The organism is Acinetobacter sp. YH01011 (assembly GCF_013420785.1).
Lineage (GTDB): Bacteria > Pseudomonadota > Gammaproteobacteria > Pseudomonadales > Moraxellaceae > Acinetobacter > Acinetobacter towneri.
Map to the genome: position 1 here is coordinate 115,343 of NZ_VOYG01000005.1, position 57,671 is coordinate 173,013.

At 42.7% G+C, this 57,671-nt stretch carries 54 protein-coding genes and 4 tRNA genes (2 of these 58 running past the window's edge); 31 read left to right on the forward strand and 27 right to left on the reverse strand.

Annotated elements, in window-relative coordinates:
• The 14 genes from FTT78_RS04485 to FTT78_RS04550 form a co-directional block, all read left to right on the forward strand.
• Positions 1-140: the 3' portion of a hypothetical protein gene (locus tag FTT78_RS04485; RefSeq protein WP_004975910.1), read on the forward strand. It extends 565 nt beyond the left edge of the window; 140 of the gene's 705 nt are visible here — the last part of the coding sequence; its start codon lies beyond the left edge, outside the window; the stop codon is at positions 138-140.
• Between the two features lie 168 nt (positions 141-308).
• Positions 309-1,253, forward strand: a complete 945-nt coding sequence (gene ubiE, locus FTT78_RS04490) for a bifunctional demethylmenaquinone methyltransferase/2-methoxy-6-polyprenyl-1,4-benzoquinol methylase UbiE (RefSeq protein ID WP_004975907.1) — start codon at positions 309-311, stop codon at positions 1,251-1,253.
• Between the two features lie 11 nt (positions 1,254-1,264).
• Positions 1,265-1,978 (forward strand): SCP2 domain-containing protein, encoded by a 714-nt coding sequence (locus tag FTT78_RS04495; RefSeq protein WP_178318348.1) that lies wholly within the window; start codon positions 1,265-1,267, stop codon positions 1,976-1,978.
• Positions 1,979-1,991: 13 nt separating this feature from the next.
• Complete coding sequence (locus FTT78_RS04500) at positions 1,992-3,611, forward strand: AarF/ABC1/UbiB kinase family protein (RefSeq protein ID WP_096901336.1); 1,620 nt, start codon at positions 1,992-1,994, stop codon at positions 3,609-3,611.
• A 207-nt stretch (positions 3,612-3,818) separates the two neighbouring features.
• The gene (locus FTT78_RS04505) at positions 3,819-4,898 is read left to right on the forward strand and encodes a patatin-like phospholipase family protein (RefSeq protein WP_131261096.1); all 1,080 of its coding nucleotides are present in this window, start codon (positions 3,819-3,821) and stop codon (positions 4,896-4,898) included.
• Positions 4,899-5,024: 126 nt separating this feature from the next.
• Positions 5,025-5,807 (forward strand): bifunctional phosphoribosyl-AMP cyclohydrolase/phosphoribosyl-ATP diphosphatase HisIE, encoded by a 783-nt coding sequence (gene hisIE, locus FTT78_RS04510; protein ID WP_004975893.1) that lies wholly within the window; start codon positions 5,025-5,027, stop codon positions 5,805-5,807.
• 22 nt (positions 5,808-5,829) lie between these two features.
• Positions 5,830-7,332: a UvrD-helicase domain-containing protein gene (locus tag FTT78_RS04515; RefSeq protein WP_180043894.1), complete on the forward strand. Its 1,503-nt coding sequence runs from the start codon at positions 5,830-5,832 to the stop codon at positions 7,330-7,332.
• Positions 7,333-7,348: 16 nt separating this feature from the next.
• The gene (locus FTT78_RS04520) at positions 7,349-8,722 is read left to right on the forward strand and encodes an AAA family ATPase (RefSeq protein WP_168417571.1); all 1,374 of its coding nucleotides are present in this window, start codon (positions 7,349-7,351) and stop codon (positions 8,720-8,722) included.
• A gap of 663 nt (positions 8,723-9,385) precedes the next feature.
• Complete coding sequence (locus tag FTT78_RS04525) at positions 9,386-12,223, forward strand: monovalent cation/H+ antiporter subunit A (RefSeq protein ID WP_180043892.1); 2,838 nt, start codon at positions 9,386-9,388, stop codon at positions 12,221-12,223.
• A gap of 4 nt (positions 12,224-12,227) precedes the next feature.
• A complete protein-coding gene (locus FTT78_RS04530) occupies positions 12,228-12,593 on the forward strand; it encodes a Na+/H+ antiporter subunit C (protein WP_004975886.1) in 366 nt (121 codons plus the stop codon).
• The gene (locus FTT78_RS04535) at positions 12,593-14,401 is read left to right on the forward strand and encodes a monovalent cation/H+ antiporter subunit D (protein WP_180043890.1); all 1,809 of its coding nucleotides are present in this window, start codon (positions 12,593-12,595) and stop codon (positions 14,399-14,401) included. The genes FTT78_RS04530 and FTT78_RS04535 overlap by 1 nt, the downstream gene beginning before the upstream one ends.
• Positions 14,402-14,403: 2 nt before the next feature.
• Positions 14,404-14,937 carry a Na+/H+ antiporter subunit E gene (locus FTT78_RS04540; RefSeq protein WP_180043888.1) on the forward strand — a complete coding sequence of 178 codons (534 nt, stop codon included), beginning with the start codon at positions 14,404-14,406 and terminating at the stop codon, positions 14,935-14,937.
• Positions 14,934-15,209 carry a monovalent cation/H+ antiporter subunit F gene (locus tag FTT78_RS04545; protein WP_004975880.1) on the forward strand — a complete coding sequence of 92 codons (276 nt, stop codon included), beginning with the start codon at positions 14,934-14,936 and terminating at the stop codon, positions 15,207-15,209. Before FTT78_RS04540 ends, FTT78_RS04545 begins: the two co-directional genes overlap by 4 nt.
• Positions 15,210-15,220: 11 nt before the next feature.
• Positions 15,221-15,619, forward strand: a complete 399-nt coding sequence (locus tag FTT78_RS04550; RefSeq protein ID WP_004975877.1) for a Na+/H+ antiporter subunit G — start codon at positions 15,221-15,223, stop codon at positions 15,617-15,619.
• A gap of 121 nt (positions 15,620-15,740) precedes the next feature.
• Here FTT78_RS04550 and FTT78_RS04555 read toward each other — a convergent pair whose 3' ends face one another.
• The 10 genes from FTT78_RS04555 to tpiA all read right to left on the reverse strand — a co-directional run bounded on the left by FTT78_RS04555 (position 15,741) and on the right by tpiA (position 23,012).
• Entirely contained in the window at positions 15,741-16,145 is a 405-nt protein-coding gene (locus FTT78_RS04555; protein ID WP_004975876.1) for a ribosome-binding factor A, read from the reverse strand.
• On the reverse strand, positions 16,145-18,871 hold the full coding sequence (gene infB / locus FTT78_RS04560) for a translation initiation factor IF-2 (protein ID WP_178866000.1): 2,727 nt from the start codon (positions 18,869-18,871) through the stop codon (positions 16,145-16,147). The genes FTT78_RS04555 and infB overlap by 1 nt, the downstream gene beginning before the upstream one ends.
• Before the next feature lie 10 nt (positions 18,872-18,881).
• Positions 18,882-20,366, reverse strand: a complete 1,485-nt coding sequence (gene nusA, locus FTT78_RS04565) for a transcription termination factor NusA (protein WP_131261098.1) — start codon at positions 20,364-20,366, stop codon at positions 18,882-18,884.
• A gap of 35 nt (positions 20,367-20,401) precedes the next feature.
• The gene (gene rimP / locus FTT78_RS04570; protein ID WP_004975871.1) at positions 20,402-20,926 is read right to left on the reverse strand and encodes a ribosome maturation factor RimP; all 525 of its coding nucleotides are present in this window, start codon (positions 20,924-20,926) and stop codon (positions 20,402-20,404) included.
• Between the two features lie 322 nt (positions 20,927-21,248).
• Positions 21,249-21,325, reverse strand: a tRNA-Met gene (locus FTT78_RS04575).
• 134 nt (positions 21,326-21,459) lie between these two features.
• A tRNA-Met gene (locus FTT78_RS04580) sits at positions 21,460-21,536 on the reverse strand.
• 77 nt (positions 21,537-21,613) lie between these two features.
• Positions 21,614-21,690 (reverse strand) — tRNA-Met (locus FTT78_RS04585).
• A 49-nt stretch (positions 21,691-21,739) separates the two neighbouring features.
• Positions 21,740-21,824, reverse strand: a tRNA-Leu gene (locus tag FTT78_RS04590).
• A 53-nt stretch (positions 21,825-21,877) separates the two neighbouring features.
• Complete coding sequence (gene secG, locus FTT78_RS04595) at positions 21,878-22,207, reverse strand: preprotein translocase subunit SecG (RefSeq protein ID WP_004975868.1); 330 nt, start codon at positions 22,205-22,207, stop codon at positions 21,878-21,880.
• A 13-nt stretch (positions 22,208-22,220) separates the two neighbouring features.
• The gene (gene tpiA / locus FTT78_RS04600; RefSeq protein ID WP_019836081.1) at positions 22,221-23,012 is read right to left on the reverse strand and encodes a triose-phosphate isomerase; all 792 of its coding nucleotides are present in this window, start codon (positions 23,010-23,012) and stop codon (positions 22,221-22,223) included.
• Positions 23,013-23,289: 277 nt separating this feature from the next.
• On the opposite strand from tpiA, the gene pilB reads away from it, so the two are divergent.
• Genes pilB through coaE form a run of 4 tightly spaced genes read left to right on the forward strand, consistent with a single transcriptional unit; the run spans position 23,290 to position 27,728 of the window.
• The gene (gene pilB, locus FTT78_RS04605; RefSeq protein ID WP_179996326.1) at positions 23,290-25,002 is read left to right on the forward strand and encodes a type IV-A pilus assembly ATPase PilB; all 1,713 of its coding nucleotides are present in this window, start codon (positions 23,290-23,292) and stop codon (positions 25,000-25,002) included.
• A gap of 30 nt (positions 25,003-25,032) precedes the next feature.
• A complete protein-coding gene (locus FTT78_RS04610) occupies positions 25,033-26,259 on the forward strand; it encodes a type II secretion system F family protein (protein WP_179997302.1) in 1,227 nt (408 codons plus the stop codon).
• A complete protein-coding gene (locus FTT78_RS04615; protein WP_180043886.1) occupies positions 26,259-27,119 on the forward strand; it encodes an A24 family peptidase in 861 nt (286 codons plus the stop codon). The genes FTT78_RS04610 and FTT78_RS04615 overlap by 1 nt, the downstream gene beginning before the upstream one ends.
• Positions 27,120-27,128: 9 nt before the next feature.
• Positions 27,129-27,728 (forward strand): dephospho-CoA kinase, encoded by a 600-nt coding sequence (gene coaE / locus FTT78_RS04620; protein ID WP_179997300.1) that lies wholly within the window; start codon positions 27,129-27,131, stop codon positions 27,726-27,728.
• Between the two features lie 5 nt (positions 27,729-27,733).
• On the opposite strand, the gene FTT78_RS04625 is transcribed toward coaE, so the two are convergent.
• The 3 genes from FTT78_RS04625 to FTT78_RS04635 form a co-directional block, all read right to left on the reverse strand.
• Positions 27,734-28,663: a DMT family transporter gene (locus FTT78_RS04625; RefSeq protein WP_179988499.1), complete on the reverse strand. Its 930-nt coding sequence runs from the start codon at positions 28,661-28,663 to the stop codon at positions 27,734-27,736.
• 43 nt (positions 28,664-28,706) lie between these two features.
• Positions 28,707-29,456 carry a 23S rRNA (guanosine(2251)-2'-O)-methyltransferase RlmB gene (gene rlmB, locus FTT78_RS04630; protein WP_180043884.1) on the reverse strand — a complete coding sequence of 250 codons (750 nt, stop codon included), beginning with the start codon at positions 29,454-29,456 and terminating at the stop codon, positions 28,707-28,709.
• A 188-nt stretch (positions 29,457-29,644) separates the two neighbouring features.
• Complete coding sequence (locus FTT78_RS04635) at positions 29,645-29,968, reverse strand: pyrimidine/purine nucleoside phosphorylase (protein ID WP_004975854.1); 324 nt, start codon at positions 29,966-29,968, stop codon at positions 29,645-29,647.
• A gap of 492 nt (positions 29,969-30,460) precedes the next feature.
• Between FTT78_RS04635 and recN the strand changes: the two genes are divergently transcribed.
• Positions 30,461-32,122, forward strand: coding sequence for a DNA repair protein RecN (gene recN / locus FTT78_RS04640; protein WP_154321118.1), 1,662 nt, complete (start codon positions 30,461-30,463; stop codon positions 32,120-32,122).
• A 61-nt stretch (positions 32,123-32,183) separates the two neighbouring features.
• On the opposite strand, the gene FTT78_RS04645 is transcribed toward recN, so the two are convergent.
• From FTT78_RS04645 to FTT78_RS04660, 4 genes are read right to left on the reverse strand one after another with little or no spacing between them, the layout of a single operon-like run.
• Positions 32,184-33,170 (reverse strand): CsgG/HfaB family protein, encoded by a 987-nt coding sequence (locus FTT78_RS04645; protein WP_180043882.1) that lies wholly within the window; start codon positions 33,168-33,170, stop codon positions 32,184-32,186.
• 56 nt (positions 33,171-33,226) lie between these two features.
• Positions 33,227-33,829, reverse strand: coding sequence for a penicillin-binding protein activator LpoB (gene lpoB, locus FTT78_RS04650; protein WP_004975849.1), 603 nt, complete (start codon positions 33,827-33,829; stop codon positions 33,227-33,229).
• Positions 33,830-33,842: 13 nt separating this feature from the next.
• A complete protein-coding gene (locus FTT78_RS04655) occupies positions 33,843-34,244 on the reverse strand; it encodes a DUF1425 domain-containing protein (RefSeq protein ID WP_004975847.1) in 402 nt (133 codons plus the stop codon).
• Between the two features lie 16 nt (positions 34,245-34,260).
• Positions 34,261-35,625 (reverse strand): COG3014 family protein, encoded by a 1,365-nt coding sequence (locus FTT78_RS04660; RefSeq protein WP_154321119.1) that lies wholly within the window; start codon positions 35,623-35,625, stop codon positions 34,261-34,263.
• Between the two features lie 620 nt (positions 35,626-36,245).
• Here FTT78_RS04660 and FTT78_RS04665 point away from each other — a divergent pair.
• The 3 genes from FTT78_RS04665 (at position 36,246) to FTT78_RS04675 (ending at position 38,169) form a co-directional block, all read left to right on the forward strand.
• A complete protein-coding gene (locus FTT78_RS04665; RefSeq protein WP_004975844.1) occupies positions 36,246-36,800 on the forward strand; it encodes a YqgE/AlgH family protein in 555 nt (184 codons plus the stop codon).
• Positions 36,793-37,236, forward strand: coding sequence for a Holliday junction resolvase RuvX (gene ruvX, locus FTT78_RS04670; protein WP_104852952.1), 444 nt, complete (start codon positions 36,793-36,795; stop codon positions 37,234-37,236). The genes FTT78_RS04665 and ruvX overlap by 8 nt, the downstream gene beginning before the upstream one ends.
• A 150-nt stretch (positions 37,237-37,386) precedes the next feature.
• The gene (locus FTT78_RS04675; protein WP_004975841.1) at positions 37,387-38,169 is read left to right on the forward strand and encodes an IclR family transcriptional regulator; all 783 of its coding nucleotides are present in this window, start codon (positions 37,387-37,389) and stop codon (positions 38,167-38,169) included.
• 89 nt (positions 38,170-38,258) lie between these two features.
• Here the strand turns inward: FTT78_RS04675 and FTT78_RS04680 are convergent, their stop codons facing one another.
• Positions 38,259-38,876: an alpha-ketoglutarate-dependent dioxygenase AlkB gene (locus FTT78_RS04680; protein ID WP_180043881.1), complete on the reverse strand. Its 618-nt coding sequence runs from the start codon at positions 38,874-38,876 to the stop codon at positions 38,259-38,261.
• A 142-nt stretch (positions 38,877-39,018) separates the two neighbouring features.
• On the opposite strand from FTT78_RS04680, the gene FTT78_RS04685 reads away from it, so the two are divergent.
• Positions 39,019-40,821, forward strand: coding sequence for an ABC transporter ATP-binding protein (locus FTT78_RS04685; protein WP_180043879.1), 1,803 nt, complete (start codon positions 39,019-39,021; stop codon positions 40,819-40,821).
• 49 nt (positions 40,822-40,870) lie between these two features.
• Here FTT78_RS04685 and pgsA read toward each other — a convergent pair whose 3' ends face one another.
• The 3 genes from pgsA to uvrC form a co-directional block, all read right to left on the reverse strand.
• Positions 40,871-41,458 (reverse strand): CDP-diacylglycerol--glycerol-3-phosphate 3-phosphatidyltransferase, encoded by a 588-nt coding sequence (gene pgsA, locus FTT78_RS04690; protein ID WP_004975835.1) that lies wholly within the window; start codon positions 41,456-41,458, stop codon positions 40,871-40,873.
• A 105-nt stretch (positions 41,459-41,563) separates the two neighbouring features.
• The gene (locus FTT78_RS04695) at positions 41,564-42,358 is read right to left on the reverse strand and encodes a thioesterase family protein (protein WP_096901351.1); all 795 of its coding nucleotides are present in this window, start codon (positions 42,356-42,358) and stop codon (positions 41,564-41,566) included.
• Between the two features lie 224 nt (positions 42,359-42,582).
• Entirely contained in the window at positions 42,583-44,382 is a 1,800-nt protein-coding gene (gene uvrC / locus FTT78_RS04700; protein WP_004975832.1) for an excinuclease ABC subunit UvrC, read from the reverse strand.
• Positions 44,383-44,567: 185 nt separating this feature from the next.
• On the opposite strand from uvrC, the gene FTT78_RS04705 reads away from it, so the two are divergent.
• Positions 44,568-45,632, forward strand: a complete 1,065-nt coding sequence (locus tag FTT78_RS04705; RefSeq protein WP_178318335.1) for an AAA family ATPase — start codon at positions 44,568-44,570, stop codon at positions 45,630-45,632.
• Positions 45,633-45,722: 90 nt separating this feature from the next.
• Here the strand turns inward: FTT78_RS04705 and FTT78_RS04710 are convergent, their stop codons facing one another.
• A complete protein-coding gene (locus FTT78_RS04710; protein ID WP_131260939.1) occupies positions 45,723-46,139 on the reverse strand; it encodes a PH domain-containing protein in 417 nt (138 codons plus the stop codon).
• Positions 46,140-46,253: 114 nt separating this feature from the next.
• A complete protein-coding gene (lpxO, locus tag FTT78_RS04715) occupies positions 46,254-47,168 on the reverse strand; it encodes a lipid A hydroxylase LpxO (protein WP_178318334.1) in 915 nt (304 codons plus the stop codon).
• A 484-nt stretch (positions 47,169-47,652) separates the two neighbouring features.
• Between lpxO and fadB the strand changes: the two genes are divergently transcribed.
• Positions 47,653-49,806, forward strand: a complete 2,154-nt coding sequence (fadB, locus tag FTT78_RS04720; RefSeq protein ID WP_180043877.1) for a fatty acid oxidation complex subunit alpha FadB — start codon at positions 47,653-47,655, stop codon at positions 49,804-49,806.
• A gap of 12 nt (positions 49,807-49,818) precedes the next feature.
• Positions 49,819-50,991 (forward strand): acetyl-CoA C-acyltransferase FadA, encoded by a 1,173-nt coding sequence (gene fadA / locus FTT78_RS04725; protein WP_180043875.1) that lies wholly within the window; start codon positions 49,819-49,821, stop codon positions 50,989-50,991.
• Positions 50,992-51,136: 145 nt separating this feature from the next.
• Here fadA and FTT78_RS04730 read toward each other — a convergent pair whose 3' ends face one another.
• A complete protein-coding gene (locus FTT78_RS04730) occupies positions 51,137-51,409 on the reverse strand; it encodes a hypothetical protein (protein WP_004975814.1) in 273 nt (90 codons plus the stop codon).
• A 108-nt stretch (positions 51,410-51,517) separates the two neighbouring features.
• Positions 51,518-52,267: a hypothetical protein gene (locus tag FTT78_RS04735; RefSeq protein ID WP_104852942.1), complete on the reverse strand. Its 750-nt coding sequence runs from the start codon at positions 52,265-52,267 to the stop codon at positions 51,518-51,520.
• A gap of 253 nt (positions 52,268-52,520) precedes the next feature.
• On the opposite strand from FTT78_RS04735, the gene FTT78_RS04740 reads away from it, so the two are divergent.
• A complete protein-coding gene (locus tag FTT78_RS04740; protein WP_004975810.1) occupies positions 52,521-53,222 on the forward strand; it encodes a DsbA family protein in 702 nt (233 codons plus the stop codon).
• Between the two features lie 172 nt (positions 53,223-53,394).
• On the opposite strand, the gene FTT78_RS04745 is transcribed toward FTT78_RS04740, so the two are convergent.
• Entirely contained in the window at positions 53,395-53,595 is a 201-nt protein-coding gene (locus FTT78_RS04745) for a dodecin family protein (protein WP_004975809.1), read from the reverse strand.
• Positions 53,596-53,969: 374 nt separating this feature from the next.
• Here FTT78_RS04745 and FTT78_RS04750 point away from each other — a divergent pair, with 374 nt between their 5' ends.
• The 4 genes from FTT78_RS04750 (at position 53,970) to FTT78_RS04765 (ending at position 57,413) form a co-directional block, all read left to right on the forward strand.
• Positions 53,970-54,134 carry a hypothetical protein gene (locus tag FTT78_RS04750; RefSeq protein ID WP_019836107.1) on the forward strand — a complete coding sequence of 55 codons (165 nt, stop codon included), beginning with the start codon at positions 53,970-53,972 and terminating at the stop codon, positions 54,132-54,134.
• Positions 54,135-54,462: 328 nt separating this feature from the next.
• Entirely contained in the window at positions 54,463-54,642 is a 180-nt protein-coding gene (locus FTT78_RS04755) for a hypothetical protein (RefSeq protein ID WP_004975807.1), read from the forward strand.
• Positions 54,643-54,652: 10 nt separating this feature from the next.
• On the forward strand, positions 54,653-56,173 hold the full coding sequence (locus FTT78_RS04760) for a hypothetical protein (protein ID WP_180043873.1): 1,521 nt from the start codon (positions 54,653-54,655) through the stop codon (positions 56,171-56,173).
• Between the two features lie 94 nt (positions 56,174-56,267).
• Positions 56,268-57,413 carry a hypothetical protein gene (locus FTT78_RS04765; protein ID WP_179989529.1) on the forward strand — a complete coding sequence of 382 codons (1,146 nt, stop codon included), beginning with the start codon at positions 56,268-56,270 and terminating at the stop codon, positions 57,411-57,413.
• 140 nt (positions 57,414-57,553) lie between these two features.
• On the opposite strand, the gene htpG is transcribed toward FTT78_RS04765, so the two are convergent.
• Positions 57,554-57,671, reverse strand: partial view of a molecular chaperone HtpG gene (gene htpG, locus FTT78_RS04770; RefSeq protein ID WP_180043871.1) — the 3' end only. It continues 1,799 nt past the right edge of the window; only the last 118 of its 1,917 coding nucleotides appear in the window; its start codon lies off the right edge, out of view; the stop codon is at positions 57,554-57,556.

Sequence of the window (57,671 nt, forward strand, 5' to 3'; positions counted from 1 at the left end):
TTATGTATGAGTTTATGCAAGATGGCTTTTTAGCCATGAAACCATTAAAGTCTGCAGAGAAATTTGTGAAGCAATTTACTACCACAGAACGGGAAATTATTGCCAAAGTACATGCAGGTGATTTACATCCATTTTCATAATCCCAATGTGTGAAATAACCAACACTTATTCAGCACACTTACGCTATCTTTGGTTTTTTCTGTATATTATTCATAACAATTGCATGATGATTACTGTACAAGTGCTTAGAATCTGTCATCATGCATACACTGCAGCCTTAAGCCTTTTTATCCTGAGGAGTGACTCCAATGTCGAATGAAAATCAAACGCCTACCGCTACTCCCGAGTCGGCACAACCAACAGACAAAGTGAGTCCATTCTTAACCGAACCTCTACCGCAAGGCGCTCCACAAGGTCAGCAACAATCTTTAGAACAAAAATTAACGGATACACCTGTTACGGGTTCAGTGCCAAAATATAATTTGCCGCGCGGTGCCAACACAGGCAATGTCGGTGCAACCACACACTTCGGCTACCAAACCGTCAGCAGTGAAGATAAAGCCCAGAAAGTCGCAGAAGTCTTCCACTCGGTTGCAAGCAAATACGACATTATGAACGACTTAATGTCATTTGGTATTCACCGCTTATGGAAACGCTTTGCGATTAATATGTCAGGTGTACGTCGTGGTCAGCGTGTACTGGATATTGCGGGTGGCACAGGTGACTTAGCTAAAGTGTTTAGCCGTGAAGTTGGCCCTACAGGTCATGTGGTACTGTCAGATATTAACGAATCTATGCTGAATGTTGGGCGTGACCGTCTCATTGATGCAGGCTGTACCAATGTCGATTTCGTACTGGCCAATGCCGAAACTTTAGAACCATTTGAAGACAACAGCTTTGACTTACTGACTATTTCATTTGGTTTACGTAACGTGACCGATAAAGATGCAGCTTTGGCAGCGATGTACCGCGTACTCAAGCCGGGTGGTCGTTTATTGATTTTAGAATTTTCAAAACCAGTATTTGAACCGTTCTCAAAACTCTACGATTTATATTCATTCACAGCATTGCCATTGATGGGTAAAATTGTCGCAAACGACTCAGAAAGCTACAAATACTTGGCTGAATCTATTCGTATGCACCCAGATCAACGCACTTTAAAAGGCATGATGGAACAGGCAGGCTTCCAAAACTGTGATTACCACAACCTGACTGGTGGTATTGTTGCCGTTCACCGTGGTTTTAAACTCTAAGGCGTACCGCAATGTGGTCAATTCTCGCCCTTGGTGCAGTTGAGAAACTGATTCATCATGTTATTGATTTGGATGCGATTACTCGCATCCAGCTCAACCAACTACACGGCAAAATGTTGCGTGTGGTGCTCGATTCGCCACAGCTTTCTGTAGATGTCTTTTTTGATGACAACAAAGTTCGTTTAGAACCTACTGCAACAGGTCACAGCGAGCAGCCTTCTATTTTTGAGCATGAGAAGCGCTCTAGCTTCGCAAGGTTTGATCAAGCGCAAAATATCAGCCCCGCAACGGCCACTTTGCATGTTAAAAATGTGGTGCAATTGCTTAAACTGTTGCTATCCGATGAAGTGGGCAATATTCCCCTACAAGGTGACTATCATCTTTTACAAGATATTCAGCGCATTATGCAGCAGGCTGAACTAGACTTGGCCGCACATTTAAGCCCTTGGATTGGTCCTGCTTTGGCTCATGAAGTTGGCAAAATTCAGCTTGCACCCAAGCATTTAAAACGCAGTCTACACAGCCATTTGTTCTTTGCTGAAGATGCCCTAAAAGAAGACAGTGGTTTATTTGCCCCACGCTGGCAAATGGATGACTTACAACAAGATACGCGCATTTTTCAACAAAATTTAGACCGCGCCGAAGCCAAAATTCAACAGCTACAAGCGCAGCTTGATGCACAGCCAGATACCGCTTCTGACACCTTAAACTCCACTCAACCCTAGGGAATAAGTCTTTATGATTCCGCACGTTTCACGTTTACTCGAACTTTGGCGCATTGCCGCGCACTATAGACTCGACACGTTGTTTCCTGCGGAAGAACTACCAGAAAAGGCACGTCATGCGCTCAGTTTTATTCGCATGCACCCTGCGGCTTGGTCAAGTAAAGAACGTAAAAACCCGCTGAAGCTCAAAGAAGCTTTAGAAGAAATGGGACCATTGGCAATTAAACTTGGGCAATTGCTGTCTACGCGTCGTGACCTGATTCCGCCTGAAGTTTTACAGCAATTGGTGTTGCTACAAGACCGTGTCAAACCATTCGGTTCTGACGTGGCACAAATGCGAATTCAGCAATCGCTCAAGGCAGACATCAACACCCTGTTTGCCCGTTTTGATGAGCAACCTTTAGCAGCAGCCTCCATTGCGCAAGTCCATACCGCTGCCTTGCATGATGGTCGTGAAGTCGTCGTTAAAGTCACCCGTCCCGATATTCGCCAGCAAATTCTACAAGATTTTGAAATTCTGGAATGGCTCGGTGCAGCACTGGAAAAACGTCTGGAAGCGGCACGCGCTCTACATTTATCTGAAATTATTCAGGACTATCGTCAAATTATTCTCAACGAACTGGATTTGACCTTAGAAGCGGATAACACCCGCCGCATGCGTCACTACTTTACAGGCTCAAGCATGATGTACGTGCCTGAAGTCTATATGGACAGTAAAGATGTGATGGTGGCAGAGCGCATTACAGGTGTGCCAATTTCCGACACGGCAACCTTTGATCGTTTGGGGATGAATCGTGCCGATTTGGCAGAAAAAGGCCTCACAATTTTCTTTACCCAAGTGTTCCGTGACAACTTTTTCCATGCCGATATGCACCCTGGCAACGTCTTCGTGGAAACCATCAATCCGAATAATCCGCGTTTTATTGCGCTAGATTGTGCGATTATGGGCGAGCTGTCCAAGCATGACCAAATGACCGTAGCACGTATGTTGCTGGCGGTGATGAACAGCAACTTTATGCAGCTGATTCAAGTGGTACACCAAGCTGGCTGGATTCCACCGGGCACAGATCAAGATGCTCTCGCCCGTGAAATGCGCCGTACTGTCGGGCCAATGGTGTCTAAACCGATGCACGAATTGGACTTTGCAGGCATTCTGATTCAGGTCATGGATATTGCACGTCGTTTCCATTTGGAAATTCCACCGCAATTGATGCTACTCCTGAAAACATTGGTGCATGTTGAAGGCTTGGGCACAGACTTATATCCAGAACTGGATATCTGGAAACTGGCAAAACCAATTTTAACGGATTGGATTAAAGCCAATATGAATCCAGTCAAAAATGTCAAAGAAATTGGGCAGCAAATTCCCGACCTGTTACTGGGTGCGCAAGACTTACCAAGTTTAATGATTGACAGTTTAAATGGTTTAAAAAACCAATCGGCTTGGCATTCCAAACAATTGCATGAATTACAAAGCATGCGTCTACAAATGGAACATCAGCAAAAACGCAGCTGGATTTTTGGCAGCATTATGGCCATTTTCCTCTCCATTGCGATTATTGCACCGTGGTATGTCTCTATTGTTTTAATCGCGTTGGCAAGTTTCTTGGCGATTTGGCGTATAGCTAAATAAAGCCACATTGCTTGATAACAAACTGATTAGACGATAAAAAAATTAGAAAGCCTGTTTTAAAGCAGGCTTTTTTATCACGCTGATTTTCTCTAACTCATCCTAAAAACTACCGCATGACTCATCAGTCACCAAATGATGCCTCTCGCCATTGTTGCAAAAATCACCACGCCTACAATTAATGCACATTTGTAGCGTTATAGATCAAGCATGACTCAGCTTTTGCATAAACGTGCCCCTGCACTCAGTATTCGCGCAGGACATCTGGCACGCCAACTGATTGAACAAGAAGGCTTACATGCCCAACACGTCGATATTATTCCAGGTGCAGCAGGCGGCCCCAAAGGTATTGGCATTCAAGGCTTAGACCAAGCTATTTTTGGCGAGTTTTTTGCCCAAGCCCCAAAGCGTCGTACTGTGGTCGGTTCTTCAATTGGCAGTTGGCGCTTTGCCAGTATTTTGGCGTGGGGCGCAAAACAAGGCACTGAACGCCTGTCCGATTTATATACCAACTTGTATTTTCATAAAAAAATGTCGCGCCAAGAAGTCGCTGAGATTTGTCAAAATATGCTGTTTGAACTGATTCAGGGACAGCAACAACAACTGATTCAGCATCCTGACTATCACCTCACGGTCATTTCCGTCAAAGCTCAACATATTTTCCAAAGTGACCAAGCCTTGCCTTTGCTAGCATCTGTGGCTGGAATTATTGGTAGCAATGCCATTGCGCGCAAACATAACCGCTTATTTATGCAACGCGTCATCAGCCAACCTGCGCAAGGTCAGCAGTTTATGGTAGAGGATGATTTTGTCACCCATTACCAAGCCCTGAATGAGCAGAATGTCGCACCGTGGCTGCTCGCCTCAGCGTCTATTCCCGGGGTGATGTCTGCTATTCGTGACATTCCTGATGCGCCCGTGGGCAGTTATCGGGATGGTGGCTTAATTGACTACCATCTAGATTTACCTTACCAAAGTCAGGGCATTGTGCTGTACCCACACTTTACCGACAGCATTACCCCTGGCTGGTTTGATAAAATGTTGAAGCATCGTAAAGCCAATCCTGAAAATCAGGCCCGGACACTCTTGCTATCACCTTCGGCAGAATATTTAAGCAGCTTGCCTTTAGGCCGTTTGCCCGATCGTAAAGACTTCACCTTAAAAGGTTTAGATCAGGCACAGCGCATTCGCTTATGGAAACAATCGGTGGCAGAAAGTCAGCGTTTGGGCGATGAATTTCTGGAAATGGTGGAAAAACAAAACTTCCCTCAATTTATGCAAACGCTTTGACAGTACAAATCTGGCAAGATAATTTAGGTAAATTGTCTTGAATCACGTAGACTATAGGGACGATGCAAAATCGTGCGCTCAGAAAATAGCGTCCATACAATTTAAATTAATTTTGGTGAACAACTCATGAATAACTTGCAATGGCTCGATGAAGTAAAATTTAACGAACAAGGATTAGTGCCTGCCATTGCACAGCATCATCAAACAGGACGTGTGTTGATGGTGGCGTGGATGAACCGTGAAGCCTTGGCACTGACTGCCGAAAAAAATCAGGCGGTGTATTTTTCACGTTCACGCAATAAATTGTGGCACAAGGGTGAAGAATCTGGACACTTTCAAACTGTGCACGAGATTCGTCTGGACTGCGATGCCGATGTGATTATCCTGCAAATTGAACAACATGGTGGAATTGCTTGCCACACAGGGCGTGAATCTTGTTTCTATCGCAAACTCACCGCCAATGGTTGGGAAATTGTAGATGCACAGCTGAAAGACCCGAATCAAATTTATGGTGAACAAGCCGCCAATGCTCACACCTTAGCCATGAGCCAATCAAAGGCACAAGCTGAACAGGTTGAAGTTTTGGCTTATTTAGGGCAAATGATGAGCGAGCGCAAAACCGCTAATCCTGACTCATCTTATGTAGCCAAGCTATACCATAAAGGCTTGAATAAAATTTTGGAAAAAGTCGGTGAAGAAACCGTGGAAGCAATTATTGCCGCCAAAGATTTCAACACCGAAGCCAATGCCAACAACAAAAATGACCTGATTTATGAAGTGGCCGATTTATGGTTCCACAGCATTGTCATGTTGGGTTATTTCGATATTGAACCGCAAGTGGTACTGAATGAATTGGCTCGTCGTCAAGGTTTATCAGGCTTGGTTGAAAAAGCCAACCGTAGCCATTAACGCGAAAAGCCAACCCTGATCTGTGTCTGTAATCACCAAGCCTCGCCCGACCTATGAGCAAGCCACTGCTATAGATAATGCACGTCTGGGCAAATCTTTTAAAGTGATTGCCTATGCAGGTACAGGTAAAACCACGACCTTACAAATGATCAGTGATGCCATGCCAGAACGGCGTGGCATGTACTTGGCATTTAACAAAGCCATTGCCGCAGAAGCACAAAGTAAATTTCATCGTCAGGTCGATTGTCGCACTTTCCACTCGCTTGCTTACCGCAGCGTTCCACGTGGAGTCACCGACAAATTACGTCTGCCACGCTTAAGCCCTAGCTTTATTGCAAAAGAGTACCGTTTAGAGCCAATTACCCTTAGACGGATGATGGGCGGACGTTATGAAAAATATGTGCTGATGCCAAGTCGATTAGCAAGCTTGGTCGCAAATGCAGTCAGTTATTTCTGCTCGACCAGTTCACAATACCCTGCCCCACGGCATTTACAAGCACCTAGTTGGTTGCACCCAGACGACATCGACACTTTACAAAAACATCTTTACCCTGCGGTAGAGCGGCGTTGGCTGGAGTCGATTGACCCCAATCATCAGGCTGGTATTGGGCACGATATTTACCTCAAACTTTGGGCTTTGTCTGAACCGAACATTCCTGCCGATTATGTGCTGTTTGATGAAGCGCAAGATGCTGACCCGCTCATGTTGGGTATTTTACTCAAGCAACGCAATACGCAGGTAATTTATGTGGGCGATGCACACCAGCAAATTTACGCATGGCGTGGTGCAGTCAATGCCATGCAACAACTGCCCTTGCCTGAATCACGCCTGACCACATCTTTCCGTTTTGGTGAAGAAATTGCGCTGACGGCCAATGCCATTTTAGGCGGACTGAATGAAACCGTGCCTTTGCTTGGTAATCCGCAACTACACTCAAAAGTAGTGAACAAGCCACACACCAAAATGCGTGATGCAATTTTATGCCGCACCAATGCCCGTGCTATGGAATTGTTACTGGCAGGTTTGGTGCATGGCGATAAAGTCAGTTTACAGGCTGACCATGTGCGTTTAAACCGTTTTGTTGATGCTGCTGCAATGCTAAAACAAGGCAAACGTGTGACTGATGTGCCTGAACTGGCTTGGTTTAACTCATGGCATGATGTCCATGAATATTGCGAAACCAACGATGGCAGTGACATCAAACCCTTGGTAAAACTAGTGGATGATCACGGAACCGACCCACTCAAACGGGCACTGGCTAAAATTACCCCGATTGACCAAGCTGACTATATTATTTCGACAGCACATAAAGCCAAAGGTCTGGAATGGAATCGGGTACATATTGAAGATGACTACCAGTTTAAGCTGAATGACAAAGAACATAAAATTAGTGATGAAGAGTTAAGATTACTGTACGTGGCCTGCACACGTGCTAAAGTAAGTTTAAATATTCATCATATTTACGATTTGGTACAACAACTGAAAATAAAAATGCCGACATCGTTACGCAAAGCGGTGGGGTAACTGCAGCAGGTGCGCTATGAAAATTACATCGGTTCATTTCAGACACATCACCCATTTTGCTGACTTAAAACTTGAACTGAATTATCACGATCTTCCCATCACCCTTATTTTAGGAGACCAAAGTGCGGGGAAGACTTCGCTATTACGCTTTAGTTATCAGGCACTGACTTGGTTTGCTGCACGTTATAAAGATTTACGCACTGCGGGTTTGGTCATGCAAGATCAAGATATTATGCAAACGCGCTTACAAGCAAAAATTGATGTGTGTGTGGAGATTCCAGCAGAAATTGGCAGCCTAGCAGAATCAAGCAACACACAAATTGAAAATACTCAACACTGTGACTGGCAACTCTATAAAACCCTGAACAGCAATGCTGTTGGGGTGAGCAAAGTAGAAACCGCTAAACTGGAAAAAATGGTGCAGCTCTATCAGCATGCTATTCGACATGACCCAATGCAAGGTTTACCGCTGATTGCCTACTACCCTGCGGAACGCTTTGTAAATGAAGTCAATTTACTCAATAAAAATAACCCACTGATTTTACAGCCTGGGCATGCCTACGAAATTGCAGCGATTCCTTTCACCACCTTTAGCCGTTTTTTTGAGTGGTTACGGGAAATTTCTGATATTGAAAATGCCCAAAGTGCGCAATTGCTACACAAGTTGTATCAGCAACAGCAAAGTGAGTTGCCACAGGCACTAAATCAGTCACTATTACATGCTTACTCACAAATGCATGCGCCCAGTTTGCAAGCACTCAAAGATGCCTTACAAATTGTACTGCCTGAAATTGAAGATATTTATCTGCAATATTTGCCAAAGCTACAACTCATGGTGCGTTGTCAGGGCAAAGAATTATTGTATCAACAACTATCGAACAGTCAGCGCAACTGGATTGCATTAGTTGGGGATATTGTACGGCGTTTATGTCTACTCAATCCGAACAGCCTTTATCCGTGTACAGAAGGTGACGGCATTTTATTGATTGATCAGATTGACCATCAACTGGATCAATCACATGCTGCACAAATTTTGATGCGTTTGCATCAAGCTTTCCCACGCTTGCAAATTATTGCCACAGGTAACCGTAGCGAACTTTTAGAACAGGCTGAACGCTTTCAGTGCCTAAAACTGGAACACAAACAATTAAACACTATTCATTGGCAAAGCCTACAGCCACAGTTTGCACAAATTTATGCAGATTTACTGGAAACCAGCGTTTCAGAAGATAACTCGCTACAAGAAATAAAAACTGAAGCACAAATAACCAGTGAAATTTGGCAGCAGATTCAAAACCATTGCAGTCCAGAGCAAAAACAGGAACTGCTACGTCGTTTGCAAAATGAAGATAGCCAAGCAACAACTGATCAGCTACCTGACTCAATCTAAGCTAAAACTCCAGCTTGATGCAGAGCATGACCATTTATTTTGTACAAAATTTAAGGTTAAGCAGAATATTTCAATAAAATTCAGGGCAAGATGCTTCGGGTCTGTACCATCGGGTATATAATGACTTCGCTGTATGCAGAAAAAATTGATGTTGTTTTATTCATGTAATAAAATCAGATTAATTTTAAACTTTTATAGTAAAATCCGATTTTGCTGTAGTTTTTTAAGTTGCGCAATACAACTTTTTTATATTTTGAATCGTGTCTATCGACCTTTTCATACACGGTGAGTGCTGTAAACTAAAATGCAGCAGGTGTGACATCAAATAAGAAAATAGCCTGACTATTTTCTTATTGAACGGATGCATCTAACAGATTTTTAAGCACAGCATTAGCCAAAACCAAGCACAACCCAGTTTGCTGCTTCATACAGCGAAAGATGAGCATATTTTGCTGTCTAAGGTCATGCGGCAAGGCAAAATTGATTTTTGCATAGGCTGTTTCTGACCCATGCTGCAACCAATATGCTGGTCAAAACAATAGACAACGTGTCCACTGGCACGACCAATTGGCTTTCAAGATTGAGTCTTTTGGATGGCATGTTGCTGTCCTGTAATCCTTGAAAGATAAGATTCATCCTTAGGTTTCAAACCTATTCACGACAATGGATATGAGTGTGCTACCGATTATTATATTGTTACCGTTAGTACTAGGCACAACCCTTGTCTCGTGGCTGAAACAGTTTTCGCGCGGGGTAACGGCTTTAGGGGCAATTGGAGTCAGTCTCAGCAGCCTTATTCTGCTACTGACTCAAGCAAAAGCGGTCTTTAATGGCGCAACGATCATTCAAACATGGTCTTGGCTCCCTCAGTTAGGGATTGATTTAAGCTTTCGTCTAGACGCTCTAGGTCTGTTATTTTCTTTGCTAATTACGGGCATCGGTACGCTCATTTTCATCTATGCGTATTATTATTTAAGCCCTCAAAATTCACTCAGTAAGCTGTATGTGCTGCTCATGCTGTTTATGGCTGCCATGCTGGGCATCTCCCTGTCCAATAACCTAATTTTACTGCTGACGTTTTGGGAACTGACCAGTATTTCCTCATTCTTGCTGGTGGGTTACTGGAGCAATTATGAAGCTGCACAACGCGGCTCACGCATGGCACTCACCATTACTGGCATGGGTGGGCTGGCCATGCTCGGTGGTTTCGTGCTGTTAGCACAAATCACAGGCACTTACCAAATTGATCAAATTTTAATGATGACTGAGCAAATTCAGCAGCATCATTTATTTGTACCGACATTATTACTGATTTTATTGGGTGCATTTACCAAAAGTGCGCAATTCCCATTCCATTTCTGGCTTCCGAATGCCATGGCTGCACCGACACCCGTATCGGCCTATCTGCATTCAGCCACAATGGTCAAAGCAGGGATTTTCTTAATTGCACGCCTATTGCCAATTTTTGCTGGGGCAGCGCTGTATCATAATTTGGTCACTTTTATTGGCTTGTTTACCCTATGTATGGCCGCCTTCTTTGCCATTTTCAAAGAAGACTTAAAAGGTTTATTGGCATACTCCACCATCAGCCATTTAGGGCTAATCATGTGTTTGCTCGGCATTGGTTCACCACTGGCAGTGGCAGCAGCAATCTTCCACATCATTAACCATGCCACCTTTAAAGCTGCGCTGTTTATGATTGCGGGAATTATTGACCACGAATCAGGTACCCGCGATTTACGCAAACTCAGTGGTTTGTGGCAATTGCTACCGTTTACCGCCACCTTAACCATGATCACCGCAGCTTCAATGGCAGGTGTACCACTGACCAATGGCTTCTTGTCCAAAGAAATGTTCTTTACCGAACTACTGGCCAATTTGTCAGGCCCTGTCATGCTCATCTCTGCGTTGGTTGCCACACTAGCGGGTATTTTTGCGGTCGCCTATTCTATTCGCCTAGTACATGGCGTGTTCTTTGATGGCCCAATTGGTAAAGATGTACCGAATAAAGATGCACATGAGCCGCCTTTTGGGATGCGTGCACCAGCAACACTCTTGGCGATCTTATGTATTTTAGTCGGTATCTTGCCTGCATTATTGGTCGAACACATAGTCAATAGCACCACACGTGCCAGCACCCAACTGCTCAACTTTGAAGGTGCACATTTAGCCATTTGGCATGGTTTTAATGTACCCCTATTAATGAGTGCGATTGCTCTGCTAGGCGGGATCATCTTCTATTTCTCGCTCGCCAAAGGTGGAAAAATCCGTGAAATTGACCTCGACCCACACTTGGGGCAATTCCAAGGCAAACTGCTGTTTGAATTATTCTTAAAACATTTGCTACAAGTTTCACGCAAAATCAAACGTAAAACCGAAAATGGTTCACTGCAAAGCTATTTGGTGTGGATCATTGCTTTTACGGTATTCATGGTCGCGCTACCATTATTCAATCAGGGATTAACAACTGGCACACGTGAACTCACACATGCGCCTATGATTGCCATTGTTTTATGGTTATTGCTGTTCTCTGCCTGCTGGATGATGCTGTGGTTCCACCATGAGCGCATCAAAGCTGTCTTAATCAGCGGTGCAGTTGGCTTGGTCGTCACCATGATGTTTGTCGGACTGTCTGCTCCCGACTTGGCACAAACTCAAATCACGGTTGATGTCGTCACCACTGTTTTATTGCTGATGAGTCTATCGCTGCTCCCACAATTGACCCCGTATGAATCTAGCCGTTCACGTCGTTGGCGAGATGCCTTCATTGCGATTGGTGGCGGCATTGGTATCGGCTGGATTGCGTGGCTGGTTATGACTCGCGACCACAATTCAATTTCATGGTTCTTTAATCAGCAATCCATTCCACTCGGTGGCGGAACCAACGTGGTCAACGTCATTTTGGTGGACTTCCGTGGTTTCGATACCTTTGGTGAAATTACCGTCTTGGGCATTGCTGCGATTGGTACGCTGTGTTTAATGGATGGTATGCGTGCGCACGGCACTATCATGACCCAAGGTTTAACCTATCGCTTTAATCCTTCACCGTTGATGCTGCGGATTACCGCCTCATGGATTTTACCTATCGCCCTTGTGGTCAGCCTGTATATTTTCTTGCGCGGTCATAACTTACCAGGCGGTGGCTTTATTGCGGGCTTAATTACCGCAATGGCGTTGATCATCCAATACATTGCGCTTGGTCAAGACCACACCGAACAAATGCTCAAAGCTAAATCTGGACGTTTATACGAAATCTGGATTGGCGTGGGTTTAAGTATTGCAGGTCTGACAGGACTTGCCGCATGGTTCTGGGGACGTCCATTCCTCACCAGCGCACATATTTATGTCAATCCTCCGATTATTGGTGAAATGCACCTCGCTTCGGCTGCCTTATTTGATGTAGGCGTGTATGTCACGGTGGTTGGTGCGGTAATGTTGATGATTTCTGTCTTGGGCGACTCACGTCACTCAGGCATGTCTGGCCCACTTCCAAAGGAGTAATGCAATGATTAGTATTGAGTTTTTAATTGCGTCTGCCATTGGAATGTTAGTCGCGACAGGAATCTATTTAATTTTACGTGCCCGTACCTTTCCTGTGGTTTTGGGCTTGGCGATGATTGGTTATGCCGTCAATATTTTCTTATTCAGCATGGGGCGTATTCAGCTCAATGCACCTGCAATTTTGACTGAAGCTTCAAAAGTCACCGACCCATTACCACAAGCCTTGGTATTAACCGCAATTGTGATTGGTTTTGCCACCACCGCATTTATTGTGCAATTGGCGCTGCGTAGCCGTTATGAAACAGGGACAGACCACGTCGATGCCAAAGAAGAACATCCACTGCTCGACCCACGTGAGGATGAGCCATAATGACTGATTTCCTCCAATTTTGGCTACAGCATTCACCTATTTTTAGCATCCTGATTCCAACCTTTACCGCATTTATTTTAGTGCTATTAGGCAATCCGGGCTTTGGTTCACTCTCACATGACTGGCGTCAGCCATGGCGTCGTGGCATTAGTTATCTTTCTGCCACGCTCGGTTTAATCACGGCGATCAGCTATTTAATTCAGGTCAGCAGTGGGCAAATTATTATTTATAATTTGAGCGAATGGGCCGCCCCGTTTGGCATTATTTTAGTGCTAGATCAACTGTCTGCCCTCATGTTGGTACTGACTTATTCACTTGCCTTGCCATTACTGTGGTTTTCCAGCAAAAAATGGGATGAACGTGGTCGCTATTTTCATACCATGGTGCATTTCCTACTCATGGGACTTTGCGGTGCATTCCTCACAGGCGACTTATTTAACCTGTTCGTATTCTTTGAAATCTTGTTGCTGGCCTCGTATGTGTTGTTATTGCACGGTCAGGGCAAAGCACGTTTTCAACTCGGGATTCATTACGTCACCATCAACCTGTTAGCCTCTGCCCTGTTCCTAATTGGTTTAGGGATGATTTACGGCAGTGTCGGCAGTTTAAATATGACCGATGTGGCGCGTCTGATTCCGCTACTCGATGCTGATGCACATAAAATTGCGGTGGCAGGTGGCTTACTGTTATTTGTGGTGTTTGGTATTAAAGCCGCCATGCTTCCTGTCGGTTTCTGGCTACCTAAAACCTATGCCGTGGCGACAACCCCTGTGGCAGCCTTATTCACCATCATGACCAAAGTCGGTGTGTATGCCATTTTGCGGGTCAATGGAACCGTATTTGATGATGCGCTGAGCCATAAAATCCTACAAGACTGGTTACTGCCGATTGGTCTAATTACCTCACTGTATGGGGTCATAGGCGCAATTGGTGCAGAGCGCTTACGTCGTTTTGTCGGTTTTATGGTGCTGTCTTCAATTGGTACGATCCTGATTGCCATTTCGATGCTGAACACACAGGCATGGTCAGCTGCACTGTATTACTTGGTACACAGTACCTTAATTGCAGCGGCTTTCTATTTGCTGTGTGGCTGGATTACCTCACAACGTGGCGCATTTAAAGATCACTTCAATATTGCCCCGCAAATGAAGCAACACAAAGTACTGGCAATCACATACTTCATGATTGCCTTAATGATGGCAGGTTTGCCACCGTTTAGTGGCTTTTTGGGCAAGGTCTTTATTTTGCAAGCCACCGCCAATATGGCACATCAAGGCTGGATTATTGGCATTATTCTCTTGGTCAGCTTGCTGAGTATTATTGCATTCACCCGTGTCGGCTTTATTTTATTTTGGCGCGCGACCAAACCTGAAGATGATGCGCAAACTGAAGCCTATTATGAATATCAGGCACTACCTGCGATTGCACCGCCCCGTAATGACCGTGTCATTTATTTTCTCCTAACGGGTTTAGTGCTGTACGTGGTATTTGCCAATCCAATTCAACAATATATGCTGAAGACTGCACAGCAGATTCAACATAATGCGGCCTATGAAGCACTGATTCTGAAAAAAGACCGTGCTGCAAATGTGATTAGCGTACAACCTTATGATCCATTGTACTTACCTCAAACCAAGTACGGTGGCGAAGCAATTGACACCAATGCACATTTAATTCCCTATGTGATTGATCCAAACACCTTGGAAGGCGAGCATATTTCTGACTATAAACAACGTCAGATTCAACAGCAAAATCGTGAGGAAGCACAGCAACCTAGCGATACTCAACTCAAACCTGCGGAGCCCTAAACATGCAAAAAACGAGACCAAAAACTTCGTTTTGGGGTAACCTGCTGCCACACCCGTTTGTATCTGTCTTGGTGGCACTGAGTTGGCTGATGTTGGCGCATAGTGTTTCTGCAGGGAATCTGTTGATGGCACTGGTCTTGGCGCTCTTGATTCCCAAACTGATCCAGCCCTTTATTGCGCGTACACCAGACATCAACTGGACTGCAGCCATTCGCTTATTCTTCGTGGTGGTCTGGGATATTATGATTTGTAATATTCGTGTCGCAAAACTGGTACTTGGCCCAACAGACCGTATGCAGCCAAAATGGTTCCGTGTCCCTCTCGAAACACAACACGAACAGGTCAACAGTATTTTGGCGATGATCATTACCACCACACCAGGCACGGTTACAGCAGGTATTGACCAAGACCGTGGCGATATTTTGGTGCATGCCTTAAACACTGCAGATGAAAGTGTAGATATTCAAGACATCAAAAATCGTTATGAAAAACCGCTGATTGAAATTTTTGGTGCACAGTCAGGAGAAAAGCAATGATGATTCTGCCTTATGCACTTGGAATCTGCATGGTTGCGATTACGCTGTCCATGTTTATGTGCCTATATCGCCTGATTATTGGCCCTTCAATTGTAGACCGCCTGTTGGCCTTGGATACCTTGTTTTTAAATGCGACCTGCTTGGTGGTGGTTCTGGGTATCTATTGGACCAGTACCTCATTATTTGAAGGTGCGTTATTGGTGGCGATGCTAGGCTTTGTGTCTACTGCAGCACTGGCGCGTTACTTCACCAGTGGTCATGTGATTGATTAAGGAGAATGAACATGCAATTACTCATGGAAATTTTAGTGTCATTCTTTTTAATTATTGGCGCATTTTTCATGTTGGTGGGCGGCATTGGCATGGTTCGCCTACCCGACTTATTTATGCGACTGCATGCCCCTACAAAATCCAGTACTTTAGGACTAGGCAGTTTCTTAATTGCAGCCATTATTTATGCGGCATTTGAAGGACGATTTGGCTTTGCAGAAGTATTAATCACCCTATTTGCGTTTATTACCGCGCCTGTTTCTGCCAATTTAATGGCACAGGCAGCACTGCATTTACGTTTACGTTCGATGAGTGGCAATGTGCCTGAAACCTTAGACCGTCCATTACCGTGGCAACGCCAACGTCGTAATTTACGTCGTTATGAAAAAAAGTCCCATGATGATTTGGTCTAGAATATTAGTCAGGCATTAAAAAAAGCATCGTATCCGATATAACCTTGCTTACATTGCAAAAGCTCAAACATGATAGACAAAAAAATGCCACCCGAAGGTGGCATTTTTTATCATCACTGATTTATTCTTCATCTTGCTTAGGTGCTGCAGGAGGTAAATCTTTTACCGCTTCTGCAATCAAACCAAACATATAGTTACCATAGGCATTGGTTTTATCGTAGTGAAAACGCAAACGCGGGGTAATACGTGTCTTAATACGACGGCTTAACTCATGGCGCAAGAAGCCTGATGCTTTATTCAACACATCCAAGGTTTCTTTATTTGCCGTTTCGCTTTGCTCATCGCCTAATTCACGTCCCATGACGGTCACGTACACTTCCGCATATCCTAAGTCTGGGCTCACCTTCACTGCAGAGATGGTCACAAGACCACCTAAGCGTGGATCTTTCAGCTCTTGGCGAATCAGTTCTGACAGCTCACGCTGTACTGTATCCGCCATACGCTTCAGACGTTGACTACCCGCCATTAAAGACTCCGTTTAATCAATTGAACATCGTACACTTCAATCTTATCAAGTGGTTTGATGTCTTTATAGCCTTTTACTGCAAGACCACATTCCATACCTGCGCGAACTTCTTCCACCACGTCTTTATAACGACGAAGTGACTCAAGCTCACCTTGGAATACCACCACATCATCACGTAATACGCGAATTGGTTTGTTACGGTGAAGTACGCCTTCAAGTACCATACAACCTGCAGCTGCACCGAACTTACTTGAGTGGAACACTTCACGCACTTCTGCAACACCCAAAATAGTTTCACGGTGTTCAGGTGCAAGCTTACCGCTCATCGCATCTTTCACATCATCAATTAATTGATAGATGATGCTGTAGTAACGAATGTCAATACCATCGGCATCGGCTTTTTGACGCGCAGTATTGTCAGCACGTACGTTAAAGCCCAGTAATACAGCTTCTGAAGATTCTGCAAGCGTAACGTCAGACTCAGTGATCGCACCTACGCCTGAACCAATCACACGTACACGTACTTCATCGGTAGATAACTCGCCCAAGGCAACAATCAAGGCTTCCAAAGTACCACGTACATCGGTCTTCAATACCACATTGACAAATGGAACGTCTTTTTTGCCCATTGATGCCATGATGTTTTCAAGACGCATTGCGCTTTGACGCTCAAGACGTTTTTGACGCTCACGATCCATACGCGCATCGGCAACTTCACGTGCTTTCTTCTCGTCATTTACAACAAGAACTTCGTCACCTGCCATTGGCGCTTCAGGTAAACCTAAAATTTCAACTGGAATTGAAGGACCTGCAGATTTAATACGCTTACCGTTTTCATCAGTCATGGCACGTACGCGACCATAAGATGAACCTGCAAGTACCAAGTCACCTACATTCAAAGTACCGTTTTGTACCAGAATTGACGTCACTGCACCGCGACCTTTATCTACACGCGCTTCAATCACCACACCTTGCGCTGCACCTTCTTCAGATGCTTTCAATTCCATCATTTCTGCTTGAATTGAAATTAAGTCAAGAAGTTCATCAATACCTTGACCTGAATGCGCCGAAACCATTGCAACAGGTACGTCACCGCCCCATTGTTCAGGTACGATTTCTTTGGTGGTCAATTCATTCAATACGCGGTCTGGATCAGCCGATTCTTTGTCCATTTTGTTAATGGCAACAATAATTGGCGTACCCGCTGCACGCGCATGGTCAATGGCTTCTGCAGTTTGTGGCATCACACCATCATCTGCCGCAACGACCAATACCACGATATCTGTCGCTTTCGCACCACGTGAACGCATTGCAGTAAACGCTGCGTGTCCCGGTGTATCTAAGAAGGTGATAATGCCTTTATCGGTTTGTACGTGGTATGCACCAATGTGCTGGGTAATACCACCCGCTTCGCCTGCAGCCACTTTGGCACGACGAATACGGTCAAGTAATGATGTCTTACCATGGTCAACGTGACCCATGATGGTCACCACTGGTGGACGTGTCGTTTGAACACCACGTGCCTCTTCAGCAGCTTCAAGTAAGTTATCTTCAGCTTGCGTATCAGATACTAGAACTGGGTTGTGGCCCATTTCCTCAACTACAAGTGCTGCAACTTCTTGCTCAATCGCTTGGTTTTGCGTAACTAACTCACCCATTTTCATGAGTGATTTAATAACTTCGCGTACTTTAACTGCCATTTTTGCAGCCAAGTCCGCAACCACAATCGTTGCACCAATTTCAACATCATAAACTTGTTTTTTAACTGGTTTTTCAAAGCCGTGCTTGTTGGCTTGGCTCGTTTTCAAACCGCGTTTATGTGAGTTTTGGCTGAAAGACTGTTCTTCCTGACCACGACGACCACCTTTTTTCGGTGAACGTGTATTGGTGGTGCTGGTACCACGCTTGATTTCACGGTCTTCTTTGGCAAATGAATCTTCATAAGCCTGACCCACAAGACCAGCCGCCAATGGAGAATCATCTACCACACGAATGGTAGCGGTTGCATCTTCATTTGAGTATTTAGATGCCATCTGACGCATTTGCTCAAGCGTACGTTGCTGCGCTTCTTCAGCAGCTTTACGACGTGCTGCTTCTTCAGTCGCTTTCAACTGAGCTGCTTGCGCTTCACGCGCTTTCTTTTGCTCAGGTGTTTCAGTGACTTTCACTGCTTGCTTCACAATTGGCTTGTTGGTTGACTTACGTTTCACCACAACCGCAGCTTTTGCAACTTCTTGCTTGGCTGTTTCTTGCTTGGCTGCTGCACGCATTGCATCTAAAGCTTGTTTCGCTTTTGCGGCACCTGCTTGAGGCGCGTCTGCTTTCGCTTTGCTCTTTTCTGCCACGTCACGTGCTTGCTGTTCTGCTTGCGCTTTTTCAGCTGCTTCCGCCTGTGCTTTTGCCAGTGCTTCCGCTTTAATCTGTTCAGGATCTGGCTTTACAAATGTATGCTTCTTGCGAACTTCTACATTAATCGTTTTCGCTTTGCCCGAAGTACTTGCCACTTTAGCGGTACTGGTGGTTTTACGTTTCAACGTGATTTGTCCTGCTTTACCCTCTTGACCGTGAACCTTTTTTAAATGGTTCACTAGGGTACTTTGTTGTTCCGTGGAAATAATATCGTCAGCGTTACGCTGTGGTAAACCTGCGTCACGAACCTGTTCCAGGAGTTTCTCAACTGGACGACCTACACTGAGCGCTAACTCTTTAATCGACTTGTCCGTCATATATTACCTCCTAGTTAAACCATGATTCGCGCGCTTTCATAATCAATTGACCCGCTTTATCTGTACCTAGACCTTCAATATCTTCGATATCGTCAGTCGCTTGGTCAGCTAAATCATCAACTGTGATGACACCACGAGCGGCAAGCGCATAAGCGATCTCTTGTGTCATGCCTTCCATTGCTAGAAGTTCTGCACTCGGATCTTGGATATTTTCTTGCTGTTGCAATGCGTCTGCCAATGCCACTTCTTTGGCACGACCTTGTAACATTTCAACAATTTCTTCATCTAAATCAATTTCGTCAAATGTTTCCGCAGGAACATACGCAATTTCTTCTAATGAAGTGAAGCCCATTTCTACCAATGCCATCGCCAAATCTTCAGCAATGTCTAGACGTGAAACAAACAAGTCTAAGTATTGTTGCGCTTCATTTTGCTGACGTGCGTGATACTCTTCTTCAAGCATCATGTTCAGCTTATAACCTGTGAGTTCAGAGGCTAAACGTACGTTTTGACCTTGTGAACCAATTGCACGTGCCAACTGATCGCTGGTTGCGAAAATAATGTCGGCAGTACGTTCTTCTTCATCAATCACAATACCCGATACATCGGCTGGCTCTAAAGCACTGGCGATATATTGTGCTGGATCATCAGACCACACCACAACATCAATACGCTCACCATTTAACTCTTGCTGTACCGCTTGGATACGTGTACCACGCATACCAATACATGCACCTACAGGGTCAATACGATGGTCGTTGGTTTTTACTGCAATTTTTGCACGTACACCTGGCTGACGCGCTGCTGCTTTAATTTCGATGATTTCTTCAGAAATTTCTGGAATTTCTTTTTTCATCAATGCAATCAGCATTTCAGGCTTGGCACGTGACAACAACAATTGTGCACCACGACCTTCACGGTTCACGCTGTACAAAATTGCATTCACACGCTGCTTAGGACGCAAAATTTCTTTGGCGATCATTTCTTCACGCGCCAAATATGCTTCTGCATTGTCGCCCAAATCAATAATAAAGCCATCTTTGGTTTGCTTTTTCACTTCACCGTAAATCAGCTCGCCTACTTTGGCTTCATAAGCATCTGCAACCAATGCGCGTTCTGCTTCACGAATTTTTTGCACAATCACTTGCTTGGCAATTTGCGCAGCAATACGACCGAAGTCAATTGACTCAACTTCAAGTTCGCGAATATCGCCAATTGACCACTTTGCAGGGTCTACATCAGAAATTGCATCTTGGCATGCAGGCATTTCATGATCTTCATCTGCCACCACTTCCCACTGACGGAAAGTGCTGTAGTCACCTGTTTTACGATCAATTTCCACACGTAAACGTGCTTCTTCTGAGTTTGTGCCTTCGTAGAATTTCTTTTTCGTCGCAGCAACAAGAGCCTGTTCAAGCGCCTCAAAAATTGCCTCACGACTTACACCTTTTTCGTTACTAACCGTTTCAACGACGGTAAGAATTTCACGTGCCATAAGTCACCTATTCGTTCAGATTCTTATTAATTTGATTAATCTTGGTAAATCAGGTTTGCTTTATCAATATTGTGACTGTCAATCTCCAATACCTGCTGTTTTTCCACTTCGACCTGAATGGTTTCATTTTCCAGATCTACAGCAACCAATTTCGCTTGAAATTTACGACGGTTTTCTACAGCACTGATTAAACGTAACGCAATGGTTTGCCCAATATATGCAGGCAATTGCTCTAATTGGAAAAATGGACGATCCCAACCCGGAGAGGATACTTCAAGTGCATATTCACCTGAAATTGGATCATGCACATCAAGCATTGCACCAACTTGCTGGGTTACACGTACACAATCTTGCACACCAATACCACGACCTTGCTCTAATTCGCCATCTTCATTTAAGACAGGTTCTGCATTTTCATCGACAGCTTTGTCGATATAAATACGTAACAAAGAACGCTTACCTTGTGGAATAAACTCGATTCCCCAAAGATCCACATCACATGCTTGCACTGCTGGCGCAATTAAGTCCTGAAGTGCTTGAGTTTTATTTGATAGCTTCATTTACTCTCGTCATTCTGCTGCGGTTCAATGGTCTTATTTGACCACTACACATTCATACAAACTATAGTAGTAGTGAAACATGACACTTTGACTTTAGGCCGCGCACGGCTTGTATCGACACTACACGATAGCCAATAAAAAAGGGCGTAATCGCCCCTATTCTTGCACAGTAAAACCAATATCCACTGTGCAAAAAGGCCCACCTAGTTGTGAGCCTCTTTAGAAACTTGGTTGCGGGGATTAGACTAAATCTAACCATCTTTGCTAGTTTATTATGCTGAATTCAATCAACTAAAACTAACGTACCACACCATTAGAAACTTGGTAGCGGGAGCTGGATTTGAACCAACGACCTTCGGGTTATGAGCCCGACGAGCTACCAGACTGCTCCATCCCGCATCAACGTGCAAAAATTATATACAAATATGAATAAGTTTTCAATCAAACTTAGCATTTTTGCCTGACTTAAGTTGCACCTTAGTCAGTATAAAGCGTAAAACTCATATTAGAGCATAATCACACTTTTAAAATATTGGTAGCGGGAGCTGGATTTGAACCAACGACCTTCGGGTTATGAGCCCGACGAGCTACCAGACTGCTCCATCCCGCAACAACATGTAAATACTTATCTCAACCTAAAATAATTTAAGTTGCCTACGCTTAATTCACGATAAGCTTAGGATTGATTGGTAGCGGGAGCTGGATTTGAACCAACGACCTTCGGGTTATGAGCCCGACGAGCTACCAGACTGCTCCATCCCGCATCAACAGATTTGCTGCTTAACACCAACTTATGTTTTCTGGATTATAAGTTGGTGCGGAAGGGGGGACTTGAACCCCCACGCCCGAAAGCACTACCACCTCAAGGTAGCGTGTCTACCAATTCCACCACCACCGCAGCTGTGACGCATTCTAGTCGCATCATGCGAAAAAAGAAAGTGCTAAATAAAATTATTCAGCGCTTTTAGGCGCAGTTGGTGAAGTTTCAGGCGATACTGGCTGTGCAGGTGCAGTCGTTTGTACAGTCTGCAAACTATATGCACCTGTGGTTTGTTTCTTGGCAAACACCGCTAAAGTTAAACTGGTTGCAAAAAACAATGCTGTTAAAATTGCCGTTAAACGGGTTAAAAAGTTACCTGAGCCTGACGCACCAAATACGGTTGCCGCACCACCGCCACCAAAAGAAGCGCCTGCATCTGCACCTTTACCATGCTGAACCAAAATTAGTCCAATCATTAAAATGGCTAAGATAATATGTACTACCAGCACAAATGTTTGCATGCTGAACTCCTCATTATTGTGTATTTGCAAAGGCTTGCGCAATTTGATGGAACGATGCCGCATTTAAGGATGCACCACCGACCAAAGCACCATTAATGTCTGGGCAGGCTGCTAACTCTACGGCATTTTCTGGTTTTACACTACCACCATATAAAATAGGTAGAGTCACCGCATAAGCGGTGATTTGGCTTAAACCTTCACGGATTTTTGCATGCATGGTTTGCGCATCTTCAGGTGATGCGGTCTTGCCTGTACCAATTGCCCAAATAGGTTCATACGCAATCACTATCTGTTGCCATTGCTCAGCGTCAACCACAGCAGCAATATCACAAATTTGTTGCAAAACAACTTGCTCTGCCTGACCGCTTTCACGTTGTTGCAGACTTTCACCCACACAATAAATAACTGTCAAACCTGCCTGCAAGGCATTTTTAACTTTTTCATTCAAAATGCTTGGTGTGTCTGCAAAAAGTTCACGACGTTCTGAATGCCCAACCAATACATAATCAATTTGACTGTCTTTTAGCAATTCTGCACTGACTTCGCCTGTATATGCACCCAAACCCGCAATACGGGAAAGGTCTTGTGCAACGGTATAGACAGGACGTACTGCTTCGCTCAATGCAGCTTGAATTTGAGTTAAAGCCAAAGTGACAGGTGCAATCCCCAAATGACACTTTTCAGCCTCTACAGGGCTGTCTTGTAATAATGTTTTAAATTCAGAAATAAGTTGCTGAGCATCGGCATGTATCGGATTCATCTTCCAATTGCCAACCACCCAAGGCTTAATCGTCGTAGCCGACATAGAATAACCTGCAAAAACAATTCATTTAATCGCGCACATTCTACACGCAAATCACATTTCTGCTGAGTTTTTTGTACAAGCTTTGCATCAAACTGCTGCATGAAGTATCTTTTCATGGCAGGACTTACAATTTTTTTAGCAGATTAATGTAACTGGTTCATGCTTTTAGGCGATACTTAGGTGGTGACAGCACTTTCAGATATGGTATTTTTGTGCAACAAAAGTATAATTTTAAGATACCAATTATAAACAATCTTGATTTTGAGGACGTTGGGGAATGTCAGTACAACAAGCTACACCTAGATTTACAGGTTTTATTCGACGTTTGGTCGAAGATGGGCTCGTTTCTGCTGAAAATATGCAAACTGCCATTAAAGCCGCACAAAAAGATAATGTTGATATTGTTCCCTATCTCATTCAAAACCTAAATATCGCGCCTTTAATCATTGCTGAAAAAATTTCTAATGAGTTTGGCGAACCTATTTTTGATTTAAGCGTGTATGACTCTGCGCTCATCGTGCGTGAAGGCATTGATGAAAAGCTTTTCAGCAAATATAACCTTTTACCTATTTTTAAGCGCAATCACCTGCTTTACGTTGCGACCAGTAACCCGACCAATATCGAAGCAATGGATGCCATTCGTTTCAACAGTAAAATGAATATTGAAGCCATTGTGGTCGAACACGATAAATTGGTAAAACTGATTGAACAAAACTTTGCGAGTGAGTCTGCTTTTGAATTTGAAGATGATGACTTCGATCTCAACTTTGAAGATGGTAACAGCGAACCAGAACAAGCTGCAGAAGATGAACCGCAGGGTGATGAATCCCCAATTGTTAAATACATCAACAAATTACTGATTGATGCAATTCGCATGGGTGCTTCGGACTTACACTTTGAACCGTATGAAAAAACCTATCGAGTGCGTTACCGTGTCGATGGTGTATTACGTCAAATTGCCACCCCACCCTTACAGTTAGCTAACCGCTTGGCATCACGTTTAAAAGTGATGTCCCAAATGGACATTTCTGAAAAGCGTGTCCCGCAAGATGGTCGTATTAAATTAAAACTATCTAAAAACAAGTCCATCGACTTCCGTGTGAACTCGTTGCCAACATTGTTCGGTGAAAAAATCGTACTGCGTATTCTTGACCCATCTAGCGCGATGCTTGGGATTGACGCTTTGGGCTATGAACCAGAACAAAAAGAATTGTTCATGGAAGCCTTAGAAAAACCGCAAGGCATGTTACTGATTACAGGCCCAACGGGTTCGGGTAAAACGGTATCGCTATATACAGGCTTAAATATCTTAAACAGAGAAGATACCAACATTTCCACCGCCGAAGACCCTGTGGAAATTAACTTAGAAGGCATCAATCAGGTTAACGTCAACAATAAAGTAGGCTTAACCTTCGCTGCCGCCCTGAAATCTTTCTTACGTCAAGACCCTGATATTGTCATGGTGGGTGAGATTCGTGATCTTGAAACTGCAGAAATTGCAATTAAAGCTGCCCAAACAGGTCACATGGTTTTATCTACCCTACACACCAACAGTGCGCCAGAAACTTTAACGCGTTTACGCAACATGGGCGTTCCTTCCTTTAACATCGCAACTTCGGTAAACCTCGTCATTGCACAGCGTTTGGCACGACGCCTATGCCCGCATTGCAAAGCTCCTTCCGATATTCCAAAACAAAGCTTATTGGAAATGGGCTTTACTGAAGCCGATTTGAGCAATCCAGAATTTCAGGTCTATCAACCTGTAGGCTGTTCTGAATGCCGTGAAGGTTATAAAGGACGTGTTGGTGTTTATGAAGTGATGAAAGTCACACCAGAAATTTCTAGAATTATTATGGAGGATGGTAATGCCATCCAAATTGCTGATGCGTCAGCAAAATCGGGGTTTAACAATCTGCGTCGTTCGGGGTTACTTAAGGTCATGCAGGGGGTGACTTCATTGCAAGAAGTCAATCGTGTGACCAGTGAATAGTTGTAAAATTTAAAATAAGGATAAATACGCATGGCTGTCAAAAAAGCACAGATGATGCCCACCTTCGTTTATGAAGGGATTGACCGCAAAGGGGCTAAGTTAAAAGGGGAAATTCCAGCGCGTAATATGGCCTTGGCAAAGGTCACATTGCGTAAACAAGGGATTACCATCAAGACGATTCGCCAAAAGAAAAAGAATATTCTTGAAGGCTTAATGAAAAAACGGGTGTCGACATTAGACATCACTATTTTCACGCGTCAGCTTGCCACTATGATGAAAGCAGGTGTGCCTTTGGTACAAAGCTTTGAGATTGTTGCCGAAGGTCTTGAAAACCCCGCCATGCGTGAAGTGGTTTTAGGCATTAAAGGTGAAGTGGAAGGCGGGAATACCTTTGCTGGCGCATTGCGTAAATATCCTCAATATTTTGACAATCTGTTCTGCTCTTTGGTTGAATCTGGTGAACAATCGGGTGCACTAGAAACCATGCTGGATCGTGTTGCGATCTATAAAGAAAAGAGTGAGTTACTCAAACAAAAAATTAAAAAAGCCATGAAATACCCTGCAACGGTCATCGTGGTGGCTGTGATTGTGACCATTATTTTGATGGTAAAAGTTGTACCTGTATTTGAAGAGTTGTTTAGCTCTTTTGGTGCAGACTTGCCTGCCTTCACTAAAATGGTGGTCAACATGTCACAATGGATGCAGAAATACTGGTTTATTCTGATTATTGTGATTGGGGTCATGATTGCAGGTTTCTTGGAAACTAAAAAACGCAGTAAAAAATTCCGTGACTTCTTAGACAAAGCGGCACTGAAAGCGCCTATTTTTGGTGACTTGGTCTATAAAGCCATTATCGCGCGTTATAGCCGTACTTTAGCCACTACTTTTGCTGCTGGTGTACCCTTAATTGATGCTTTGGAATCGACCGCTGGGGCAACCAATAACGTGGTCTATGAAGAAGCGGTGATGAAAATACGTGATGATGTCGCGACAGGACAGCAGCTACAATTCGCCATGCGTGTCACCAATAAATTCCCTTCTATGGCGGTGCAAATGGTCGCCATTGGTGAAGAATCAGGTGCGCTAGATGCCATGCTGGATAAAGTCGCAACCCACTATGAAAACGAAGTCGACAACGCAGTAGATGGCTTAACCTCAATGATGGAGCCGTTGATTATGTCTGTCTTGGGTATTTTAGTGGGTGGTTTAGTTGTCGCCATGTACCTTCCAATCTTCCAAATGGGTTCTGTGGTTTAATGCAAGAATTAATCGCGTATTTGATCCAAAATCCAACTGCGCTCTATATCGCAGTTGGACTTTTTAGTTTATGTATTGGCAGTTTTTTGAATGTGGTGATTTATCGCACCCCAAAAATGATGGAACAGGAGTGGCGTAACGACTGCCAAATGTTGTTACATCCTGAACAAGCCATTATTGATGAAAGTAAAATCACCCTCAGCAAACCTGCATCGACCTGTCCCAAATGTCACAACCCAATTCGTTGGTATCAAAATATTCCTGTGCTGAGTTGGTTGGTATTACGCGGTAAATGTGGCAACTGCCAAAACCCGATCAGTATACGTTATCCACTGATTGAGGTATTAACTGCTATTTGCGCTCTGATTGTGCTTGCGGTATTTGGCCCAACCGTACAAATGCTATTTGGCTTGCTACTCACTTATACCTTGATTGCGCTCACCTTCATTGATTTCGATACACAACTCTTGCCAGACCGTTATACCCTGCCTTTGGCTGCACTGGGTTTGGCCGTCAACAGCTATGCCATCTATACCTCACCAACCTCGGCAATTTGGGGCTATGTGATTGGCTTCCTATGTCTATGGGTGGTGTATTACCTATTTAAAATCGTCACAGGCAAAGAAGGCATGGGCTATGGCGACTTCAAGCTCCTTGCCGCTTTAGGTGCATGGATGGGGCCGATGATGTTACCCCTGATTGTGCTGCTATCGTCCTTAGTTGGGGCGATTATTGGCATTATTCTGTTAAAAGTACGTAAAGAAAATCAACCCTTTGCGTTTGGTCCGTATATCGCCATTGCGGGCTGGATTGCCTTTTTATGGGGCGAGCCAATCATGAAAGTATATTTGGGACAATAAGGACAGCACATGCGTTTTGTTTTGGGTCTAACAGGAGGAATTGGCAGTGGCAAGTCTGCAGCCAGTGCGTGGTTTGAGACCCAAGGCATTGTTGTGGTCGATGCAGATGTGGTTGCACGTGAAGTAGTCGAAAAAGGACAGCCTGCCTTAAAGCAAATTCGACAACACTTTGGCGATTGGGTTTTACTTGAGAATGGTGAGCTTGATCGTCGTGCCTTACGTGAACACATTTTCAAAGAACCAAGTGCACGACAAGCACTTGAAAAAATCACCCACCCTGCAATTCGTGAATCGATTATTCAACAATTAAATGCTGCCAATAGCCCCTACGTGGTTTTGGTTTCACCACTCTTGTTTGAAACCAATCAACATCAATTGACCCAACATACATTATTGATTGATGCTACTGAAGCACTACAAATTCACCGTGCCTCACAACGTGATGGTCAAACGGTTGAGCAAATTCATAAAATTATTCAAGCACAAATGCCACGTGCTGAAAAACAACGCCTAGCCGATGACATTGTGCTGAACGATGGGCATTTAGATCATTTGTATAGCAAACTTGAAGTATTGCATCAGCAGTATTTAAAGCGAGCGATGCAGTAAGCAAATTAATCTGACTGTTTTTTTTGCTGTTCAAGTTGGGCTTTTAAGCTGTCAGGTCGTGCCCACCAACGCCAAGGTTGCAAAGCGCCAATCCCCATACCCATCAAGCCACATAAAATTGCCAGACTCAACGGCTCGCCCAATAAAGGGACAGCAAGAATCGCAGCAATAAACGGCGCCAAGGTCACAATACTACCAGTTTTGAATGCCCCCAAACGCTTAATTGCCTCGACATAGCTAAGTGTTGCGATGATTACCACAAATACCCCATGAAAAACAGTTTGCAGCAATAAATGAATCGGTTCGGGTGCGGTGAGTTGTTTCGGGAAAAACAGTACGTAAATCGGGACATAGACGATTGCCGACCAAATTGCGACACCTGCCATAGCATGCCAAGCGGAGAGCTTCCATTGTCTTAATAAAACCGTAAACACACCCCACCAAATAGCGCTGATAAAAAACAGTCCATCCCCAAGTCCAAAGGCAACACCTGTTTCTTGATACATCAGCGCACTCATACCCGCAATGGCGGTCAGCATAATTACAATACTGATCCATGTATGGCGGTCAAAAGGCACTCGAAATAACATCCAAGCAGCAATGGCGGTACAAACAGGAATACAGCCATTCAAAAAAATGGCAGCATGCGCAGCAGGTACATAATGAAAAGCACTATACGCAGTCAGGCAATAGCCCACTCCACCAATCATTGCCAAAATAAAAGGCTCTTTTTTCCATAAAAATGCCGTATCTTTTTTCCAGATAAGAATCGGCATTAAAATACAAAAAGCCAAAGCAAAGCGTAAGGCGGTAATATCCCAAGCACTGATCTGCCATTGTGCATTCAGCCGAGCAGTTAGGGTAAAACCACCCCAAATGCACATGGTAACAAGCACCAAAGCATAACCTTGCTTTTGGGGAGATAGACGAATCACGGTGTTGAAAGCATCAATAAAATAGCAAATACAAAATCAGCAATTAAGCCTGACGCTGACGACAAGCTTCATACAAGGCCATACCTGTTGCAACACTGACATTCAGACTTTGCAGATTTCCTGCCATTGGAATAAATACGGTTTGATCACATTGTGACTGGGTAATTGGGCGTAAACCTGTATCTTCTGCGCCCATCACCACGCATACTGCTGTGCCTGTAAAGTCAAATTGCTGAATTGGCAAAGCTTTTTCATCCAGCATCGTACCCACCACGCGCACATTAAACTCTTGTTTCAAATGCGCCAAAGTACGTGCCAAATTGGTCACTTGGATAAATTTGACTTTTTCTGCACCACCTGCAGCTACTTTGCGTGCAGTTGGGGTCAAACTTGCTGAACGATCACGCGGCACAATCACGGCAGTAACCCCCATCGCAGCGGCAGTACGGATACACGCACCCAAGTTATGCGGGTCGGTGACTTGGTCGAGCGCCAAAAGTAAAGGCTTGCTATCAGCCTGCAACAAGGCATCCAAGTCTTTTTCATTCAGAGTTGGATGTGGGCGTACTGCAGCCACCACTCCTTGGTGAAAAGGCAAACCTGCCAGTTTTTCCAAGCTGTCACGGCTGGCTTTTTGCACACTAATGCCAAATGGTTCGACAAGTTCTAAAATCTTTTGTAAACGCTGATCATCACGCCCTTTTAAGGTAAAAAGAGTTAAGACGCGCTCTGGCTCAAGCTCCAATAATGACTCCACCGAGTGAACGCCATAATAATATTCAGGTTTTGCCATGAACGACCTCTAATTAATGCACCAATAAACCAGCGAAAACGAAAAATCCTGCAAAGCTGACTTTACAGGATTTCAATAAGATCTAGTTTAACCGATTCGGGTGAAAATTTCTTGATTCAATTCCGCTTGATTGGGTGCTCAAGCAGGAGAAAAATGAAATCTTAATTCAATACCCTATTATCGGCTGATTAGCCTTCTAAGTGGCACACGTAATCGAGCACTTCATCGGTTTCGATGCTGAAACGGCTATTGCCAGGCACATAGAACGATTGACCCGCGCGGAATAATTCACTTTCTTCGCTATCGGCAATTTTGACACGACATTCACCTGAAATAATTTCCATACGTTCAGGTACATGCGTTTCGAAAGTCAAGGCTTGTTCAGTCGGTAAAATTACCCCTAAGGTTTTTTTGGTACCGTCTTCAAATTGCACCGTGTGACTGATGCATTGCCCACCAAAATAGACATTCGACTTTTTCACAACTGATACATGATCAAACTGAGCTGACATGCGTATTCTCCAGGTAACGCGTTTTTATATTTTTGACTGATGTAGTTTAATTCTGTCCTCAGAACTAATCAATCTGTGTTTACAGTGGGCTTTGCGTAAATTGAACAATGTTTCAATACGCAGCATGCAACACGCTGACAGCACAGTCTAAGCCAATGCCAGAGGCATGCAAAGTACTCTGCTCTAGATTCTTCCCCACTAAAGTGCTAAATCTGAATGTGAAACAGATCACGAATAGTATCTATATCGTTTAAGTTCCACCATATCAAGCAGCACCGAAAACTCCCCAAGTGAATATACTGCAATTTAATGACCATCCAATGAAATGATCAAATGATCATGTGTTTTATATATGATGCTTATCGGGTACATTTTTTGTTGTTTGCGCTGCAATTTAAGCTAGAATTAAATAGAAGAAAATAACAGCCTTGTTATGGCATTTCCAAAACTTGACTCTCTTTCACTGACACTTTTCGCAGCTTGGATGCGTTTATGCTGACTCATTTAACACTGATTAACTTTGCCCTTGCCGACCACTTAGCACTGGATATTGAAACAGGTTTTAACGTTCTGACAGGGGAAACAGGTGCAGGTAAATCCTTACTTTTAGATGCGCTCTCTGCCTGTTTAGGTGAACGTACCGATACCAATTATGTACGTTTTGGCTCAGATAAAGCCGATGTGACCGCGAGTTTCAGTTATCAGGACAATAGCCCTGAAGCACAATGGCTAAAAGAACATGAATTAGATGATGAGTCTGGTGAAATCCATTTACGTCGGGTAATTTTTGCCACAGGGCGCAGCAAAGCATGGATTAATGGTCGTCCAAGCAGTTTGGCAGAGCTGAAAGAAATTGGACGCTTACTGGTACAGTTATACAGTCAGCACAGTCAGCAACAATTGCTCGAACCGCCTTATCCAAAGCACTGGCTTGATCGTTATTATAATTTTTATACCCCTGCCCAAGCAGTACGTGATGCTTATAGTACCTGGCAAAAAAATATCCGACAGCATCAGGCGGCGCTGGATGCACAGGCAACTCGCAAGCAGCGCATCGAAACTCTAAACTTACAGCTCGAAGAACTCGAAGAACTGGTACAAATCGATTATAAGGAGATTGAACAAGAGTTTGATCGCCTAAGCCATCATGAACATATCATGCAGGATTGCAGTTATAGCTTAAATGCCTTAGACGAAGCCGAGCAAAACATCACTCAGGAAATTGCTTCGATTATTCGCCGCTTGGAATCGCATGCGGGGCGCAGTGAGCAATTATCGGAAATTTATAATTCATTGTTAAATGCGCAAAGTGAATTAGATGATGCGACAGCCAATTTACGTCAGTTTATTGATCGTCAAAGCTTTGATCCAGAGCGCATGGAAGAACTGAATCAGAAGCTGGAAGTTTTTCATCGTTTAGCGCGTAAATACCGCACACAACCTGAATTATTAAAACAAGAATTTGATACTTGGCAAACTGAGCTCACTGCTTTACATGAACTTGAAGACCCTGAAACTTTGGCAGAACAAGTCGAAGTGGCACATCAGGACTTTTTAGCCAAAGCACAACATTTAGATGACATCCGTCGTGAAGCAGCCGCACCACTTGCCAAACAACTGACCGAGCAAGTCAAACAGTTGGCACTGCCTGAGGCACATTTTGAATTTAAATTTGAACCTTTAGAACAAGTTTCTGCGGAAGGGTTAAGTTTTATTCAATTATTGTTTACCGCCAACAAAGGTATTCCTGCACAGCCATTGGCACGCGTGGCTTCTGGTGGTGAATTATCGCGGATTGCCTTGGTTATGCAAGTCATGAATGCCGAAAAAACCGAAGCCGAAGTCTTGGTTTTTGATGAAATTGATGTCGGGATTAGTGGTGGTACCGCAGAAATTGTGGGGCGCTTACTCGCAGGTTTGGCGCAACACGTTCAAATTTTATGTATTACCCACCAAGCACAAGTGGCAGCACAGTCTGATCAACACCTTTTAGTGAAAAAGCGTCAGACCGACCCTGCCAGCAGCACCATTGTTGAATTAGAAGAAGATGCGCGTATTTTAGAATTGGCACGCATGACAGGCGGCGTTGAAATTAATGACACCACCCTGCAACACGCCAAACAATTACGCCAATTGAAGTTTCAACAGGCTTAAAAAATAAATCCCCTGATTTTCAGGGGGATTTATTTAGGTCTAAAACAAGCTTAATCATTATTTACCATTTCACAGGTTGGTCACTTGAACCAGGTGTCATTTCATAACCTGGAGAGGTATCATAAAATTGACTGCTAGAAGATTGCACAGGTTGTAGTTTAAGACCCTGTAAAATTTCAGGATTTAAACTTTGGGAAATCTTATCTGCAGTACTATCATTTAAACTATTATTTAAAAGATTCTGTGTCATCAAGTTCGATAAGGTACGATTAAAAGTCCCTGCCGCAACTACCTTACTGGTATTCGCTTCAATCACTCGCCACGTTAAACGCACCTGCTCTGCACCAGCATTTAACCCATACATTTGTTGACCGCTAGCAACTGACAAATCGTTAATACGCCCCACGAGTAAATAATCAGCACCTACTTTTTGACCAATACGCGCTAACTCATGCGGTGCACCATCCCAATACAGGAAGTCATTTTCAAATTGCATTTCATCTATGTAATGACGATCAACAACACTTAACTGCCCTGACTGTGCCAAATAAGTACCTAAAGTATCTGATAATTCTTGACTAAACTCAGAAGCAGAAGCACCGCTGGCTAAGCGGTTATTTTTTTCTGCCATTTGAAATGGCAAGACTGCAATACGGCGCATGTGTTGATCTTGTACAGTAGATTCAAACTTCACCACATGTGCGCGAACTTTAGCGCGATAATTATTTTTAGCACCAGAAACACCCAAGACCTGAAACTTGGTGACAGAACCCGAACCTTGATTGGCTACACTAAATACAGGTGAAACTTTACCCGTATATGTCCAGCCCTGATTATTTACAGATAAAGAAACTGTTTCTTCATAATTCATTTGTGACGATACCGAAGCACCATTCACCGATTGAACTGCAATCAATAATGCTTCAGAAATAGCTTGGTGTTGTGTTGGACCACTACCCGTTGCCTCTTTAATCACTTCTTTAATCGCAGCAAAAGCAGGACTGCACAGTAATCCAGATAATAAGCCTGCAAATAATATTTTTTTCATGTTCTATTCTTCAACAGCAACTGCGCTTATCACAGCGCAGTTACTTTCAGATTAAATTAAAGACCAAAAGTTGAGCGCTTTGCTGCCTTACGGATTTCTTTTTCGCCTGTCCACTCTACAATGCCAGTTTGTAAGTTCTGCAATTTAAATGTGAACTTGTAATACACATCGCTCTTACCACCTGCATTTTTTACAATACTAGATAGATTGCCATTGAGCATATATTCAGCACCGATATGTCCACCAGTACGCACTGCAGTCGCTTGATTGACCATGCCGCTTTGCTTTTGATAGGCAAGTTGCTGCGCCATCGCATTGACAGATTTCATATCTACAAAACGAAACTTCCCTGAATTAATTAATTTGTTCTGAATCGTATCTGTAATAGATTCTGTATCGATATGTTCTTGTGTCTTGTTATGAATACGATCAAGCACAATGACTGGACGACGAGTTTGCGTCATTTGCACCACAGGTGGGAAGGTCAGCATATCATCCACCATCTTTGCAGCAATCATTTGTAGATCTGTCGATCCAAAATCTTTCGTTAAAGTTTCTACAGCTTGAGCATCACCATAACTCACTGCACTACCCGTTGTTGCACAACCTGTTGCCAAAACAGAAGTTGCTACCACAGCCATGATTAACTTTGCATTCATTGCTCTATCTCGCTTATTTCTTTAAATACACAACAACATCTACAGCCGATGGATTTGGTGCTAAAGATTGCACGCCCTTCACCTCTCGACCCGTTAACTGAATTGGTTTCCAAATCGCACCTTCAGGGTTCACTTCTGCCCCATGTGCATCGACCCATACGATTTTGTAGCTAAAATCTTTGTTATTGAAACGGCGGTTTTTAATGGCAATTGATGCCTTTTTTAAGTCGCCTGCCATAGACATTCCCACACGCTCAACAAATACCTCAGTGGTTAAGACTGGGTTATTGGTAATGGTGCGAATACTTACTTCGTTATTCGCATCTGTCTGTGTAGACAAAGCATTAGGGGCTGTACATCCAACCATCGCCGCAGCACTAAGACCGAGTAATGCGAGTTTTAACTGATTTTTCATAAAGTTCTCTTCAAAATTATTGGCGTGGAATACTACTTACACTTGCTGTAATTTTGTCATTTACATGATGTGCATAAACAAATACTGTCTCATTGGCTTTTACATCTAACTTCACAGAGGAGCTTGACAAATTACCTGACGATAACTGTAAGTTGTGTATCCCTGGCGTTAAGTTCAGACGTGCAATTTGCGTATTACTTGGCAAAGTTGTCCAAGCTCGTAAATCTGCTCGCTCGGTTGCCATATTGAGCACGTTACCTGCCAATTGCCCTAAAACACCAAATTGGTTACCAAGCTCTTTTTGAGCAGCATATTTGGCTGTGGCACGAATCACTTGGGTTGTTAAAGTTCCAACGACTTTTTCTTTTAAGTCTTTAACAGCCAATGCACCAATATCACTAATCACATAACTGTCTTGCAAAACTCGGTTATTCAGCTTCACTTTCAGGCTTTTGGGTGCAACATAAGTGCTAGGTTCATAAGTCGCAAAAGCAATGTTGATAATGCCGCCTGGAGTCGGAATATCTAACTTATTTTCAATTTTCTGTGGAACGATACCTTGTTCAATAAATACAATAACAGGCACACTACTATTACTTTGTTTTGCAACCAATTGATCTAAACGCTTTACATCTTTAGCAATCTGCTCATCAGGCTGTAACTCATAAGCTTTTTTGTAATCCACCAAAGCATCGTTGTATTCGCCTAAGGTTTCCCACAAGTTAGCTGCCATATAAAAAGCATAAGCATTTTGATAAGTATTCTTAATCTTGCCCGCAATTGGATCTAAGCCAACAAATGCCTCATCTAAAACATGCAATGCGGCATTTGAAGATGTATTTGCTTTTGTATTTTTCTCTTTTTTCTTTTCAAACTCAGCCTGATGTGCCAGTTCAATTTCACGCTGAATGCCCTGTGCAACACGCATTTCTACTGCAGCAGCCTCAAGATTTTTTAAAAAAATATAATTTTTCGCTTGAGAAATATGCGCCAATACCTGTTCATGAGGTGGCACCAAATAAGGTACCACCGAATCATTACTCACCATAGAAAGTGCCTTAAATCCGACCCGACTCAGACTAATTTTTGCACGACTTTTTTGTTTATCTAGAAATTCAAAAGCCTGCTTATAATGATTCAAACTTTCTTCATACTGATGATTGACTTGTAATAAACGTGCCTGCTCCAGTAAATATAGTACGCCGTCTTTTGAATCTACTTTATCTTTAAATTTAGCAACTAAATCTTCAGATAAATGATTATTCAAATGACTGCGAAACAAATTACCTTCATCATTATAAGTTCCAAAAATTGCTGCTTGAGAAAAAACTGAAGCTGAAAAAACAGCAGCAAACAAACTTCCCTTTATTAAATAATTCATATTAAACCATCAAAAAAAGCTATAAAAGATGAAAATTTCACCATCTTACAAACAATTATTTTTTGTTTCAATATGTATTTTATGTATATTTATTGAAACATATCAAGCTATAAAAAACACAAATTTTACACTAAAGCACAAAACTTACAAAAGAAATAAATAGACTTATAGATTTTTTATATTAAAAAACCACTATTCATTAGACAAACTTAATATTTAATAAAAGAGAATATAAATGCAATCAAACTGCCTATTTTGCAATTAAAAAACAGAAATCACATTCGTTAAAATTAAAAGTAGATTAAAAAATATACACTAAAACATTTAAACAAACCCACATCACAAAGATAATAAAGCAATCAATTATTATGTTCCTATATCTTCAACTTTGTAACTAAATAGATAAATTTAATGACATCATTTTTTCTAAATTTTAAATTTATTCTTTTATTTATCCTTTGTCTCACTTTTACCAAAGCAAAGTTGTCATCACAGTGGTTTTATGGGATAAGTACAGCTAAGAAATGTATATTTGCATGATTTGGCTGTAACTCGTTTACGTTTCCAAGTCGGTTTACAGTTCTGTTTGCCACCACCTCAGATTAAGGAGAATTGCTTAGGTGACTAAACAATATCTGACGCATCGCTGTCTCATAGCCCCGCCCGATATGAATGATGAGTTTTTTGCAAACACCGTCATCTATTTGGCACGTCATGATGAAGACGGTGCGCAAGGCATTATTATCAACCGTCCATCGGGTATCCAAATCAAAGAATTACTCAATGATTTAGATATAGACGCAGATAATGTGCATCCTCACGAAGTTCTACAAGGTGGTCCATTACGACCTGAGGCAGGTTTTGTTTTACACACAGGGCAGCCAACTTGGCATTCATCTATCGCTGTTGGTGAAAATGTCTGTATCACCACCTCTAAAGATATTTTAGATGCGATTGCCCACAACGAAGGCGTTGGACGTTACCAAATTGCCTTGGGCTATGCCAGTTGGGGCAAACAGCAACTGGAACAAGAAATTGCCCGTGGCGATTGGCTCATTTGTGAATCGGACATGGACTTGATTTTCAATTTACCTTATGACGACCGTTGGGATGCCGCTTATCGTAAAATGGGCGTAGATCCAACATGGTTATCTTCAGAGATTGGTCATGCCTGAAACAACACAAGCCCAAACCATTATGGCATTTGACTTCGGTACGCAAAAAATGGGCATGGCTGTGGGGCAGGCACTGATTGAAAGTGCGACCCCTCTCGCCCTCTTTCCCATGAAAGATGGCATTCCGCAATGGGAAAACTTGCTAAAAATTATCAAGCAACATCAGCCACAATTATTTCTAGTGGGCTTACCTTTAAATATGGATGATAGCGAGTCAGAACTGTCTACCCGTGCGCGTAAGTTTGCTAGACGCTTACGCCATCAAAGCAATATCAACACCCTAATGGTCGATGAACGCCTAACCACACGTGAAGCACGTGATGAGCTTGATCATTATCAAGCCCAAGGGCGTGGCAAAAAGCTCGCAGCCGACAGTCTTGCCGCAGCACTATTGATTGAAAGCTGGTATCGTGAGCCTCACGGCATTCAGCCTTAAATCCTGTTTCTGAATAGATAACAACGACAAACGAAAGAATTGGGATATTGATCGTTAGAATGCCTAAGATCATCTTTAAAAAGTCTATTGGTCTGGCGATTTTTTGATATAAAGTGACACCATCCTTTTGGTGTGAATGGGTAAATCCGCATGGCACTGTCTAGCTTTGGCAAGATTCTCACAGTCTTAGACTTATTTTCAACCGCACGTCCTGTCATTAATGTAGATACCATTAGTGAGGAACTTGGTTTATCTAAGCCTACCAGTTACCGCTATTTAAAAGAGTTGGTTTCAGCAGAGTTGTTGCAGCGCATGAGTGGCACATCGGGAGATTACACCCTTGGGCCAAAAATTGCGGTATTGGATTTTATCTCTCGCACGACCGATCCATTGGTCACCATCAGTATTCCGTTTATGAAAAAAATTGCGGAACGTACTGAATTTTGCTGTTTGCTGACCCAACTCAATCAAGATTCCTGCATTGATGTGCATCACGAAATCTTTAAAGATACGCCTTTGCTGTCTTATGGTCGCGGCTGCCCACGTCCTGTTTATGTCGGCTCATCGCCAAAAATTATTATGGCACATCTGCCTAAAGCTAAAATTTTAGACTATTACCAACGTTTTTCTAACGAATTGGCACAAGTCAATTTTGCACAAGATGAAGATGACTTTTTGCAGCAAATGCGCAAAATCAAAAAACAAGGCTATTATTTTTCTAACGGCGAACTCGATGCAGAAATTGCAGGCTTATCTGTACCGATTCGTTTTTCATCTAAAGATGCACCTTATGCATTGACGCTGCTGGCATCTAAAAACCGTTTTGAATTTGTCAATTTGCAAAAACTGATTGAAATTTTGCAGGACAATGCAGAACAAATTGAAAAACAGGTGGAAGTACTGAATACCAGTTTTAGTATAGAACTCACTTAAAGATTTAGGTTATTGATACCTTAAAGCACTGAATTTAAATACAATTAAAATTTATTCCTGAATAAGGATTTAGAGTGCTAAATCAAGTTTTATTCAATAGCCGTGTGAAAATAGCGAAAGGTCAGATTAATTCTGGGTTGTATAATTTTATTGGACTTCATTAAGGCATGTTTCCAATAGTGTTGTGTCGTGCCACGCATGACCAACAACTGACCGCTGTGCAACAGTAGCTCAACCTTGTTGGCGCGGTGTTTATGCTGAAAACAAAATTTACGGGTTGCCCCCAAACTCAAAGATGCAATGACAGCGTGTCTGCCTAAATTCGGCTCATCATCACTGTGCCAACCCAAGCCCTGCGTACCATCTTGATATAAATTGGCCAAACATGAGTTAAAGGGATGCCCGACCCATTGTTCAATTTGCTGTTTCAGTCGCCACAAAGCAGGCCGCCATAGCTGTGCCTGCTTAACTGCTCCCGAATAACGATATTGATACTGCTCATCTCCATACCATGCCACTTGGCGCTGTGTCCGATAATACTGACCAAAGAGCAGACCTTCATCAGGCTGCCATGCCAAATGTTGCAGAAAATACCGTAAATAACGCTCACTATGCTCCGCACTCAGCACCAAACCATAGTCCTGCGCAATGCCGTCATAAGGCAGTACGTTGTCACAACGCTCAGGTGCAAACAATTCTAGATTCATGGTCATTCCTATGCTGAATAGCTTATTGTTTAATCTAAAACAAGGATCAGGACTGCTCACAAAATGACACAGCTTTTTGGCTTGTGAGTCGTGAAGTTCATCCTTAGACTTAAAATCATCGTTCTTATAACAATAATAGCTTATGAATTTATGGCATTTATTTCAAAAATTGCGTCCCTTCGTTCGACCTTATCAGCTCTTGGTGATTGCTACCTTAGTTTTAACGCTCATCGGCTCATTAACAGCTCAAGTCAATGCACTAACTTTACAATACGCTGTTGACCGTATTAACGCCTTAATTGAGGCAGGACAAGGTCTGTCTGCAGGCTGGCACATTTTAATCACCATTTCAGCCATTTTGCTGGGTAAAGAAATCATCAATGCCTTTGTGCAGTTTGGACAGAAGTTTTATGGTGAAAAACTACGCATTTTTGTGTCACAAGATTTGGCACAGGGCATTATTGAGAAATTTTTGCGTTATCGACTGGCCTTTTTTAATCAGGACAACAACCAAGCAGGTAAATTACAAACACGTATAGATCGTGGCATTGGTTCGCTCACCCGCTTAGTGCAAATTTTCTTTATTGATATTTTGCCACTCTTTACCAGTGCAATTGTGGCTTTGGGCTTAATGTATTATGCCAATTTTTATGTGGGCTTGGTCGCGACACTCATTGTGCCTATTTATTTTTGGCTGACCTATCAGCAGGCACAAAAACTAGGAAGCTGGCGACGTAATTTACGTGATGGACGTGAGAAAAAAAGCCAAGGGATTCTCAGCATCATCAACTCAATTACCGTGATTAAATCATTTAACAGAGAAAGCATTGAAGCAGAAAAACAACTCACCCTGCAGAAAAAACTGACCCACAATCAAATGCAGACCCGCCAAACCAGTTTTTTATTTGATGGTTTAAAAAGCTTTATTGAACAAATTGGCGTGGTGCTGATTATTATTTTAACGGCTTATTTTGTCTTGGATGGGCAAATGAGCATTGGCATGATCATGTATCACGTGTTGCTGTTTAGCAACGTTTCTGCGCCAATCCGTTCATTGCATCGTATTTATGATGAAGTGAATGATGCCATGATCTATTCAGAAAGCTTCTTCCAAATTCTGGAAGCCGATGATGAAATCGAGCCGAGTGGTACACAAAAGCCAGTCATTCGCGGGCAGTTTGATCTGCAACAGGTAAACTTTTTTTATCCGAATGGACATCATGCACTCAAAGACATTCAAATGCAGATTCAGCCCAATAAAATTACCGCATTGGTGGGATTGTCGGGGGCAGGAAAATCTACCCTGATCAGTTTATTAGATAAATTCTATGAACCACAACAGGGAACAATTCAGCTCGATGGGATTGATATTAACCACATCGACACTCAATATTTGCGTGACCATATCGGCTTGGTTTTGCAAAAAAATCATATTTTCCAAGGCTCTATTTTTGAAAATATTCGTTATGGCAAAACTGATGCAAGCTTGGAAGATGTGATTCTGGCAGCCCAAAAAGCCTCTATTCACGAACAAATTTTGCAATTGCCTCAGGCTTATGACGCAGATGCCCTCATGCTTTCAGGCGGTCAACAACAACGGATTGCCCTTGCACGTATGTTCCTGAAAAATCCACCTATTATTTTTTTAGATGAACCGACTGCTAGTCTGGATGCCATTGCAACCGAACAAATCAAACAAAGCCTCGATGAAGTTAAACAAGGGCGTACGGTCATCATCATTTCACATAGCTTATCGCAAATTATTGATGCCGATTACACCTATGTCATGAAAGATGGCAGGATTGCGGAACATGGCGAACATGATGCGCTTTATCATCAAAATGGGGTTTATAAAGAAATTTTTGATGCGATGGCAAAAAGTTTAAATATTGAAAAAATTGCCAAAACTTATGAGGATGATGCCGAGGAAGAAACCCATAGTTAATCAAAAAGTGCTTCAATCAGAAGCACTTTTTAATGAAGAATCACGATATTTAAGGTTGTTTCAAATATGGCCATGCCGCTTTTAAATAAATAAACATCGACCAAAGCGTTAGAATTACAGCAGTATAGAGCAACAAATAAGCCACCATTTCCAATGGTTGCCAGTTCAATAAGAACACTGAAATCGCAATCATTTGGAATGCTGTTTTATATTTCCCCACTGTAGACACCGCCACACTGGTACGTGCGCCGAGTTCAGCCATCCACTCTCGTAAGGCAGATACGGTAATTTCACGGGAAATAATTACAATCGCGGCAAAAGCCATAGAAATAGTCGGTTGCCATTGCACTAAAACAATCAATGCCGCAGCGACCATAAGTTTATCGGCCACAGGGTCTAAAAAGCGCCCAAATGCAGAGGTCTGATTCAAAGTACGTGCCAAATAGCCATCAAACCAGTCGGTCACAGCAGCAATCACAAAAATAGACGTCAAAATAATATGACGCGTCATGCCACCATCATAACCATTTACGCCCATTGCAGGCGGCCAATACGCCACCAACAAAAAAACAGGAATCAAGGCGATTCGAGCCAAAGTTAATATATTTGGAATGTTCAGGATACGACCTGTTGTCATAGACACCGCCAATGTTTCCCCTCTTTACGCTGCATATTCACAAGTTTTTTGAGGATTTGTCATCGTGAATAGGCTTCACTTTATACGAAATGCTAGTAGGTGTCACTAGGCAAACACGGTGATGGTCTGTCGGGCAATCGCTATTAGCCGATCCTGATCATCCCATAAGTGCGCATATTCTGTGGCATAACCACCGCTAGCATGATCGGTAAAAACTTTATATTTCATCCAATCTTGCAGCTGATTTTGCAAAGGATTGACATAGGTCACATGCCAAGTCAGTGAACTGGCAGGAGCGAGCTGCTCAAACATCGGCAGTACTCCAGGCGGCCACATATCAAAAGCCACCATCAAATCGGCAATGGTCATGGCACGATTCGTATGCTGTTTTGGGTTAAAACGCATCCAGCCTGCAAAATCAGGTTTATGACTAGCAGTAAACGGATATTGTCCTTCAGACCAAACCAAATCCATCTGCTGAAAACATTCAGGTGCTAAAGGATGATGCTGTGTAACAGGCAATTCCGTTGCAGGTGGAAAATTGGGCGCAGTACGTTCTTGTTGCACCACAATGCTGGATTCACGTGCCGCACCAAAACTGGCAATTAAAATGCTTTGTACTGCATCATCCTGCCATAAACGAACTTCGACACTGGTCACAGATTTGCCTTCACGCAGAATTTCCGCCGTGAGCCGTGCCCGACCTTGTTGCACAGGTCCGACAAACGTGACACTGCTGCTTAGCAAGCGCTTTTTCGGATCGGCAATACAAAGCTGGGCTTTTTGCATCATCAAACCTGCCACCAATCCACCATAAATAGTGCGCCCCTGTAACCACCCAAGCGGGATGTCTATCCATTCTTGCTCGGCAATGGCTTGATAGGTCTGTAGCAACGACATAGCTTTTCCTTAAACAATGTTGTGGTTGATATTACAGGGTTTCGATCTGATGTGAATGTTCAATGACGACAGAGTCAATGCACTTTTTTGCTATTTACCTTTGTAGAAAATACTGCTTTTTATGCAGTAAATAGGGTCTGTTGACAATTCGTCTATGTTTGCGACGTGAGAGATATATCTCGCAAGATTTTTAGCTAATATAAGGCATGAGGCAGGAAATTTAGTCATTCATGCAGCACTTTATAAATCGTACGCGCCATTACTTCACCCAGTCCGGGTACTAAAGTCAACTCTTTTTCAGAAGCTTTCAGGACACCTTGTATGCCACCAAAATGGGTGAGTAAATCACGACGACGTTTTGGCCCTAAGCCCGGAATCACTTCAAGTATTGATGAGCCACGTTTTTTATCGCGCTTGGCACGGTGCTTGGTAATTGCAAATCGGTGTGCTTCATCACGTACCTGCTGAATCAAATGCAGCGCCTTATGATCTTCAGGCAGCTGAATTTTGCTGCCATCGGTAAAATGTAGCGTTTCTAGACCAGGTTTGCGTCCTTCGCCTTTGGACACCCCAATCATAAAGGCATCCAATCCTAACTCCTGCATGACCTCCATCGCCATATTCAACTGCCCTTTACCGCCATCAATCAGCAATAAATCGGGCAGCATGGCTTTTTTATAACGGCGCGTTAAAGCTTGGCGCATGGCAGCATAGTCATCTCCAGCCTGAATATCCTGAATTGAAAATTGTCGATAATCACGTTTGCGAATACCACCACTGTCAAATACCACGCAAGATGCCACAGTGTCTTCGCCCATAGTGTGCGAAATATCAAAACATTCAATCCGATCAATCGGGCGTCCAACCACTTGCTCTAACTGATGAAAACGCTCATTTAATTCAAAGTGATTGGCGAGTTTACCTTTAATGGCATGCTGCACATTCATTTGTGCCAATTCTTGCCACTCGGCACGGGTTTCACGCACTTTATGTTTAATTTGAATTTTTTTATCGAAGTGTTGCTGTAAGGCTTGTTCCAACTCTTTGCAATCTGCCACTTCCACATTAACAATCAATTCCGCTGGAATTTCATCGGCCACCTGAAAGTAAAAGTTGGCAATAAAATCGGCCAACATTTGCCCCAAATCATCGCCCAACATATCAGGAAAATAGCTTTTACCGCCCAGCATTTTGCCATTGCGCACATGCATAATTTGCACACAGGTCACACCTGCCTGATAAGCAATTGCGATAATATCGGCTTCGCCTTTGAGTTTATAAATGGCTTGCTGTGCCTGCACATCACGCAACAAAGCCATACGGTCACGGTAAAAGACTGCTTTTTCAAATTCCAACGCTTCGGCTGCAGCTTCCATTTTGGCAATCAATTGCTGATTCAGTTCTTTACTATCGCCCTGTAAAAATCGAATCGAATTATTAACATCTTCTTTATATTCTTCGGGCGAAATCAATCCTACACACGGTGCCGAACAGCGTTTGATCTGATATTGCAAACACGGACGCTGCCGTTGAGCAAAATAACTGTTTTCACACTGCCGCACATTAAACAGTTTTTGTAACACCACCAAAGTATCGCGGGCATTGTACGCACTCGGATAAGGCCCAAAAAACTTGCCTATCTGATGCTTGCCTTTGCCGCGTCCACTGGCAATACGCGGATAAGGCTGATCTGCCGACACAAAAATATAAACATAGGACTTATCATCGCGCAGCATAATATTGTACGGTGGACGATGCAGCTTAATCAGATTTTGTTCAAGCAATAACGCTTCAGTTTCGGAACGCACCACCAAAGTTTCAATATCATAAATACGCGCCACTAAAGCCTGCGTTTTAGGATGCTCGATGGTTTTGACAAAATAACTCGACACTCGGTTTTTTAAATTTTTGGCTTTGCCGACATATAACAACTCCCCGTCTTTACCCAACATACGGTAAACCCCTGGCAATTGGGTCATATTTGCCAAAATTTTCTCGATATGCTCACCTGCGTTTGGGTTCACGAGTCATCCTATTCTTGCTACATTCTTTACATGATGTGCTGCTTTATCTGATTTTTTCAAGCTTTATCCTGTGGCATAGCGCATGATCTATCCACTAAAACGATCAGCTCAGTGCTAAAAACGATCAGTCGGCAACACAAGATTTGCTATGCTCAGGCATCTTGTCAGCAGAAGGAAAGTGCAGGATGACGACCGCACCACACGGCATACCGACCATTCAATCCGCAACGTCCCAGCCGATCAGTACACATCAGTATGTATCCGCCAAAGACCGTTTGATTGGCAAGCCGCGCTTTCATTTTGAACCTACACAAGTCATGCAATTGTTACGTCAACGGATTATTGGACAAGATGCAGCGCTGAATGAAATCGAAAAAATGCTGTATGTGGTCAAGGCCGATTTCTCCAGCACAGAGCGACCACTTTCAGTGACTTTAATGCTTGGCCCGACAGGTGTTGGCAAGACCGAAACGGTGCGCCTGATTGCCGAAGCCATTTATGGTCGCCCCGATGCCTTCTGCCGCATTGATATGAATACCTTGGCGCAGGAACACTATGCGGCTGCACTCACAGGCGCGCCTCCTGGCTATGTCGGCTCTAAAGAAGGCCATAGTTTATTTGATGAAACTGCGATTGCAGGTTCGCACACCCGCCCAGGCATTATGTTATTTGATGAACTGGAAAAAGCCTCAAGCGAAGTGATACGTGGCTTAATGAATGTGCTAGATACAGGCAAACTGACCCTGACTGCAGGCACCAAAACCATCGACTTTCGCAATTGCATGATTTTTATGACCAGCAATGTGGGTGCTCAAGCCGCACAACAATACTTAGATAAATTGAATCTGTTGCCGCAAAAAGTACAACAACTGTGCTTAAAACGCATGCCCACACAACGGATCATTGAAAAAGTCATGCAGCGTAAATTTGACCCTGAATTTTTAAATCGGATTGACCGTAGTTTGCATTATCAAGCGGTATCTGCTGATGCCCTGCCGCAATTGGTTGAAATTGAATTGGAAAAGTTAAACCATCGCCTGCAGCATCAACAGCGCCAAGTCGAACTGACTGCAGCAGCTAAAGCCTATTTTTATCAGGGGCATGATATTCGTTACGGCGCACGGCATTTGGGGCGCAAAATTCGTACCGAACTTGAGCCTATTTTAGCTTTGTATTTTTTAAGTCATCCTGAAAAATCGGAAATATGGGTAGATTGCAGTGCAAATCAATTGCACCTCAAAATAGAATAAACCCGCGACTTATACTGCGTGAATCTTGAGAATACCACTCTGCTCATCCTCAAAGTTTTGATGCTTATTTTTGCTTAAAAAGCCTAGGGATTAGTCGGTAATTTCCATTCCCAAGGCTTGACTAAATTTGGTCTGATCTTTAGGTGAAACCAATACAAATTTTGGCTGCCCCGCTAGAAGATAATCAATTTTTAAACGCTTCAGCGACAAAGCAGGTGACGCTACCGAATTATTGGTTTTAGATATTTTTTGAATACTGTCGCGTGGAATGTCCCATTTTAAAAACATGCAACGGATCTGCAAGCGTTCTGCATCGACCTGATAGCGCGTATTGAACACAGGCCACCACAACACAAAAATGGTAATGAAATACACCCCTGTGTGCACAGGAAATGCTGGCATCGTGCCTTTGGCGTACATGGTCAGCAATAACTGAATCAATAGACCAGACATACAAATCACAAAAGCCAAAACCCACCAATCTTTTTTAGAACGAAACGTTTGCATAAAAATTCCCCTATTTACTTCATTCTATACATAAAAGTAGGTCTGGATTAAAGCTCGTTGCTGAAATTGCTCAAAAATGTCATAAAAAAACGCCCCGAAAGGCGTTGTGATACTCTAAAACACATAAGGGCGAATAAAAATTAAGAAGAAAATCCCGAGCATTAAAAACCATTTTAAGAAATAGTACACACGACTATTTTTAGCTTTTAAAGCCTTGGCTTTTAAACGCACTTGATAGACATAGCCAAAGACTTTATTTAAGCCACCCGTCTGATCGCCTGCTTCATTCGGAGAGCTTGCTGCGGTCATCACATTTTTGCCAAACCAGTGATTAAACTTTTGCATCCAGCGAGATTTTAACGGACGCTCGACATCGGCAAAGAAAATAATACGGTTTTGAGAAGTGCCATTTTCAGCATAGTGAATATAGGTTTCATCAAACACCACACTTTCACCATCACGCCATGAATACCGCTCACCATCGACATCAATAAAACAACGGTCATCATTTGGTGTCATCAATCCCAAGTGGTAACGCAATGAACCTGCATACGGGTCGCGATGACGCACTAAACGACTGTCGGGCGCTAGTTCAGTAAACATCGCCGCCTTAATGCTAGGCAAAGTTTTTAATAATGCTGTGGTTTTTGGACATAATTCTGCTGCTGATGGATGCGCGGAGTCATACCATTTTAAGTAAAAGCGCTTCCAGCCTGTTTTAAAGAATGAGTTAAAACCCAAATCATCGTAAGTACTTGAAGCTTTAATACCACCCTGTTCATATAAAGCTTTGGCTTCATCACGAATCATTTCCCAATTGTCATCCAAAACCTTTAAATCTTGAAAGTGCTGGGTGTCGATATACGGTTGATTTGGTACTTTAGAGAACAAATACATTAAATAGTTGATCGGTGCGAGGATGGTAGAATGGTCAAAAAACTGACGATAAAAACTATGACGCACCTTGCCGCGCTGTTGAATATACAGCGCTGAAGCGATAAAAATCGCCAAAATAATCCACTTCAACATAGAACAACCTAAATTGCTGAAAACAGCTAAAATTCAAAATGTCGCATATTCTACTCAATTTCAGCGCATAAGGTGATAGCAGAAAATAGAACACAGCATTGCAAGTCGCTGTCCAAACCTATCGACTTCATGCTTTAAAACTTATCATCAAAACAAGGGATTTACTTTTCTGTCCAAAACAACCCACTGATAACATCTATTTATCAAGCTTTTCTAAATCGAAAATGCAATACAACCTGATTAAAAATAAAAGAGAAAACAATCACTTTCATCTTGCTTTAAACATAGGATTTTAAAATCGGGTCAAAAAGCAATTCCGCGCTATGAGAAAAATCATGACCCTTGCGTCACGGCTTGATACAACTTGCTATATTTTTTTTCGATATAGTTATCGTAAGATTAGCGAGGCATATATGTGTGCAGGACTATCGCACACGCTTCATAACATCAACTTAGAAGTCCTCCAAAATAAAGGAGATCAGGCATGATCCACGCTGGCAATGCCATTACCGTCCAAATGCTTTCGGACGGAATTGCAGAATTCCGCTTTGACTTACAAGGTGAGTCGGTCAACAAATTTAACCGTGCAACGATTGAAGACTTTAAAGCTGCGATTGAGGCTGTTAAAGCAAACAATGAAGTGAAAGGTTTAATCGTCACTTCTGCGAAATCAACCTTTATCGTGGGTGCAGACATCACCGAATTTGGCGCAAACTTCGCTCAAGGCGAACAAGCCATTGTGGATTGGGCATTGCCTGTTCACGACATCTTCAATGCTTTTGAAGATTTAGAGATTCCTAAAGTTGCTGCAATCAATGGTATGGCATTGGGCGGTGGCTTTGAAATGTGTTTGGTATGTGACTACCGTGTCATGTCAGACCAAGCACAAGTGGGCTTACCAGAAATCAAACTCGGTATTTTCCCGGGCTTTGGTGGTACGGTTCGTTTAAGCCGCGTTATTGGTATCGACAATGCGGTTGAATGGATGGCAATGGCCAACCCTAAACGTCCTGATGCTGCACTTAAAGACGGTGCTGTAGATGCTGTAGTTGCTGCAGATCAATTACAAGCGGCTGCGCTTGATTTGGTTAAACAAGCCATTGCAGGTCGTTTGGACTGGAAAGCAAAACGCCAAGAAAAATTAGACCCAGTGAAATTGAACCCACTTGAACAAATGATGGCGTTCAACACTGCAAAAGGTGCGGTATTAGCCAAAGCGAATCCTGCACAATACCCTGCACCAAAACTCATGCTTGATTCTTTACAAGCAGGTGCAAGCTTGCCACGTAATGACGCACTCAAAGCGGAAGCGGAAGGCTTTGCTAAAGCTGCGGTAACGCCACAAGCAGGCGCGTTGATTGGCTTGTTCATCAACGACCAAGTGGTGAAGAAGACCTCGAAAAAATATGAAAAAGGTGCGCATCCTGTTAACCAAGCGGCTGTACTCGGCGCAGGTATCATGGGTGGCGGTATTGCTTACCAAGCGGCAAGCAAAGGCACACCAATTATCATGAAAGACATTGGCAATCCACAATTGGCATTGGGGATGTCTGAAGCAAACAAATTGCTGACCAAACAAGTTGAACGTAAAAAAATGACACCTGCCAAAATGGGTGAAACTTTGGCACGTATCCGCCCAACTTTAAGCTATGACGAGTTTAAAGAAGTAGATATCGTGATTGAAGCCGTGACTGAGAATCCGAAAGTCAAAGGCATTGTGTTGGCTGAAACTGAAAAATCAGTACGTGAAAACACCATTATCGCGTCAAACACATCAACCATTTCGATTACACGTTTGGCAGAAAACCTACAACGTCCAGAAAACTTTGTCGGCATGCACTTCTTTAACCCAGTGCACATGATGCCATTGGTAGAAGTGATTCGTGGTGAAAAAACTTCACCTGAAGCGATTGCGACTACTGTGGTGCTTGCTCAGAAAATGGGTAAAACACCAATCGTAGTGAATGACTGCCCAGGCTTCTTGGTGAACCGCGTATTGTTCCCTTACTTTGGTGCATTCGACTTGTTACTTAAAGATGGCGCAGACTTCCAGCAAGTTGACAAAGTCATGGAAAAATTCGGCTGGCCAATGGGCCCTGCTTACCTGATGGACGTTGTTGGTATCGACACGGGCGTTCACGGTGCAGAAGTCATGGCAGAAGGTTTCCCAGACCGCATGAAGCCAGACTATAAAGGCTCAATCCAAGTCATGTACGAAAACAAACGTCTTGGTCAAAAGAATGACGTAGGTTTCTACAAATATGAATTGGATCGTAAAGGCAAGAAAGCCAAAGTGGTCGACCCAACTGCGTATGAGCTTGTAGCATCTGTCGCAATATCTGAAAAACGCGAATTTGATGCACAAGAAATCATTGACCGTATGATGCTTGCGTTCTGTAACGAAACTGTACGTTGCTTAGAAGACAACATCGTAGCGACACCATCTGAAGCAGATATGGCGATGATTATGGGCGTAGGTTTCCCTCCATTCCGTGGTGGTCCATGCCGTTACATCGACCAAACAGGTGTTGCTGAATATGTTGCGCTTTGCGACAAGTATGCACACTTAGGAAAAGCTTATGAAGCGCCACAAATGTTGCGTGACATGGCTGCTAACAACAAAAAATTCTACGGTTAAGGAGCAACGTGAATGGCTACTTTAAATCCACGTGACGTTGTCATCGTTGATGGCGTACGTTCTGCAATGGGTAAAACCAAAAACGGTATGTTCCGCAATGTACGTGCTGACAGTCTATCGGCTGAATTGGTTCGTGCTTTAGTTGCTCGTAACCAGTTTGATGTCAACGAAGTTGAAGATGTGATCTGGGGCTGTGTTAACCAAACCCTAGAACAAGGTATGAACATTGGTCGTAATATTGCTTTATTGGCTGATCTTCCAAAAACAGTAGCGGGTCAAACTGTAAACCGTCTGTGTGGTTCTTCAATGCAAGCGATCCACACCGCTGCGGCACAAATTGCAACCAATCAGGGTGATATTTTCATCATTGGTGGTGTAGAGCACATGGGCCATGTGGGCATGATGCACGGTATCGACATCAACCCTGCTGCATCGAAGCACTATGCCAAAGCCTCAAACATGATGGGCTTAACTGCTGAAATGTTGGGTCGCATGAACGGTATTTCTCGTGAAGAGCAAGATGCCTTTGGTGTGGAATCACACCGTCGTGCATGGGCTGCAACGCAAGAAGGCCGTTTTAAAAACGAAATCATTGGCATTGAAGGTCATGATGCAAACGGCTTTAAACAACTATGCGACATCGACGAAGTGATTCGTCCAGATGCTAACCTTGAAGCATTCCAAGCTTTACGTCCTGTATTTGATCCGAAAGGCGGTACCGTAACTGCGGCGACATCTTCAGCATTGTCTGATGGTGCTTCTGCGATGTTGCTTATGTCTGCTGAACGTGCACAAGCATTAGGTTTGAAACCACGTGCGGTGATTCGCTCTATGGCCGTTGCAGGCTGTGATGCAGCAATCATGGGTTATGGCCCAGTACCTGCAACGCAAAAAGCACTTAAACGTGCGGGCTTGTCAATTGCAGACATTCAAACCTTTGAATTAAACGAAGCGTTTGCTGCACAAGGTCTATCTGTTCTAAAAGGCTTAGGCATTTATGATCAGCAAGATCGTGTGAACTTGAACGGTGGTGCAATTGCACTCGGTCACCCATTGGGTTGTTCAGGTACGCGTATCACCACCACGTTATTGAACGTGATGGAACAACAAGACACGCAAATTGGTCTTGCGACCATGTGTATCGGTCTTGGTCAAGGTATCGCGACAATTATTGAGCGTGTGTAAAAAGTCTTCGTAATAAAAAAATCCTCGCATCATGCGGGGATTTTTTATTTTGTTGTTTTGAGCTGTTCTAATTTTTAAATTTTATTCTTTTGCATTGTTATCTTGAAGACTAGATGGCTGATCAGTTGTGATTTACCTGCACGGCTTAAACCAACAACTCCCCCATCAACCATGTCATATAGCGTTCTTTATCCATAAAGTCTGGGGCGCTGCCTGTATCCAAGCAATAATATTGTTGATTAAATTCAATCACAATTTGTTCAGTCTGATGCCAATCTTCAACCAAACGAAAGTGCTGATTAAAGAAGTAACGGTTCTTGCCCCAATTATTTAAATTTTCGAGTTTCGGGTAGTTTTTATTTTCTAAGAATTGCAAATACAGTTGTTGAATATCATCAAAGACTTGAATGCTGTTCATATTGGACCTGCCTAGCTGAGCAATTAAATCAACAGGCACAGTTTAGGCAAGAGATTTGAACGGCAGATGACATTCTTTTGACAATTTGATGTAAGGATTTGCCAGACCTTACAACTTGCTTTCCAGTGCCCGCTGATGCTGCTGAGTGATCTCTTGCATTTGCGTATTGAGCTGCACCATCTCTTGATATACCGCATTAAATTCTTTCAAGGCTGCATCTTCATAGAACATGAAGGTATTGTTTTTGAGCTCCCATTTATTGTTTTTTAAAATTGCAAACAACACATACGCCTTACCCAAATTTTTCTTTTCCAATTCAAATAATGCGTGTCCTTGGTCATTATGGCGGCTTTCTAGCAAAGATTCTGCTAAATGACGGCGCAAATTATGATTGATTTCAAGATTCTCAATCTGCTCCAAAGCCATCGCTTCATGCTGTTCTAAATGTTCCTGATACAGCTCTACCATGGCACGTACTTGCACCAACATGGCTTCGGTATCGGCATAGTCTTGTTTTTTATCTGCAGCAAGTCGTTGAGGATCTAAAAACTGATCCCAATTCAAGGCTTTTAATTCACGTAAATAGCTATTGCGCGCTTCGGCACTTTGCACCATGTGACTCAAGACAAAACTCGCCATAATTTGATAGTCGCCATCTAAACGATTATCTTTTAAGTCAATTTGAATCGGCTTAGACCAATCCTGTGCCTGTACAAAAATTTGTTCGGCTTTTTCATAAATCACATTTTGATAAGCATGCAATTGAGTGACTTGTTTTTGCTGCTGTTGATATTGATAAAACATCCCGCCAAAAATCAGCAGCGTTGCACATCCTATAATTAGCACTATACGTCGCATGCGTGCCCTCTTATTTTTTAGTATTTGCAATATCTTAGCGTGAAGCCTGTCACATTTGTATAGCATTTTATGCTTATTTTCTAATGCAGCCATTAGAATATAGTGAAATAAATCAATTCATTTATACCTTTATATGATTCTGTATCCATGACGCTATTTGACCAGATGCTCAAAAATAAGTTTAGCATCGCTTTATGCTTTAAATTTTATGTAACATCCCCATCTTAGTAAAAAACAGAATTTGAGATTGTTCATGCGCGTTGATATTTGGTCAGATATTGTTTGCCCGTTTTGCTATATCGGCAAAAAACGTTTAGAGGCTGCTGCTGAAGAAGCAGGTGTAGAATTAGAAGTGCATTGGCACAGTTTTGAACTCGATCCAGATGCGCCACCGCGTCAGGAAGTGTCCAATTCAGAGCGTTTGGCACAAAAATATGGGCGCAGCCTTGCCGAAGTAGAAGACATGCAGCGTAATATTGCCGAAATGGCAAAAGCTGAAGGCATTGACTTTCAATGGGAAAATGCCAATTCAGGCAATACCTTTAATGCCCATCGTTTGGTGCATTTGGCGCAAAGTAAAGGCTTGGGCAGCGAAGCCAAAGAAGCTTTTTTCTATAGCTATATGACTCAAGGTTTGGCAATTGGCGAGCGTGAAACACTAGAAGATGTTGCATCACGTATTGGGCTGAACCCTGTAGAAGTGGATGATGTTTTGGATTCTGACGAATATGCCGACTTTGTAAAATTTGACCAAGAAGTTGCACGTGAACAATTAAACGTCACTGGCGTACCGTTCTTCGTATTTGATCAGCGTATTGCTTTAGCAGGTGCGCAGCCACGCGAAGTTTTTGTGCAAGTTCTGCAAAAAGCCCTTGAAACAGCAAGCGAGCTAGAGCTTGAAGATGCAGCAAGCTGCGATGCAGAACAATGCGATGTATCTGAACCTAAAGCTTAAGATTGAAATACAGACAAGGCTGAATAGTGTTCTTCCGGCTGATTAGACGTACAAAAAAATCCCATTACGGGATTTTTTTGTGCTTTTAAAATGGGTCAAAGTTCCAGCTTTGCCCCGCAACCATGCTTCGGTTAGTTGTCATCTTACTATGCTTCGTTAATGAAGCGAGGTGTTATTCAACCAAGAAGCTGATTTTTAAATTGACCCGATACTCCGTGATTTGATTGTCTTTAACCACCACTTTTTGTTCGTTAATCCACGCCCCTTGGACATTTTTAATTGTTTCTGTCACTTTAGCGATTCCAGTCTGAATCGCGTCTTCAAAACTTTTTGTACTGCTTGAATTAACTTCAACTACTTTTGCAATTGCCATGATTTTCTCACTGTCCTTTATCGTTATTGGAATTCCATCATAGATTAAAAAAACCGCATTTTTAGACTGTTTAACCAATCACAGCCAAAACATTACATGATTTCACACTGTCAAAAACTGTCACCATTCACCCGCATTTCAGACTTATCTAAATACAAATTTTGCAGACATCTCAACCATTTAAGCCTACACAAAAAACTAGAGCTAAAACTCTAATATATTGTTTTATATTGCTATTTTTAAAATAATTGCCGAAATGATCATTTTGTAAATTTTAAACTTTGTTATGATTCATGTGAATTTTTTATTTCGTTTGATCTCCCTACGATGTCTATTCTTCTGCCTAGACATTAACACTTTGGATGGATATTCCCATGAATATGTTTAAATCTGTTTTGATGGTTTCACTTTTAGCAATTGCTGCAAATGTATCTGCTCAAATTGTGCATGTACCTGATTTTCCAACTCAAAAAGTGAATACAGAATCGGCTGCATCTGAAGCTGTTGTAAATGAACCAACTTCGCAAAAGGCAGCTTAAGTTACGCGTTTTATCCACTAATTTTAGCTGTATTAATCTCTCCCATTTCTCTCCCCAAACAGCAGTCTAAAGCAGGCTGCTGTTTGTTTTTCTAATGCTAAATTTGCTTTAAATCGTCCATGCAACATCTAAAAACTGTGTTCTACCCAATTGCTAATACTTTTTTGGCACTGCGATTTAAATTTTTTTGATTATTTTTCATATAAAAAGCGCATTTTTTGTCAATAATGTCTAAAAAAGCACAAAAGCTGACAATTTTTAGCATGTATTTTTTAATTAAATCCATATAATTAAAGTGATTTTGTTTTCATTGCTATAGCAGATGCCTATGCAACAACTTCAAGCACTTATACAAAGAAAAATTCCACCTCAAGCGATTGAGGTCAGCCATTTAATCGAATTAGCCAAACGCTATCCTCAACCACAATCGGCAGAATATAAATTGATTGAATTGGCTCTGAATATTGTCTTGGCAGATTATTTGGAAAAAGCACAACAACATATTTAAGTATGCATCAATGAATACACTAGAAAAATCACTGTTGATTAAAGAATTACGCGACTTAATTGATGCTTTAACGCATAAAAGACTCAGTCTGTATGAAACAGCCAAAGCCAAAGCACGCATTAAAGAAATTTTTATGCTGTGCGATAAACCGATTTTTCAAAAACAGTTGCTCACATTTAAAGCCTCACAAAATCCAATTCAAACTGCGGTAACTTTTGCAGAACAAAGTTTATATGCACAATCTTTTCGTGGCGTATTTACACAACTTGAAGCACTTGAAACAGTACTTTATCAACAGCCTGAAGCAGGTTGGGCGATTTTGTATCAACCGAGAGCAGGTTGGCAAATTTGGTTAATTCCTGCTGCTGACCGCACTGCTTTACTAAGTGAGTTTCAAGATTTAGAGCAGGTCTATCGCTGGATGTTGGAACAGCAGCAACAATATCACTGCCTTCAAACCGATGCAGAACTCAAGCAAGCTGCTGTGCTAGAAGCTGCTCAAACTGTAACGATAGAAGCAGCACAAACTCAGCCAGTCTTTGTCACTGCAGACTTGGAAGAAAATAAAGCTGTAGATTCGCCAATTCAATTTGACTTTATTAGAGACCACATCGCTACAGAAGAAGTTGCCTCGTCTGATACTCAAGTTTTGGACGTGGCTAAAGATGAACTTACAATTGAACCGACAGCAGACCAAACGATCATTTCCAACGCAATACTGAATACAACTCAGCCTGATGCAACGACAATAGATACTGCCCAGATGACGGCTGGCACGCAAAAACCAAGCGTCAACCCAGCTTATAATCTATTGTTAAGCCAATATAGTTGCCCCATTTCTGCGCTCAATCTTAGTCAAAATGAGTCAGCACAGTTGTATCGGGTCTTTTTGCCTGAAGCGCCAGAAGTCACGCAATATGCCGATGTGTTAGTGCATTTGTCTGATCCTGAAGAAGACCAGCAACAGCTGTTGGCGCGTGCGGTATATTTAGCAGAACAAACCAATACGCAAGGACGCTTTATTAAATATGTGGTACTGCTTGGCGCATTAGATCAAATGCAAGCGATTCGTTTGACTCAAAACTTTTGCCAACAGTTTGAACATGAAATTGCAGCAATACGTGAAATTTCTTGGGAAAAATTACAAGAACATTTATTTAATTTTGATCAGCTTTTTCAATGCTATAGTCATGATGCTCAAATCGTGTGGCAGCAAGAGCATTATTTTCCTTTCATTCCGATACAGCACATTCAAACTACTAAATTTATCCAGTTTGAAGAAAATGAAGCACAGAGTCATACCCCTTTGATTTTACTGAAAGAACGACAAAAAATTCGTGTGATTCATGGTCAAAAGCGCTTACAACTGTCCCGTACTGAACAAGCTGTACCGCACATTTTATTAGATCGACAACAAGGTATTAGTTGGCAAATGATTCAAAAAGTCATCTCCCAATTACAGCAACCGATTGATGCTTTGCAGTTATGCCAAGCACTTCAAATGTATCAAGAAAAAGAGGTTTCTGCCTAAAAACTGCCGTTTATATTATGATTTTGTAGCCAAGTCTTGCTTTTATCTCATAGATTTTCAACACTAACAAAAATGGCTTAAAGATCAGTAAATAATGTCAAGAATAAAGCACACATCGCCTTTTATATTAAGCTGTCTCTTAAGTGGGGTCGCAGGCACCACTTTTGCACAAGAATCAACTCAAGCAGTGGATCAAGCCCATACGCCACTGCCACCTTATGAATTGCCTGTCGCTCCGCCAAGTGCAGCAGATAAAAACGGTTTTTATTACACGATTCCACGTTGGATTGATGCCACACCGACGGTGTTACCCGAACAATCCAATGAATCCATTGTACCTCCCACCGCAGAAACGGAACATTTAACTTGGTTCGATCAACGTCAAAAAAATATTCGCAATTGGGCAGATAAAACAGCACATAAACTGGATAACTGGTTTGGTGAACCAAGTCCTGAACAGCCTGCCTCAGCCACTTTGCGGGTTTTGGTCGATAGCAGTTGGGATAAGCATAATGAATATGAAGTCAAACCTCGTATTCGTGGCAAAATCAAACTGCCTGCGCTTGAAAATAAACTCAGTGTGGTATTTGGTGATGACTCGCTCGATAACGAATTGCAAAATAACGTCGCCATTACCAACGAAAACCCAGCGCATGACGCAGACAAAACCGTAGACAGCAAACGTAGCCGTGAAGACAACAGTTCTCTGGCATTACGTTGGTCGAACTTTGCCGAGCGTCTACCTTTTGAAACAGATGTCGATTTAGGGGTACGTTCTGGCGATGATATTTATCTGCGTTTAAAAGCCTCTAAAGACTGGACTTTGGAAAATGATTTCTCTTTTCATGCCGAACAAATTTATCGTTATGGCATCGACAGTGAAAATTATCTCAGAACCAACTTGGAGCTCACGCACGCACGCCCCAATCAGGCTTTCTTGTCCAATCAATTTAGCCTGACCTATGCCGATGAACAAGATGATGATTTGGTTTGGGACAACTACACCTTTAGACAACATCAATTCTTTGCAGGCAACCGCTTTAACTATGGCATTTATACAGGCGGTTATTATCACGATGATGACTTACGTTTAAATCGTTGGGGGCCATTTGTCTCTTGGCGTCAACCATTTTTACGTGAATGGTTCTTTATTCAGGGCGATGTCAATTATTTAAATGATGATCGCGCAGATCGTAATCATTATCTCGGTGCTTTAGTGCGTTTAGAAGCCATTTTCTAAACAGGTAACATCTACAATCAAGCCAAATTAAAAAACCAAGTCTTGCGAACAGGACTTGGTTTTTTTGCAAGATGATCTTGCAAGATGACGATGCATTATTTGTACAACGCATCATCGATCATGTTCATGCGAAAGCAGACTTACTTTAACAGTAAGCTATTAATACGTTTCACATATTCCGCTGGGTCTTCAGGCAAGCCACCTTCAGCAATCACAGCTTGATCAAAAATCACATGCGCCAAATCATCAAATTGATTG

What these genes read in the sequence shown, in the direction of transcription:
- ubiE (WP_004975907.1), top strand. Translation starts at nt 309, where the DNA reads ATGTCGAATGAAAATCAAACGCCTACCGCTACTCCCGAGTCGGCACAA.
- FTT78_RS04495 (WP_178318348.1), top strand. Translation starts at nt 1,265, where the DNA reads ATGTGGTCAATTCTCGCCCTTGGTGCAGTTGAGAAACTGATTCATCAT.
- FTT78_RS04500 (WP_096901336.1), top strand. Translation starts at nt 1,992, where the DNA reads ATGATTCCGCACGTTTCACGTTTACTCGAACTTTGGCGCATTGCCGCG.
- FTT78_RS04505 (WP_131261096.1), top strand. Translation starts at nt 3,819, where the DNA reads ATGACTCAGCTTTTGCATAAACGTGCCCCTGCACTCAGTATTCGCGCA.
- hisIE (WP_004975893.1), top strand. Translation starts at nt 5,025, where the DNA reads ATGAATAACTTGCAATGGCTCGATGAAGTAAAATTTAACGAACAAGGA.
- FTT78_RS04520 (WP_168417571.1), top strand. Translation starts at nt 7,349, where the DNA reads ATGAAAATTACATCGGTTCATTTCAGACACATCACCCATTTTGCTGAC.
- FTT78_RS04525 (WP_180043892.1), top strand. Translation starts at nt 9,386, where the DNA reads ATGGATATGAGTGTGCTACCGATTATTATATTGTTACCGTTAGTACTA.
- FTT78_RS04530 (WP_004975886.1), top strand. Translation starts at nt 12,228, where the DNA reads ATGATTAGTATTGAGTTTTTAATTGCGTCTGCCATTGGAATGTTAGTC.
- FTT78_RS04535 (WP_180043890.1), top strand. Translation starts at nt 12,593, where the DNA reads ATGACTGATTTCCTCCAATTTTGGCTACAGCATTCACCTATTTTTAGC.
- FTT78_RS04540 (WP_180043888.1), top strand. Translation starts at nt 14,404, where the DNA reads ATGCAAAAAACGAGACCAAAAACTTCGTTTTGGGGTAACCTGCTGCCA.
- FTT78_RS04545 (WP_004975880.1), top strand. Translation starts at nt 14,934, where the DNA reads ATGATGATTCTGCCTTATGCACTTGGAATCTGCATGGTTGCGATTACG.
- FTT78_RS04550 (WP_004975877.1), top strand. Translation starts at nt 15,221, where the DNA reads ATGCAATTACTCATGGAAATTTTAGTGTCATTCTTTTTAATTATTGGC.
- FTT78_RS04555 (WP_004975876.1), bottom strand. Translation starts at nt 16,145, where the DNA reads ATGGCGGGTAGTCAACGTCTGAAGCGTATGGCGGATACAGTACAGCGT.
- infB (WP_178866000.1), bottom strand. Translation starts at nt 18,871, where the DNA reads ATGACGGACAAGTCGATTAAAGAGTTAGCGCTCAGTGTAGGTCGTCCA.
- nusA (WP_131261098.1), bottom strand. Translation starts at nt 20,366, where the DNA reads ATGGCACGTGAAATTCTTACCGTCGTTGAAACGGTTAGTAACGAAAAA.
- rimP (WP_004975871.1), bottom strand. Translation starts at nt 20,926, where the DNA reads ATGAAGCTATCAAATAAAACTCAAGCACTTCAGGACTTAATTGCGCCA.
- secG (WP_004975868.1), bottom strand. Translation starts at nt 22,207, where the DNA reads ATGCAAACATTTGTGCTGGTAGTACATATTATCTTAGCCATTTTAATG.
- tpiA (WP_019836081.1), bottom strand. Translation starts at nt 23,012, where the DNA reads ATGTCGGCTACGACGATTAAGCCTTGGGTGGTTGGCAATTGGAAGATG.
- pilB (WP_179996326.1), top strand. Translation starts at nt 23,290, where the DNA reads ATGTCAGTACAACAAGCTACACCTAGATTTACAGGTTTTATTCGACGT.
- FTT78_RS04610 (WP_179997302.1), top strand. Translation starts at nt 25,033, where the DNA reads ATGGCTGTCAAAAAAGCACAGATGATGCCCACCTTCGTTTATGAAGGG.
- FTT78_RS04615 (WP_180043886.1), top strand. Translation starts at nt 26,259, where the DNA reads ATGCAAGAATTAATCGCGTATTTGATCCAAAATCCAACTGCGCTCTAT.
- coaE (WP_179997300.1), top strand. Translation starts at nt 27,129, where the DNA reads ATGCGTTTTGTTTTGGGTCTAACAGGAGGAATTGGCAGTGGCAAGTCT.
- rlmB (WP_180043884.1), bottom strand. Translation starts at nt 29,456, where the DNA reads ATGGCAAAACCTGAATATTATTATGGCGTTCACTCGGTGGAGTCATTA.
- FTT78_RS04635 (WP_004975854.1), bottom strand. Translation starts at nt 29,968, where the DNA reads ATGTCAGCTCAGTTTGATCATGTATCAGTTGTGAAAAAGTCGAATGTC.
- recN (WP_154321118.1), top strand. Translation starts at nt 30,461, where the DNA reads ATGCTGACTCATTTAACACTGATTAACTTTGCCCTTGCCGACCACTTA.
- FTT78_RS04645 (WP_180043882.1), bottom strand. Translation starts at nt 33,170, where the DNA reads ATGAAAAAAATATTATTTGCAGGCTTATTATCTGGATTACTGTGCAGT.
- lpoB (WP_004975849.1), bottom strand. Translation starts at nt 33,829, where the DNA reads ATGAATGCAAAGTTAATCATGGCTGTGGTAGCAACTTCTGTTTTGGCA.
- FTT78_RS04655 (WP_004975847.1), bottom strand. Translation starts at nt 34,244, where the DNA reads ATGAAAAATCAGTTAAAACTCGCATTACTCGGTCTTAGTGCTGCGGCG.
- FTT78_RS04660 (WP_154321119.1), bottom strand. Translation starts at nt 35,625, where the DNA reads ATGAATTATTTAATAAAGGGAAGTTTGTTTGCTGCTGTTTTTTCAGCT.
- ruvX (WP_104852952.1), top strand. Translation starts at nt 36,793, where the DNA reads ATGCCTGAAACAACACAAGCCCAAACCATTATGGCATTTGACTTCGGT.
- FTT78_RS04675 (WP_004975841.1), top strand. Translation starts at nt 37,387, where the DNA reads ATGGCACTGTCTAGCTTTGGCAAGATTCTCACAGTCTTAGACTTATTT.
- FTT78_RS04680 (WP_180043881.1), bottom strand. Translation starts at nt 38,876, where the DNA reads ATGAATCTAGAATTGTTTGCACCTGAGCGTTGTGACAACGTACTGCCT.
- FTT78_RS04685 (WP_180043879.1), top strand. Translation starts at nt 39,019, where the DNA reads ATGAATTTATGGCATTTATTTCAAAAATTGCGTCCCTTCGTTCGACCT.
- pgsA (WP_004975835.1), bottom strand. Translation starts at nt 41,458, where the DNA reads ATGACAACAGGTCGTATCCTGAACATTCCAAATATATTAACTTTGGCT.
- FTT78_RS04695 (WP_096901351.1), bottom strand. Translation starts at nt 42,358, where the DNA reads ATGTCGTTGCTACAGACCTATCAAGCCATTGCCGAGCAAGAATGGATA.
- FTT78_RS04705 (WP_178318335.1), top strand. Translation starts at nt 44,568, where the DNA reads ATGACGACCGCACCACACGGCATACCGACCATTCAATCCGCAACGTCC.
- FTT78_RS04710 (WP_131260939.1), bottom strand. Translation starts at nt 46,139, where the DNA reads ATGCAAACGTTTCGTTCTAAAAAAGATTGGTGGGTTTTGGCTTTTGTG.
- lpxO (WP_178318334.1), bottom strand. Translation starts at nt 47,168, where the DNA reads ATGTTGAAGTGGATTATTTTGGCGATTTTTATCGCTTCAGCGCTGTAT.
- fadB (WP_180043877.1), top strand. Translation starts at nt 47,653, where the DNA reads ATGATCCACGCTGGCAATGCCATTACCGTCCAAATGCTTTCGGACGGA.
- fadA (WP_180043875.1), top strand. Translation starts at nt 49,819, where the DNA reads ATGGCTACTTTAAATCCACGTGACGTTGTCATCGTTGATGGCGTACGT.
- FTT78_RS04730 (WP_004975814.1), bottom strand. Translation starts at nt 51,409, where the DNA reads ATGAACAGCATTCAAGTCTTTGATGATATTCAACAACTGTATTTGCAA.
- FTT78_RS04735 (WP_104852942.1), bottom strand. Translation starts at nt 52,267, where the DNA reads ATGCGACGTATAGTGCTAATTATAGGATGTGCAACGCTGCTGATTTTT.
- FTT78_RS04740 (WP_004975810.1), top strand. Translation starts at nt 52,521, where the DNA reads ATGCGCGTTGATATTTGGTCAGATATTGTTTGCCCGTTTTGCTATATC.
- FTT78_RS04745 (WP_004975809.1), bottom strand. Translation starts at nt 53,595, where the DNA reads ATGGCAATTGCAAAAGTAGTTGAAGTTAATTCAAGCAGTACAAAAAGT.
- FTT78_RS04750 (WP_019836107.1), top strand. Translation starts at nt 53,970, where the DNA reads ATGAATATGTTTAAATCTGTTTTGATGGTTTCACTTTTAGCAATTGCT.
- FTT78_RS04755 (WP_004975807.1), top strand. Translation starts at nt 54,463, where the DNA reads ATGCAACAACTTCAAGCACTTATACAAAGAAAAATTCCACCTCAAGCG.
- FTT78_RS04760 (WP_180043873.1), top strand. Translation starts at nt 54,653, where the DNA reads ATGAATACACTAGAAAAATCACTGTTGATTAAAGAATTACGCGACTTA.
- FTT78_RS04765 (WP_179989529.1), top strand. Translation starts at nt 56,268, where the DNA reads ATGTCAAGAATAAAGCACACATCGCCTTTTATATTAAGCTGTCTCTTA.